Below are 51,534 nucleotides of genomic sequence, written 5' to 3' on the forward strand. Positions count from 1 at the left end.
AGGCCGCCGGAGACGCTGTCCAGCTCGGCGTCCGAGATCTCGACGGTCTCGACCTGGGGGGTGGAGTTCATGATGGAACTTCCCTTCATACGAATATTTCACAAGGGGGAGAGCGGCCCCCTCCGAGGACAGATGGACGGCCGCGGCCGCGGGCGCCGGGCACCCGTTTCCGGAGCCCCTCGTGGCTCCCGCGATGCGATGGATCAAAGCACGCACGCGGCTCGCGCAGCCAATCAACCAGGCGTCTCACCTGGGAACTTGAGCTTCACAGGCGGTCATCGGTGAGGGCGCGCGCACGGCTTGTCGGCGACTCCTTCACATGGTGCACGGCATCGGCGCAGACAAACGCTTGTCCCCGGGGCGGCGAAACCGGCACTCCGCGCCAAAGGCGCGGGGAGGGGCGCGCGGTTGTGCAGAACCGCCGCACCCGGTGACTTGGTTGAGTATTCAATGTGCAGATTCCCTGAAGCTGGGATTCCGGTCCGGGCCCGGAACGGACCGTGTCCGGCCGGTCGCCGACCGTGTCGGTCCAGCGGGGTGTAGACCGTGTCGGTCCAGCAAGGCGTAGACCCGTGTCAGTCCAGCAGGGCGTAGACCGTGCTCGCCCGCGCGGCGATCTGCCCGGAACCCTCGTCGGTCATCGTGATGTCCGCGAACGCCATCCGCCGGCCCAGCTTGCTCAGCACCGCTTCGATCAGGACATCCGAACCGGCCACCGCGCGCTGGAAGGAGGTCGACTGCTGCACAGTCGTCATCGGGACGAAGCCACCGCGTGCGGCCGACACGGCAATCACCGTCGCGGTGTCGGCAGCGGCCATCAGAGCCTGTCCCGACAGTCCTCCGCCCTCCCGGGAAAGCCGGTCCGACCAGGGCAGACGCAGAACCGCACGCCTCTCGTCCAAGGCCTCCACCGACAGCCCGAGTTCAAGGACCCAGGGGGCGAAGTTGGCGGAGAGGATCTTGTCGGCTTCGGTGGTGGTCATCGTCATATGGGGGATTGTTCCCGACCGTGCCCCGCGACACGCGCAGCATGGCCGGTTCACCGTCGCGCAAAGCAAGTTGGCAAACGGAATTGAACGCCCGGCTCGACCCGTCCGTACCTACAGCCATCCAGGCGCCCCCCGATCAGCTGCCGGACATCGGCAGAGACCCCGTCCCTTGGAGGTCGAGAAGTTTGAGTCACAAGCGAATGCCGAAGCGCAAGGCCGCGATAGCGGTGGGCGGTGTCGCGGCGCTCGGAGCGGCTGCCCTTCTGCTGCCGAACGCGAACGCGTCCCAGGACGGCGCCTCGGCGGATGCCGCCGGCGCCCCCAGGACCATGAAGGCCACGGACGCCTCGGACCTGGCCGCACAGCTCCAGAAGGCGCTCGGTGACGCCTTCGCCGGCTCCTACTACGACTCCGGCAAGCAGCAGCTCGTCGTCAACGTGGTCAGCGGCGACGACAATCTCATCGTCCAGGCGAAGAAGGCGGGCGCCGTCGTTCGCCAGGTGGAGAACAGCACCTCCGAACTCAAGGCCGCCGCAAAGACCCTGAAGACCAAGGCGACCATCCCGGGCACCTCCTGGGCCGTCGACCCCAGGACCAACAAGATCCAGGTCACCGCCGACAGCACCGTCACGGGCGCAAAGTGGAACAGACTGGAGTCGACGGTCCAGGGCCTCGGCTCGAACATGGCGACCATCAAGAAGTCCGCCGGCGCCTTCAAGACCTTCGTGTCGGGCGGCGACGCCATCTTCTCCCAGGTGCAGGGCGGCAATGTCCGCTGCTCCCTCGGCTTCAACGTCAAGGCCTCCGACGGGAGCCCCGCTTTCCTGACGGCCGGTCACTGCGGTGTCGCGGCCAAGGACTGGTCCGACTCCCAGAACGGGCAGCCCATCGCCACCGTGGACCAGGCAACCTTCCCCGGCCAGGGCGACTTCTCGCTCGTCAAGTACAACGACGCCAACACCCAGGCGCCGAGCGAGGTCAACACCGGCAACGGCCAGACCGTCCAGATCAAGCAGGCCGTGGACGCCACCGTCGGCACCACGGTCTTCCGGATGGGCTCCACCACCGGCCTGCACGACGGGCAGGTGACCGGCCTCGACGCCACCGTCAACTTCCAGAGCGAGACCGACCCGAACGGTGTCGACACCGTCACCGGTCTCATCCAGACCAACGTCTGCGCCGAGGCCGGCGACAGCGGCGGCTCCCTGTTCACCCAGGACGGCGGCGCGGTCGGCCTCACCTCCGGTGGCAGCGGCGACTGCACCAACGGCGGCGAGACCTTCTTCCAGCCGGTGACCACCGCCCTGCAGGCGACCGGCGCGACGCTCGGCGACGCGGGTGCCGGTGCGGGTGACCAGGCGGGTGCGGGTGCCGGTGACCAGTCCGGTGCCGGTGCCGGCGACCAGCAGGCGGGCGGTGACGCGGTGGGCGGCGGCGACCAGTCCGGCGCCACGGCCGACCCGTCCGCGACGGCGACCGACCCGTCGGGTACGGGTGACCAGTCGGGTACCGGCGACGCTACGGGTACGGGTGACCAGTCGGGCACCGGCGACGCGACCGGTACGGGTGACCAGTCGGGCACCGGCGACGCTACGGGTACGGGTGACCAGTCGGGCACCGGCGCGGGCGACGGCTCGTCCGTGACCCAGAGCCACTGAACCTGGGCCGGTTGGGACCGAACCGGGTCAACCATCGGATCGGCTGAACCCGGACCCACCTGAACCCAGACCTACTGATCGGCCTCACCAGCGGTTCCGGCCGACGGTGGACGGTCCGGCCCTCCGGCGGGAGGGCCGGACCGCGTCGTTGTACGAGGCGGGTCGGCCGCGGCTCAGGCGGGACCCAGCGCCCGCAGCAGCAGCACCGCCACGTCGTCGACCCGGTCCCGTGCCGCCACGCTGTGCGCGACGAGTTCGTCGGCCAGGTGCTCCAGCGGCTGGTCCCCGATCGCGTTCAGCAGTTCACCCATGTCGGCCAGGGCGTCCTCGATGTCCACGCCGGGCGACTCGATGAGGCCGTCGGTGTACAGGACGAGCACCGAGCCCGCGGCGAGGTCGACCTCCGTCGTCGGGTACGTCGCCTCCGCGTCGATGCCGAGCAGCGGACCGCCGGCCAGGTCCAGGACGCGCACCCGCCCGTCCGGCCGTCTCAGCAGCGGTGGCGGATGCCCCGCCCGGGCCATCACGGCGCGCTCGTTGTCCGGATCGAGCCGCAGATACAGACAGCTCGCGAACAGATCGGCGCCGAGGTCCACGAGCAGCCGGTTGGTGCTGCCCATCACCTCCTCCGGCGTCTGGCCGCCGGTGGTGAACGCACGTACCCCGGTGCGGATCTGCCCCATCAGCCCCGCCGCGGTCACGTTGTGTCCCTGGACGTCCCCGATCACCGCCGCCGCGAGCGGCCGGGTCGGCACCACGTCGTAGAAGTCGCCGCCGATCTCCATGCCCTGAGTGGCCGGCAGATAGCGCGCGGCCGCCTCGATGCCCGGCGGCGGCATCAAGGAGCGCGGCAGCAGGGCCTCCTGCAGACCGTGCGCCAACTGGTTCTTGGCGTCGTACAGCAGGGCCCGCGCCAGGGCCTGCGCGATCAGCCCGCCCAGGCTCGTCAGAACGGCCCGTTCGTCCGCGGGGAAGGCATGCGGCTCCGTGTAGGCGAGCACACAGGTGCCCACCGGCCGCCCGGACGCGATCAGCGGCAGATAGGCCCAGGCCGCGAAGCCGCCCGGCATCCCGGGCAGCTCCGGATACAGGCGTTCCAGCTGCTGCCGGGAGTCGAAGAATGCCGGCACCCCCGTGGTGAGCACGTGTGTACCCGGCATCCGTTCGGACAGCGGAATGCCGTCGAACCGCTCGACGTGGTGCGGGTTCGCATACCCGCGTTGCCCCAGTACGTGCAGCCGCCCGCTCTGCGACCCGAGGAGCACCACGGCCTGGCTGCCCACGGACGGGACGATCTCGTCCGCGACGAGCTGCACCACGTCCTGCACGCCCACCGCCTCGGTCAGCGCGCCGGCCAGGCTCAGCACCTGGGAGATGGTGACCAGACGGGAGGGTCCCGCACCGGTCTGCGGGGCGGCCCGCCCCATCTCCGCCACCGCCCGGGCCCTGCTGATGCGCACGCTCAGCCCGGTCGTGCTCGGGTAGAGCCGGAACGACAGCCAGTCGCCCGGCGGGCGCAGCGCCACGAACGACGTCACATGCTGGCTGATCAGGGCGGCCCGGTACCGGTCCTCGTACATCGGGTCGTTCAGCCAGGGCACCGAGGCCCACAGATGGGTGCCGAGGAGCTCACCGGCCGGTGTGTCGAGCAGCTCGGCGGCCGCCGCGTTGGCGAACCCGACCCGGCCGTGCAGATCGAGCGACACCAGCCCGTACGGCAGCCGCGCCACCATCCGGGCCGCCTCGACCGTTCCCAGGGTGCCCGCGACCCCTGTCACGGTCGACGCCAGCAGATCGGGCTCCCGCGGGATCGGTCGGTTGTCCTGCGTGGCCCGCTCCAGCCGCAGCGCTAGCCGGTCGCAGGCCGCGGTCAGATGCTCCCGCTCCCGGTCGGACAGCTCCTGCGGATGTGAACCGGGCCAGGTCACGAAGACCGCGCCGTAGGCCTTGTCCGCGGTGGCCACGGGCAGGGCGGCCAGCGCGAAGGGATAGGGCAGGACCACCGCGATGCGGGGATAGCGCCGCGCCATGTCGTCCTCGCCGCCGACCCACACCAGCCGCCGACCGCGGACCGCCTCCGCGACCGGGATCGGCGCGCTCAGCCCCACCCGCTCCCACGGTGCCGCGAACGCCCGGGGCAGCCCCGCCACCACCGCCATCTCCAGTACGGGCTCGTCGTTCGCCAGCAGGTACACCGCCCCTGAGTGCGCGTGGACCTCGTCCATCATCGCGGCCAGCGACAGGGAGAGCAGCGGTCGGCCGACCCGCGTCCCGGCGGCTCCTGGTGCCTGTGCGGGCCTCTGCCCGTTGGACACGCCGACCACCTCCTCGCACGGCCGCGCGTCGCATCCCCCAGGGGTCAAGGCTCTCTCCTGGCGGCGTGCGGCGCACGGCGAGCGGGCCGCCCCGGCCGCCCCGGGCGCGCGGGCAGCCGCGACCGGCGCTCACGACCGGCTGTCGGACCCGGCGCGGGCCCCGGTGCGATGAGGGGCGCCCGTGTACCCCGTCGACCCGACCCCATGCCCCCACAGTCGAAGCGTGCGGCGGTGCGCGGGCGCCGGACGTGCGCCCCCGCGCACCCTGATGGCCGGTTCTTCGCGCTCAGAAACGGTCACTGGCGCCAACAATGGGGCACGCGTTCAACACCTGAGACCGAAGTACAGCGAGCAACACCTGAGACCGAAGTGCAGCGAGCTGGAGGGGCAGCAGTGATCCGGGTACTTCTGGTGCACGACGCGTGTCTGGTGCGGTCGGTACTGGCGGAGTGGCTCCGCCGGGAGCCCGGTCTGGGTGTGTACGAATCGGCGTGGGGCTGCGCTTCCGGGCAGGTGCGGTCCTTACGGCCGGACGTGTGCGCCGTGGATCTCGAGTGCGCGGACTCCCGCGGAGGCCCGCCCCTTGCCGAACTGCGTGCCTCCGGCAACGGCCCGACGCCGCCGCGCCTCCTGGTGCTTGCCAGTGCGAACAGACCCGGGCTGCTGAAGCGCGCGGCCGAGGCGGGGGCACTCGGCTACGTCGACAAGGAGGGCTCGCCCGAGCGGCTGGTGCACGCGATCCGGCGGGTCGCCGAGGGGAGACGTTTCGTCGACGAATCCCTGGGCTTCGGCTTCCTCAAGGCGGCGGAGATCCCGTTGACGCGCCGCGAGTTGAGCGTACTGTCGCTGGCGGCCGGGGGAGCGTCCGTCGCGGAGATCGCCGGGAGCCTGCATCTGTCCAACGGGACGGTGCGCAACTACATGGCGGCGATCACCCGCAAGACCGGGGCCCGCAATCGCATCGACGCGATCCGCATCTCACAGGGGGAAGGGTGGCTGTGACGGCACTGGCGTCCAGCCGGCGACGAGGTCCCCGTACGGCGCGCAGGTCCGCAGCAGTCGGTCATGGGTGCCGTACGCGGTGCTCCTCCCGTCCATGAGCAGAACCCGGTCCGCCCGCTGGGCCGAGCTGATCCGGTGGGCGACGACCACCAGGGTGCCGCCCGGGCGCCTCGCGAACGCGTCCTCCGCCCGCGCCTCCGCCTCCGGATCGAGGTGGCAGGTCGCCTCGTCGAGCAGGGCGAGCGGTGCGTGCGAGAGATAGGCCCGGGTCAGCGCGATCAGCTGCCGTTCGCCCGCGGACAGCGCCGCCGGGTCGACCCGGGCGGCGGGCCCGCCCAGCGTCTCGAGCAACGGCATGAGCCCAACGGCGTCGGCCGCCGCCAGCAGCTCGCGCTCCGGCACCGGATCCTCCCGGAGGTACCCGAGGTTCTCGGCGAGGGTGCCGGTGAACACGTACGCCTCCTGCGGGATCAGCACCCGTCGCGCGGCCGCTTCCACCCCGGGCACGGGATGCCCGCAGACCCGGATCACACCGCACCTGGGCTCCAGCAGCCCGGCGACCAGAGCGGTGAGCGTCGACTTCCCGATGCCGCTCGGCCCCACGACGGCCAGGTGACCACCGTGCGGGACGCCGAGATCGAGGTGTTCGAGGACGGGGTCACAGGCGGGGCCGTAGGCGAAGGTGACGGAGGTGAGGGCGAGGGCGCCGGCGGCGAGGGAAACGGCCGGGAGCGAGGGTGCCCCGCTGACACTGGGTTCACGGCGGGTGGGGTGCGGCTCCGGGGGGCTCGGCTGTGTCGAGTACGGGTTGGTGCCCGGGGTGCTCGCCCACGTGGCATGCGGGTTCGTGGCCGGGGCGGCTGGTGGCGGGAGCAGGCGGTGCAGGACGACCGTGAGGCGGGAGCCGCTCGTGCCCAGGCCGTGGACGAGGTTCTGGAGGGCCGGGAGCAGGGACTGCGTGACGTAGGCGAGGGCGCCGACCAGGGCGCCCGGGGTGACGCCCTGAGCGAGGAGCCAGGGGGCGGCGGCGAGGAGCAGCACGACCGGGAGGTGGCCGCCGACCGCGAGCGCGGTGACGCGCAGGACGCCCCAGTGGGCCAGGGAGCGGGCGGCGCGCAGCTCCGCGTCGACACGGGACGCCGTACGGGCGGCGACGAGCCGTTCTGCCCCCGCAGCCGTGATGTCCCGCAGCCCCGGGCAGACGGTGCCCAGTTCCTCCGCGAGAGCCTCGTCGGCGACGAGGAAGGCCTCCTGGCGGCGGGCCAGGGGCCGCAGCGTCATCGCGAACAGGCAGACCCCGGCGGCCAGCGGAGGCAGGACGACCAGCAGCAGCTGCGGGGCGAGGGAGCACAGGCCGACGAGGGCGCCCGCCGCCGCGAACACGAAGGAGCGGGACACCATCACCAGACCGGCGAGGGTGTCCCGGGCGATCTCCACCTGCTGGGTGAGCCCGGACAGCGCCGCGCCGTCCGCCTCCCGCACCCCGCGCGCGACGACCCGCTCCACGAGCAGGTCCCGTACCGGCTCGACCAGCGCGGCGACCACGCCGTACACCCGCCCGGTCCCGTACGCACCCAGGACCACCCCGGCCCCGGCCGACGCGAGCCACAGCAGACCGACCCCGGCGCGCCCCGCGAGGAACCCGTCGTCCAGGGCGCGCGCCAACGCGTACCCGACGAGGAACGTCTGTCCCGCCTCCAGCGCCGACCACGCGCCGAGCCGCACGAGCACCCGGCGGCGGGCCCACACGAACCGTCCCGCGGCGCGGCGTCGCTCCCCGCCGGTCACTGCCGAGCCTTCTCGTCCGCGGCGTCCCCGCCGCCGAACACCGCCCGGTACTCCGCGTCCCGCCACAGTTCGGCGTGCGTCCCCACCGCCCGCAGCCGCCCCCCGTCCAGCCACACCACCGCGTCGGCGCGGGCGGCCGTCGCCGCGCGGTGTGCGATCAGCAGGCGGGTCGGGCGGGCGTTCTGGGCCAGCAGCGCCTGGGTGATGTGATGTTCGGTGACCGTGTCGAGGCTGGAGAGTGCGTCGTCGAGGATCAGCAGACGACCGCCGTGGGCGAAGGCACGCGCAAGGCCGAGGCGCTGGGACTCCCCGCCGGAGCGGGGAGCGTCGGCGCAGGGGGTGGCGTAGCCGTCGGGGAGGCGGCGGACGAAGCCGTCGGCGCGGGCCCTGCGGGCGGCCTCCCGGATGCGGGAGGGGCCGGGGGCGTCGAGGCCGAAGGCGATCGTGTCCTCGATCGTCGTACCGAGGAGGGCCGGGCGTTCGAAGGCGTAGGCCACCGCACCGCGCAGCGCGCCATGGGTGAGCTCGGGCAGGGGGACTCCGTCCAGCAGGACCACCCCCTCGTCCGGGTCGGCCAGACGCCCGGCCAGGGCCGCGAGCAGCGACTTGCCCGTGCCCGAGCGTCCGACCACGGCGAGTGTCGTGCCGCCGGGCAGGACCAGGTCGACCGCGTCGAGAACGGTGCGTCCGGCGCGCCGGGCCGTCACGCCGCGCAGCTCCAGGCGTCCGGGACCGGGCGGCAGCGTCCGCGCGCCGTGCCGGGGCGCGGTCACCGCCAGGACCTCGCCCAGCCGCCCGGCAGCCGCCCTGGCCCGTGTCAGCGCGGCGAGCCGGCCGACCAGCACGCCCACTCCGGTCGCGAGGACCGCGTACCGGGAGACCGCGAGGACCTCGCCCACCGACAGACGGTTGCGGGTGAGCAGGACGCCGGCCACGGCCACCACGCCCAGGTGCAGCAGCGGCGCCACGGCGACCGCCTGTGCGGCGGCTCTTCCCTGCACCCGCCACATCCGGTGACCGGCACAGGACAGTTCCGGCAACGGCCGCAGGATCCGCGCCGCCTCCCGGTCCGCCGTGCCCGCCGCCCGGATCGTAAGGAAGCCGCCGATCGCCTCCGCCAGCGCCGCCGCGATCCCGCCCTGGACCTGCTGGTAGCGGGCCACACACTGCGACGTGTCCCGTGCGAGCGCACGCAGGAGCAGGACCAGGACCGGCGCTCCGGCCAGCAGCACGGCCGCCGGCCACGGGGCGATGAGGGCGAGCGCCACCACGCCGCCGACAGGCGCGGCGAGTGCGGCGAGCAGCGCGGCGACGGCGCCGGGCGCGGTCCCCGCCTGCGCGGCGTTGCCGACCAGCCGGGCGACGAGGTCCCCGGAACCGAAACGCTCGGCCGCCCGCGGCCCGACCGCCAGTACATGCCCGGTGACCCGGCCGCGCAGCCATGCGGTGGCCTGTGCGTCGACCGTGCCGCCGAGCACGCTCGCGCACCCGTCGAGCAGGGCGAGCAGCAGCACCAGCCCGGCGCTGCACCACACCCAACGGCCCGCCGGGGCGTGCGCGAGCAGCAGGTCCACGGTGCGGCCCAGCACGGCGGGCAGCACGAGTGCGGCCCCGGTGGCGGCCGTGGTCACGGCGCACAGGGCGGCGCAGCGGGCCCCGCTGTGCCGGGTCGCCGAGCGCAGTAGGGCGCGGGTTCGTCGGGTCACCGGGTCGGAGGTGGCGTCGGCACGGGTCGTCATCGGCAGCGGCCTCGCGTCGGATCGGGGGGAAGCCCCGGGCGGCTCCCCTCCCGCGAGGAGAGGGCCGCCCGGGGCCGTGGCACGGTGCCGGTCAGAGACAGAGCGTGACGCTCGCTGCGGAGACGCAGGAGAGCAGGCTGAGGGTGCTGGCGCCGCCGCCGTCGGTGTGCTCGTCCGACTCCATGATCTGCAGGTCGAGAAGTGCCATGGCGTGTCCTTTCGTTGGTGTGTACGGGGACGGGGTTGCGTCACGACTCCGTCAGGTTGCGGAGCCGCGTGGTGAGGGCCGCCGGTGCGGCGGCAGGAACGGCAGGTGCGCGGTGCCGCCACCGTCGAGCGCCGCCGCGAGCGCGAGCAGACACCCTGCAGTTCCGGTGGCGAGGTCCATGGAGAGCCGCATCATCTGGTGCCCGGGGAAGGCGAGTTGCCCCTGGTACGCCATCGCGAACCACCCGAGCCCGGCGACCTGCTCGTCGAGCCGGGCCCGGGTGGCGCCGGGCGCGGTCGTGCGGCTCAGATGCAGGATCATCCCGGCGCGGCCCTGGAAGAGGCCGGGCTGCGCGTAGAAGCGGGAGGTGGCGGCCGTGAGGATGGCGGAGCGCGCCCCCTCGAGCTCGCCGGTCGTGTCGGCGGCGTGCGCGAGGTACTCGTCGAGGACCAGGCCGAGCCCGACGCTCCCGTCGCCGAGGTACGGCAGTGTCCGCCAGCCCTCGTCCACCTCGAGCCCGCCGGACTTCTGCACGACGCAGCGCTCCAGGTCGCGGCGGAGCGCCTCGGCCGCGGCCGCCAGCAGCCGGGGCTCGCCGGTCTCCTCGTGCTGCCGCACCAGGAACAGCGCCGGCCCGCTCGCGCCCCGCAGCAGCCCGGCCCGCCGCCGCGGGGTGTCCGGGCGCGGTTCGGCCAGGCGCGCCACCAGGATGTCCGCGGCCTCGGCGGCCCGCTCGCGCAGCTCCGGCTCGCCGGTGGTGCGTGCCAGGGCGCCCAGGACCAGGCCCAGTCCGGCGAGGCCGCCCTGCAGGTCGGAGGAGAGGTTGCGCCACTGCTCCCGCAGGATTCCGTCGACCAGGTCCAGGGCCCGCTGCCGGTGCCCGAGCCGGCCGAGGACGTGGGCCACGCCGGCGAGACCGTCGTACAGGCCGAGCGGGGTGCCCGGTGGGGGCGACGCCGTGTGGTCCAGGAGCCAGCGCTCGCCCTCGTCGTACCGGCCGGCGCCGGACTCCGCGAGCGCGTACAGCACTCCGGCCGCGCCATGCGCCAGCCCCAGTCCGCCGCCGTCCGAGAACTGCGCGATGTCGCCGGGAAAGAGCCGGTCGTCGCGTTCCGGGGTCGCCGAGGCGAGGAGTGCCTTGACCATCGAGTCCCGGCTGTAGGGCCAGTCGCCGGGCTCGGCCGGCCGGACGGCGGGCGCCGGGCTCGGCCGGGGCGCGCTTCGCCCGGCCGCCTTCGGGCCCCGGGTGATCTCCGCGACCGCCTCGTCCAGGAAGGCGCGCGGCACGTCCGGGAACTGCTCGGCGACGACGTCCGCCAGATGCGCGGCCTTGCCCCGGTCGACCACGAAGAGCGTGGTGACGGGCAGGAACAGGGCGAGCCGCAGACAGGCCAGCGCGTAGCGGTCCACGTCCACGCCCCTGCGGTCGGGCGGGGCGAAGAAGCCGGGGTGCGCGACGACCTGGCGGCCGTTCTCCTCGGCCGGGGCCGCCGCCTCGAAGTCGATGAGGAACACCGACTCCTCGTCCGGCGCCACCATGATGTTGAAGACGTGCAGGTCGTTGAAGACGATCCCGCGTGCGTGCACCGCCTCGACGGCCTGCTCCACGGCCCGGTGGATGCGCAGCGCCCACGCCGTGTAGCCGGCGACGGCCCCGGGGTCCGGGTCGGCGGTGAGCAGCGGGTGGCGCTCGGCGAAGAAGGAGTTGAGCGGACGGCCCTCCAGGAAGTCCATGACCAGGAAGCGGTGGTCGCCGAGCGTGAACCAGCCCCGCACCTCGGGCACGACACCGGTCCCGGCCACCCGCTCCAGGGCCTCCTTCTCGCGCTCCAGCCGCGTCACGGCGTCGGCGCCGTCGGCGGCCAGCCCCGCGTGCGGCCGCCCCTCCTTCAGGACCACCCGGCGCCCGCCCCGGGTGTCGGTGGCCCGGTACACACCGCCGCCGTTGGAGAAGTGCAGTGCCTTCTCGATGCGGTACGGCAGCTCGCCCACCGTCGTGGTGTTGCGGGCCGCGAGGTGCGGCTCCAGGAAGCCAGGCAGCGTCACCCACTCCGGGACCTGGAAGGAGGGCGCCCGCCGGTCCGGCACGAGCCGGCCCGAGCCGTCGCGCACGGCGGGTACGAGCGTGCCGCGCTCGTCGACCACGTAGGAGCGCGCGAAGGCGCCGTAGCGGACGTAGAGCGGGCCGTCGCCCCAGCGCAGGTCGGTCAGGATGTACGGCCCCTCGAAGCCCTCCAGGAGCATGCCCAGCTCGCGCAGGACCTCGTGCAGGCGGTCTTCGTCGGCCGGGTAGACCGTGACGAACTTGCCGCTCGTGTCGCGGCCCGCGTACTTGGCGTTGCGCAGGTGCAGCAGATGCGGTCCGGGCACGAACTTGAACGGGATGCGGCGCGGCACGCAGTAGTCCCACACCACCGCCGCTATCCGGTCGGCGTTCTCCCGGGTGGCCGAGGCGTGGATCTTCCAGCCCTGGGCCGGTGAGGGCAGCGACGTCCCGTCCTCGGCCGGCGTCAGCGTCAGCCAGTCGCCGATGCGTGCCGCGTGCCAGCCCTCCGGCACCGGGCGGCGCGCCGTGTCGTACAGGAGCGCGGACCCCTCCCCGCCCGCCGAGAGCCGGTCGGGCGTGTCGTAAAAGTGACTGTCGGCGAGCGCGTACACCTCGTACCGCTTGTCCATGCGCCTCCCCCTCCGTGGCCCGCTGTCGACCCTTCCAGGCGGCCCTCGGTCGCGGACAGTCACGCCTGTCACGAGATCACCGTGCGGAACGCATGAGTCAAGACATGTTCGGCTCGTTTCGAGCGCCGAACCCACGTGAGCTCCACGGAACGGTCACAGGGGCTGCGCAGGCGGCTCATAAGCGCTGTAATGGCGGACGTGGTCAGTGAGGGCGCTGCGGTACGCAGAACGAGGAGGGAGCGTGCCGAAGTTGCCCTTGAAACGGTCATGACCGACCCAGGTGCGCCCGATCGACTGCACCGCGTCATCGAACAGGCACTTGTTTTCGCCGGGGCATCCTTCGTCGGCGTGTACACGCCGAGCGAGGACGGCTCCATGCTCCGCCTCGCCGAGTCGGCGGGGCTGCCGCGCACCCTGTACGGGCTGCGCGACGGCTATCCCGCCTCGGCACAGTCCCCGCTCGCCGAGGCCCACCGCACCGGACAGCCGATGTGGCTCGGCCCCGACGAGCTGGCGGCCTGCCCCGAGGCGCGGCGCACACCGTCCCAGGAGTTCTTCGTGGCGGCCCTGCCGGTGCAGACCGGCGGCGGCTGTCTCCTCGCCGTGAGCGAGCGTGTCGGCGGCTTCGACCCCGAGGACCGCCGGTGCCTCGAACTGATCGCCGAGTCGGTCGCCCTGCCCGCCCCGCCCGGGGCCACCGTCACCGGTGAGCTGCCCGCCGACGCCTTCAGCCTGGCCATGGACACCGGCCGCGTCGAGGTCGGCGACGAGATCCTGGAGCTGTTCGGGATCGGCCGGGACGAGTTCGACGGCAAGGTCGAGACCCTGCTCGGGCTGACCGTGCCCGAGGATCTGCCCGCGCTGATGTCCGTCGTCGAAGCCGATCACATGTCCATCGGCGAACGCGAGCTGGAGTTCCGCATCCTGCAGCCCTCCGGCCCGCCCAAGTGGCTCCGCCTGCGCGGACGGATGCTGCCGGGCCGCGAGGGCCGGCCGGTGCTCCTGGTCGGCACCGTGACGGACACGTCCAAGCTGCGCTCCGATGTCACCGACGTGGCCCGCGTCCAGCGCCTGGCCGCGGCGCTCGCCACCGCCGGCACCGTCAAGGACGTCGGCCAGGCCGTCGTCACCGCCCTGCGCAAGCCGCTCCAGGCCGACCGGATCGCGCTCGCCGAGCTGGAGAACGACCGTCTCGTGGTCACCGTCCTCGACCCGCCCGAACCCGAGGTCTGGCCCGAGGTGTGGCGCTCCGAGTGGCGCACGGAGTGGCCCGACGCGCCCGTCCGGGCCATGCCCACCCTCGCCGCCGCCCTGCGCGAGGGCCGCGCCCAGATCTGGCCCGCCGGCACCTCCCTGGAGCCCGCCCTCGCCGAGGTCGGCCCGGGTGGCCTCGCCGTGCTGCCGCTGCCCGCCGGCGGCCGCATGGCCGGCGCCTGCCTGATCGGCTGGGACAGCCCGCACGAGTTCGGCCCCGACGAACGCGCCCTGCTCACCGCCTCCGCCGGTCTGGCCGGCCAGGCCCTGATGCGCGCCCACGCCTTCGACGCCGAGCACGAGCTGGTCGGCATGCTGCAGCGCACGCTCCTGCCGCGCCGTCTGCCCAAGCTGCCCGGCGCGGTCGCCGTGGCCCGCTATCTGCCCACCACCGCCGGGCTGGAGGTGGGCGGCGACTGGTACGACGTGATCCCGCTGCCCGAGAACCACGTCGCCCTCGTCATCGGCGACGTCCAGGGCCACAGCGCGGCCGCCGCCACCCTCATGGGCCAGCTCCGCACCGCCCTGCGCGCATACGCCGTCGAGGGCCACCCGCCGGACGTGGTGGTCTCGCACGCCAACCGGCTCCTCATGGACATGGAGTCGGACCTCTTCGCCACCTGCTGCTATGTCGACATGGACATGGAGGAGGGCACCGCCTGGTGTGTGCGCGCCGGACACCTGCCCCCGGTGCTGCGTCACCCGGACGGCTCAACGGAGATCGTCGAGACCGAGGGCGGCCCGCCGCTCGGCGTGGTCGTCCGCGCCGACTTCCCCATGGCCCCGCTGCAGCTCATGCCCGGCACCGTGCTCGCGCTGACCACCGACGGCCTGGTGGAGTCCCCCGAGGCCGACATCGACGACGGCATGGACCGGTTCGCCCACGACCTGGCCGTCTCCGACCCCGCCCACCTCGGTCTGGTCGCCGACACGCTGCTCGGCAACGCCCACCGCAGCGACGACGTCGCCCTGCTCCTGATGCGCTACGACGGCATGGCCGTGCGCCCGCTCAGGGAGAGCTGGACGGTGTGGCGGGTGCCGGAGGCCGCGCGGCACGCCCGGCGCTTCACCAAGCGCACCATGCGCGCCTGGGGCGTGCCCGCGGACGACCTGGACACCGTGCTGCTCGTCGTCTCCGAACTCGTCACCAACGCCCTCGTGCACACCGACGGCCAGGTCCGCCTCGACCTCACCCTGGTCAACCACCGGCTCCGGGTCGCCGTCGCCGACGCATCGCCGCGCTCCCCGATGAAACCCACCAACATCGGCTGGGAGGCCACCGGCGGCCGCGGCATCCTGCTCGTGGAGGCCGTGTCGGTCGGGTGGGGGACGCTGCCGGTGAGCGGCGGCAAGCAGGTGTGGGCGGACATCGCGCTCGAGGGCTGACCCGCCACACGGGTGTGGGTGCGGAACTCGCACGGCAGGTCGCGAGGGCTGCGGGCCGCCGCCGTGCCTAGGGTCCTTGCCGTGGCACACACCTTCGAAGAACTCGTGGCGAAGCAGCGCGCGGCGGACATGGCCCACGCGCAGGTCCTGGAACTGCGGGACACCTACGGCCCGCCCGCCGAGGCGCAACTGACCGGTGCCCAGAAGGAGACGTACGAGACCGCCCTGCGGGCCTGGCGCGATCTGGCCCGGGAGGTGCAGACCGCGGTGAGCGAGTACGCGAAGGAAGAGGGCCGGGCGCGGGGCGACGTCGAGGCGGAGGTGGAGCGAGCGGCGGAGACCCCGGAGAGCACGTGACCCGCCCCGACTCCGAACCCGCCCCCGCTCCGAGCGCCGGTCCCGCCACCGGCGACGCCAGCCGCCCCGCACACCCCGCCGAGCGGCTGGTCGAGGCCGCGGACGCGCGGTTGCCGGTGCTGGAGGGCGGGGCGCTGCTGCGCAAGGCGTTCCCCGATCACTGGTCGTTCCTGCTGGGCGAGTTGGCGCTGTACAGCCTGCTCGTCCTGGTGCTGACCGGAGTGTGGCTGACCTTCTTCTTCAAGCCGGAGATGCGGGAGGTCGTCTACGCGGGCCCGTACGTCCCGCTGCAGGGGGTGCGCATGTCGGCGGCCTTCGACTCCACGCTGCACATCAGCTTCGACGTGCGCGGCGGTCTGCTGATGCGGCAGGCGCACCACTGGGCGGCGCTCGTCTTCGTCGCCGCGATCGGTGTGCACATGCTCCGGATCTTCTTCACCGGTGCCTTCCGCCGGCCCCGCGAGCTGAACTGGGTCATCGGGCTCACGCTGTTCGTGCTCGCCCTCGCCGAGGGATTCGCCGGCTACTCGCTCCCCGACGACCTGCTCTCCGGCACCGGCCTCAGGATCGCCCAGGGCATCATGCTGTCCATCCCGGTGGTCGGAACGTACGTGGCCTTCTTCGCCTTCGGCGGGCAGTACCCCGGCCACGAGATCGTCACCCGTCTGTACTCGATGCACATCCTGCTGCTGCCGGGCGCGCTGATCGCCCTGGTCACCGTGCACCTGATCCTGGTGTTCCATCTCAAGCACACGCAGTGGCGCGGACCGGGCCGTTCGAACCGCAACGTCATCGGCAAGCCGCTCTTCCCCCGATTCGCCGCCTCGTCCGGCGGGCTGTCCCTCCTCGTCTTCGGCGTGCTCGTGCTGATGTCCGCCGTCGCCCAGATCAACCCGGTCTGGCTGTACGGCCCCTACCGTCCCGACCAGGACTCGACCGGATCCCAGCCCGACTGGTACGTCGGCTTCCTGGAGGGCGCGCTGCGCCTCGTACCGCCGTGGGAGACGAACCTCGCCGGTCACACCCTCATGTGGAACGTCCTGCTGCCGGCCGTCGTCCTGCCCGGGCTGTTGTTCGGCGCCCTGTACGCGTACCCCTTCGTGGAGCAGCGCCTGACGGGGGAGTGGGACCGCGAACGGCACCTGTGCGACCGGCCCCGCGAACGCCCCGTGCGCACCGGCCTGGGCGTCGCCGGGACCGTCTTCTACGCTGTGCTGCTCCTCGCGGGCGCCAACGACGTCGTCGCCCAGTCCTTCCGGATCTCGGTCAACACCCTGACCTGGGTCCTGCGCGTCTCCCTCGTGCTGGCACCGATCGTCGCGTTCCTGGTCGCCCGCTGGCTGTGTCTGGCCCTCATGGAGGCGGAGCGGGAGCGGCTGGCGAAGGGTGTGCCGACGGGCGACGTACGCCAGACCCTGGCGGGTGGCTACGAGAGCGACCACCGCCCGGTGGGTGACTTCCGCCCGGGTGCGCCCAGGCGGCCGATCAGTGGTTCACGTACTGGAAGACCATCCCGGGGACGGCGCGCGCCGGCACGCCGAAATCGATGAGGAGTAGCGAGGGCGCGGGAGCGGAGGGGGCGGCTGGGCGAGGGTGTGTGGCAAGCCTTGGCGGGTGGCTTCGAGCGTGGCCTTCGTCCGGTGGGTGACTTCTGCCGGGGTGCGCCCAGGCGGCCGATCAGTGGTTCACGTACTGGAAGACCATCCCGAGGACACCGCGCGCCAGCACGCCGAAGCCGATGAGGAACAGCCACAGCCCGAACACCACCCCGGTCGCCGCGAGCGCGAAGCCGAACGCGGTGACCAGCGGCCAGACGCTCTCGGCCGGGAAGAACTCCAGGGGCCCCGCGCCGTCGGCCACTTCGGCGTCGGTGCGGTCCTGGGGGCGTCGGCCCTTGCGCACGTACTGCACCGCGCAGAAGAACGCGATGACCGCGGCCATGCCGCCGGCCACGATCAACGCCGCCGTGCCCGCCGGATCGTGCGACCACGCGCCGTAGAGCGCGGCGACTGCCACGAAGAACAGCGCGACACCGCCGAACAGCAACGCCTCGACCTTCATCGCGTTCCCTCCTCCACCGCCTGCTTGGCGGCCTCGGGGTGGTGCAGGTCGAAGGCGGGCGATTCCGACCGCACCCGGGGCAGCGCAACGAAGTTGTGCCGGGGCGGCGGACAGGATGTCGCCCACTCCAGGGCCCGGCCGTAGCCCCAGGGGTCGTTCTCGGTGACCATCGGCGCCCGGTGCGCGGTGCGCCAGACGTTGTACAGAAAAGGGAGCGTGGAGATGCCGAGCAGGAACGCGCCCGCGGAGGACAGGGTGTTGAGCAGGGTGAAGCCGTCCTGGGGCAGATAGTCGGCGTAGCGGCGCGGCATGCCGGCCTCGCCGAGCCAGTGCTGGACGAGGAACGTGAGCTGGAACCCCGGGAACAGCAGCCAGAAGTGCAGCTTGCCGAGCCGTTCGTCGAGCATCTTGCCGGTGAACTTGGGCCACCAGAAGTAGAAGCCGGCGAACATCGCGAACACCACCGTGCCGAACAGCACGTAGTGCAGGTGCGCCACGATGAAGTACGAGTCGGTCAGATGGAAGTCGAGCGGCGGCGAGGCGATCAGCACCCCGCTGAGTCCGCCCAGCAGGAACGACACCAGAAAGCCGAGCGACCACAGCATCGGCGTCTCGAACGAGATCGACCCGTGCCACATCGTCCCGATCCAGGCGAAGAACTTGATCCCGGTGGGCACCGCGATCAGGAACGACATGATCGAGAAGAACGGCAGCAGCACCGCACCGGTCGCGAACATGTGGTGCGCCCACACCACCGCGGACAGCATGGTGATCGCGATCGTCGCGCCGATCATCGGCAGATACCCGAACTGCGGCTTGCGGGAGAACACCGGGATGATCTCGGAGATGATGCCGAAGAACGGCAGCGCCACGATGTAGACCTCGGGGTGCCCGAAGAACCAGAACAGATGCTGCCACAGCAGCGCGCCGCCGTTCGCCGAGTTGAAGACGACCGAGCCGAACTTCCGGTCCGACTCCAGGACCAGCAGCGTCGCGGTGAGCACCGGGAACGCGGGCAGCACCAGGATCGACGTGAACAGCACGTTCCACGTGAACATCGGCATCCGGAACATGGTCATGCCGGGCGCGCGCAGACACAGGATCGTGCTGATGAAGTTGACGGCACCCAGCGTCGTCGACACACCGGTCACCACGAGCCCCATCACCCACAGGTCGCCGCCCGCGCCGGGGGAGTAGAAGGCGCTGTTGAGCGGGGCGTAGGCGAACCAGCCGAACGCGGCCGCGCCGCCGGGCACCACGAAGCCCGAGACCACCATCAGCCCGCCGAACAGGTACATCCAGTACGACAGCGCGTTCAGGCGTGGGAAGGCCACATCGGGGGAACCGATCTGCAACGGCATCACGGCGTTCGCGAACCCGGCGAACATCGGGGTGGCGAACAGCAGCATCATGATCGTGCCGTGGATCGTGAAGAACTGGTCGTAGCCCTGCTCGCTCAGGAACTGCAGCCCGGGGCGGGCGAGTTCGGCACGCATGCCCAGGGCCAGCAGCCCGGCGAGAAGGAAGAAGCAGAACGCCGTGACCATGTAGAGGCGGCCGATCACCTTGTGGTCGGTCGTCGAGGCCCAGCGCAGAAGGGCCCGGCCGGGCGGCGGCGCGGTGGTGGCATACCGCTCGGCGATCTCGTACTTTTCCGAAATTTCCGATAGTTCCGTCATCGCCGGGGACGCTACTCCGGCGCCCCGGCGACCTGCCCGCGCCACGCCCTGGTCACCGGGCCGCGCACCCGTAAGCCGCTCGCAGGACAGCGGGACGTACTGTCGTAACAACCCAGCAAAGCAAACAAAGGTCCGATCCTGACGATCACCGATAGGGTGTGGCAGATGAAGGCTCTGGTCCTCTCCGGCGGCGCCGGTACCCGGCTGCGTCCGATCACGCACACGTCGGCGAAACAGCTCGTGCCGGTGGCCAACAAGCCCGTCCTCTTCTACGGCCTGGAGTCCATAGCCGCGGCCGGGATCACCGAGGTCGGGATGATCGTCGGCGACACCGCCGCCGAGATAGAGGAGGCGGTCGGCGACGGTTCGAAGTTCGGCCTGGAGGTCACCTACATACCCCAGGAGAGGCCCCTGGGCCTCGCCCACGCGGTGCTGATCGCACGGGACTTCCTCGGGGACGACGACTTCGTGATGTACCTCGGGGACAACTTCATCGTCGGCGGCATCAGCACCCTCGTCGACGAGTTCCGCGCCAGCCGCCCCGACGCCCAGATCCTGCTCACCCATGTCCCCGACCCGCGCTCCTTCGGCGTCGCCGAACTCGATGCGTCGGGGCAGGTGATCGGCCTGGAGGAGAAGCCGGAGCATCCGAAGAGCGACCTCGCGCTGGTCGGCGTCTACCTCTTCACCCCGCTGATCCACGACGCGGTCCGCGCCATCGGGCCGTCCTGGCGGGGCGAGCTGGAGATCACCCACGCCATCCAGCACCTCATCGACACCACCGCCGACGTACGCTCCACGGTCATCCGGGGCTACTGGAAGGACACCGGCAACGTCGGCGACATGCTGGAGGTCAACCGCACCGTCCTGGAAGGGATGCAGCGGCGGATCGACGGCGAGGTGGACGAGCGGTCCGAGACCGTGGGCCGGGTGGTCGTCGAGGAAGGGGCACGGGTCACGAACTCGCGCATCGTCGGCCCCGTCGTCATCGGCTCCGGGACCCTGGTCAGCGACTCGTACATCGGCCCCTTCACCTCCATCGCCGAGAACTGCCGGATCACGGACAGCGAGCTGGAGTTCTCCATCGTGCTGCGGGACTCCTCCATCGACGGAGTGGGCAGGATCGAGTCCTCGCTGATCGGCCGGCATGCGGAGGTGACCCCGGCAGCCGGCGTGCCCAGTGCCCACCGCCTCGTCCTCGGAGACCACAGCAAGGTGCAGATCCGTTCATGAATCTCCTCGTCACCGGCGCCGCCGGGTTCATCGGTTCCACGTACGTCCGTACGCTCCTCGCCGAGGATGCCCCGGATGCGCCGCGCATCACCGTGCTGGACAAACTCACCTACGCCGGCACGCTCACCAACCTTCCCGCCGGCCATCCCCGCCTGGAGTTCGTCGAGGGCGACATATGTGATGCCGATCTGGTCGACAAGCTCATGGCCGAGGCCGACCAGGTCGTGCACTTCGCCGCCGAGTCGCATGTCGACCGGTCGATCGACGGGGCGGGCGAGTTCGTCCTCACCAATGTGCTGGGCACCCAGACGCTGCTGGACGCGGCGCTGCGCCACGGCGTCGGCCCGTTCGTGCACATCTCCACCGACGAGGTCTACGGCTCCATCGAGTCAGGCTCCTGGCCCGAGACCCACCCACTGGCCCCCAACTCCCCTTACTCCGCCTCCAAGGCCTCCTCCGACCTGCTCGCCCTCGCCCACCACCGCACCCACGGCCTGGACGTCCGCGTCACCCGCTGCTCCAACAACTACGGACCGCACCAGTTCCCCGAGAAGGTCATCCCGCTGTTCGTGACCAACCTGCTCGACGGCGCGAAGGTCCCGCTGTACGGCGACGGGCGCAACGTCCGCGACTGGCTGCACGTCGAGGACCACTGCCAGGGCGTGGAACTGGTCCGCACGAAGGGCCGCCCCGGCGAGGTCTACAACATCGGCGGCGGCACCGAACTGAGCAACAAGGAGCTCACCGGTCTGCTCCTGCAGGCCTGCGGGGCGGACTGGGACCGGGTCGAGTACGTCACCGACCGCAAGGGTCACGACCTGCGCTACTCCGTCGACTGGAGCAAGGCCCGCGACGAGCTGGGCTACCGTCCGCGCCACGACTTCGCCACCGGGCTGGCCGAGACGGTCGCCTGGTACCGGGACAACCGGGCCTGGTGGGAGCCGCTGAAGCAGCGGGAGTCCCGATGAGATGGCTGGTCACCGGCGCGGCCGGCATGCTCGGCCGCGACACGGTCGCGGAACTGCTCCGGCGCGGTGCGCAGGTGACGGGTCCGGACCGCGCCGCACTGGACATCACCGAACCCGACGCCGTACGGCGGGCGTTCGACGAGCACCGCCCCGACGTCGTCGTCAACTGCGCCGCGTACACGGCCGTCGACGACGCCGAGGCCGACGAGGAGCGGGCGCTGCGGATCAACGGCGACGGCGCCCGGCTGCTCGCCCGGGCCTGTGCCGAGCGGGGCGCCCGCCTGGTCCATGTCTCCACCGACTACGTCTTCGACGGCGAGGCTCGCAGCACCCCGTACCCGGAGGACCACCCGCCCGCCCCGCGCACCGCCTACGGCCGCACCAAACTGGCCGGCGAGCGCGCGGTCCTGGAGGAACTCCCCGGTGCGGCCGCCGTCGTGCGCACGGCCTGGCTGTACGGCGCCCACGGCCGCAATTTCGTGCGCACCATGCTCGAACTGGAGGCCCGCCGGGACGCCCTGGACGTCGTCGACGACCAGCGCGGCCAGCCCACCTGGAGCGCGGACGTCGCCGCCCGGATCGCGGACCTCGGTACCGGGCTCTCCCGGGACGAGGGCCCACACGGTATCTTCCACGCCACCAGTTCCGGCGAGGCCAGCTGGCACGAACTGGCCCGGGAGGTGTTCCTGCTCGTCGGTGCCGACCCGGCACGGGTACGGCCCACCAGCAGCGCCGCCTTCCCTCGCCCCGCGCCCCGCCCGGCCTACAGCGCCCTCGGGCACGCCCGGTGGCGGGAGATCGGCCTGGAACCGCCACGGGACTGGCGGTCCGCCCTGCACGAAGCACTGCCCCACATCCGCAAGGAGATGTCTCAGTGAAACGGCACGAGTTCCTGCGGGAACTCCACAAGGTCACCGCGAACCGCAACTACCTGGAGATCGGCGTCAACGACGGCCGCAGCCTGACGCTGTCCCGGGTGCCCAGCATCGCGATCGATCCCGCGTTCAAGGTGGTCTCGGAGATCCGCTGCGACGTGCACCTGGCGAAGGCGACCAGCGACGACTTCTTCGCCCGGGAGAACCCGCTCGCGCACCTCAGGGGCGGCCGCCACCCGCTGCGCAACCTGGCCCGCAACCGCAGCCCGTTCGGGTACTGGCGGCAAACCACCCTGGACCTGTCGTTCATCGACGGCATGCACCTGTTCGAGTTCGCGCTGCGCGACTTCATCAACATCGAGAAGCACTCGGACTGGGCCAGCGTGATCGTCTTCGACGACATGCTGCCGCGCAATGTGGACGAGGCGGCCCGGGACCGGCACACCAACGCCTGGACCGGTGACGTCTACAAGCTCATCGAGATCCTGCACCGCTACCGCCCCGACCTTGTGACGGTCCTGGCCGACACCGAGCCCACCGGCCAGCTGCTGGTCTTCGGTGCCGACCCGTCCAACACCGTGCTCAAGGACAAGTACGACGAGATCATGGCGGAGTTCGAGGTCCCCGACCCGCAGAAGGTGCCCGAGTCGGTCCTGGAGCGGACCACGGCCGTGAAGCCGGAGACGCTGATCGGTGCCGGCTTCTGGAAGCCGCTGGTCGCGGCCCGCAACCGCGGGACCAAGCGGTCCCGCGGCTGGGAGCCCCTGCGCCGCGCGCTGGAACAGTTCGGCGCCCGTCGCTGAACGGTTTCCGAGGGCCTTGTCAGCCCTCTCCGCCGCCGCGCAGCCGCTCGTAGTAGGCGGAGCAGTCCGCATATGCGGGAAGCAGACCGGACCGCTCCGCCTCGGCCAGTGTGGGCGCGGCGGCGTCCTTCTCGGAGAGCACCGGCTCGATGCCCTTCGGCCAGGCGATGCCGAGGTCGGGGTCGAGCGGGTGCACCCCGTGCTCGCGTCCGGGCGCGTACCCCGTGGAGCAGAGGTAGACCACCGTGGCGTCGTCGGTCAGTGCCATGAAGGCGTGCCCGAGCCCCTCCGCGAGGAAGATGGCGTGGTGCGTCTCGTCGTCCAGCCGTACGGCCTCCCACGCGCCGTACGTGGGCGACCCGACGCGGATGTCGACCACCACGTCGAGCACGGCTCCGCGCACGCACGTGAGGTACTTGGCCTGACCGGGCGGCACGTCCGCGAAGTGCACCCCGCGCAGGACGCCCCGCCGGGACACCGAGCAGTTGGCCTGGGCCAGGTCCAGGTCGTACCCGGTGGCCTCGCGGAACTCCTCCCCCCGGAACCACTCGTGGAAGCTTCCCCGGTTGTCCGGGAACACCTTGGGTTCCAGCACCCAGGCGCCCGCAATGTCCAGTGGTCGCACGCCGTCACGTCCTCCGTGTCATTTTCTGCTACGCCTTCCTACCCAGGACCGCGCCCGTGACGCGTCGCGCCTTGCGCGCCAGCCGCAGCAGCAGGCCGGGCGCCGCGGGTCCGGCCACGCGGACACCGCCGGCGCGGGTCACCTGCACGGCGAGCGGCAGCGTATGGAAGCGAGGTGCCTCTGCCTCCGGAAGCAGGCACACCTCCGTCCGCCACGATGCCCCCTTCAGCTCGCGCACCGGCACCGGCGCCTCCAGCAGCGAGCCGGCCCCGTCCGCCGGGGTGAGCGTCCCCGCCTGCCGCAGGGACCGGCCCGTCGTCGGATCGGTCAGCCGCACCAGGACATCGGTGCGGTCGGGGACGTGCAGGGGCAGCGCGAGGCTGAGCCGGCGGTCGGCGGAGACCGCCGCGTCCTCGGGGGTGAGCCGGCCCAGACCGAGGGCCTTGCTCGCGCGGTCGACGTCCAGCGAGAGGTTGTTGTACTGCTTCGTCCAGTACGGCAGTACCACACGGCCCGCGACCACACCGGCGGGCGGCGTGGGACGGCCCTGCTGCGGGGCCGGACCGAGGCGGCACTCCTTCGTCCAGCCGCCGAGGCCGACACGGACGTATGTGTCCCAGAGGCCGGCGTGCAGCGGGGCGCCGCCCGACGCGGTGCCGGGGTCCACGCTCGCCGTGCCGCGCAGCACCAGCCGGACCCGCCCGTCGTCGGCCGGGACCCGCTCGCGGGCGACCTCCACCGGCTGGAAGAACGAGGCGGAGGTGGCCCGGTCGCGCAGGATGAGGTCGACGGTGGCCTTCTCGAAGCCGTCGACGGCGTCCGCACCCAGCCAGGCCGCCGCCTCCTCGACGTCCCGCGGCGCGGTGTCCGTGGCCGGAGTGCCGGGCCCGTCGGCCGGGAAGGTCAGCGGCTGTCCGCCGGACCTGTACTCGGCGGTGAAGGTGACACGCAGGGTCCCGTCCTGCCATTCGACTCCGGTGGGGCCGGCCTTGGGCCCGACCCCGGTCTCCCACTGGGCGTAGGCGACGAGGTCGTCGTAACGGTCGTCCCTGATCAGCGACGCCACGATCCGCTGCCCGGGCCGCAGTCCGGGCGCGACGCCGGGGCCGAAACGCTCCAGGACGACGCCGTGCATCTCGTGGAACAGCTCACGCCGGTAGTCGTCGGGCATCGCCAGCAATCGGCGGCCGCTCATCCGCTCCACCATCTCGACGCGCAGCCAGCGGCGCAACAGACGGTCGCGCAGCGGGCCCGGCTCGGTGTACCGCTCGACGACGTCGAGCGCCTCACGGAGGTTCTTGAAGTAGCCGACCGGCTCGAAGCGCTGGAAGCCCGCGTTCGAGGCGTCGTCCCGTTTGACGTGGTAGTAGCAGACGTAGTCGGAGAGCACCGAGACGTTGTCGGCGCGCAGATACGCCTCCGTGATGAAGACGTGGTCCTCCAGGCGCCGCCGGCCCTCGGGGAAACGCAGGCCGATGCGGTCCAGGAAGGCCCGCCGGACCATCTTGTGCGGGGTGAGGCTGTCGATCAGCGGCGCGTTCTCGACGGTGGCGTGCGGATGGTTGCGGCGGAACAGTTCCACCGGCACCGGGCGGCCCTTCCCGGCCATCTTGCCGACGATCACATCGGCCTTGTTCTCCACCCCGTACTCGTACATACGTTCGATAGCCTCGTCGCCGAGGTAGTCGTCGTTGTCGACGAACATCACGAACTCGCCCTCGGACGCGGCGATCCCCACGTTCCGCGGCTGGCCCGACCAGCCGGAGTTCTCCTGGTGGATGACGCGGACGTGCGAGTGCTCGGCGGCGAGCACGTCCAGCTTGGCCGGGGTCTGGTCGGTGGAGCCGTCGTCGACGAAGATCACTTCGAACTCATCGGGAGGCAGCGACTGCCGCAGCATCGAGGAGATGCAGTCCTCGATGTAGGGCCCTGGGTTGTACACGGGGACGATGACGCTGACCTTGACCGGCATCCGGCTTCCAATCCCCCTTGGTTTGCCACCCGTTGCCCAGGCGGCACGTGCGCGTGGCCGAATGCTAACCCGGCCCCTTGCGCAGGCGGAAAAACCCGTCCGGCACACAGGGGCCGGGGTTCGTCACTGTCCGTCGTGGGTCTTGGCCAGGAGGTCGAGGATGTCGGCGGTCGTACCCGACTCGCCCAGCCGCGGGAAGATGCGCTCGACGCTGCTCCGGTGGGCCTCCGGGTCGCGGTCGGACATGGCGTCCGTGGCGAGGGTGACGTGGTAGCCGTGCTCGTACGCGGCGCGGGCGGTGGACTCGACACCGATGCTGGTGGCGATGCCGGTCAGGACGATCTGGGTGATGCCGCGGCGGCGCAGCTGGACGTCGAGGTCGGTGCCGTGGAAGGCGTTCCAGTTGCGCTTGGTGACAGGAATGTCGCCGGGGTGGCCGGAGAGTTCGTCCACGACGGTGTCCCAGCCCTCGGGGAAGGCGAGGCCGCCGGGACCGCGCTCGGTGCGGCCGGGGACGGCGTCGGCCCAGTCCGGGGCGAAGGACACCCGGACCAGGACCACGGTGAGGTTCCGGGCCCGGAAGGCGTTGGCCAGTTCGGCCGTGCGGGCCACCACGTCGGAGGCGGCGTACGGCTGGGTCGGCATGCCCACGATGCCGTTCTGCAGGTCGATGGCGACGAGGGCGGTACGCGGGTCGAGGGTGGTGAGCGACATGGGTCGATCAGGCCTTTCGGGGGGTGAGGTCGCCGAGTGAACGGTCGCGGAGGGTGGTCGCCAGCAGCAGTGCCGAACCGGCGAACATGAAAAGTGCCAGGGCGTGCAGCCCGGGCGTGTCGGCGCGGTGCGGGAAGAACGCCGCGGTCGCGGCGGAGGCGCCCAGCGCGCCGAGGTACATGAAGGTGCGCAGCAGCCCGGCGGCGGAGGCGATGCGCGCGGGGTCGGCCTGCCGGTACAGGGCGTTCTGGGCGGCGAGGCCGATGAGCCCCTGCGGCACGCCCAGCACGGCCCCGACGGCGAGCAGCATCCAGACCGGGCTGCCGGCGTCGACCAGAAGCAGCGCGGCGCAGCCGGTCATCTGCACGAGGGCCCCGACGACCAGCTTGGTGCGCACCGCCTCGCGGCGCCCGGTGAGCGAGGACACCGTCAGCGCGGCGACCATCAGCGGCAGCAGCGCGAGCCCCGCCGTGGAGGCGCTCAGGCCGCGGCCCTCCTCCAGCCACTGGGTGTAGCCGTACATGAAGGAGTAGGCGGTGGTGTAAGCGAGGAGCTGGCGCAGATATGTGGCCAGCAGCGGGACGTTGCCGCCGAGCACCCGCAGGTCGACGAACGGGTCCGGCACCCGCAGCTCCCGGACCGCGAAGGCGGCGGCCGCGGCGGCGGACAGCACCGGCAGGTACCAGCGGTCCGGCCGCGGGCCCATCAGGAACAGCATCAGCGACACCAGCACGACCGCGAACAGGGCCATGCCGGGCAGATCCATGCTTCGCCCGTCGGCCCTCGGTCCCTTGCTCCGCCCGTCGGCCCGCGCTTCCTTCTCGGCCCTGGGCAGCCGCAGCGTCCCCAGCACGAGGCAGGCCGCCGAGAGGGGCACGTTGACGGTGAAGACGGTGCGCCAGCCGCCGACGCCGATGAGCAGGCCGCCGAGGACGGGACCGACCACGGCCACCGTCTGCCTGGCGACGGCCAGGACGGTCAGCACAGCCGCCGGGCTGTCCCGGCCGGTGCGTTCGGCCTCGCCGCGCGTCAGACGCATGGCCGCCGGGTACGCGGCCGAGGTCCCGAACCCGAGTAGTACGCGCGCCGCGATCAGCATGCCCAGGGAGGGCGCGAGCGCGCCCATCAGCCCGGCCACGCCGACCAGGGACGTACCGACGAGATAGAGCCGGCGCGGCCCGTACATGTCTACGAGCCGCCCGATCACCGGCTGGCCCACGGCCGTGGCCAGGTAGAGCGCCGAGACCAGCCACACCGTCTCGGCCGGCGGTGCACCGAAGGCGGTCCCGATCGGCACCAGGGCCACGGCGATCATCGAGGAGTTGACCGGGTTGAGCACGGACCCCAGGACCATCGGCACGATCAGTCGGCGGTCGAACCCGCTGGGGGCGGGGCGCGTGCCCCGTGCGGCGAGTCCGTCTGTCCTCGGTATCACTGCTGGGACAGCCGTTCCATCAGCTTCAGCGCATCGAGGACCGTCTGCCGCTCCTCCTCGGTCAAGCGGTCCTGGAAGGCGCGGGCCAGCCACTCCTCGCGCGCCTGCCGGTTGCCCTCGACGCGGGCCCGGCCGGCCTCGTTCAGGGTGACCAGCTGCCGGCGGCCGTCGTCGGGGTCGGGGGCGCGGCGGATCAGACCGTGCTGGTCGAGGGCGGCGAGCGTGGCGGCCATCGACTGCGGTCGCACCCCCTCCGCGGACGCCAGCGCGCTGGCCGTGGCGGCGCCGTGCTTGCCGACCAGGGTGAGCGCTCCTGGGACGGGGTGAGGACGCCCTCGGCCTCGCCCCCGGCGATCTCCCGTATGCGGCGCCGCAGCCGGCTGAAGACCACGCGCAGGTCGCGTGCGGCGTGAGCGGCGGAGTCGGAGATGTGGTCCATGCAGCCCCCCTAAAACCGTCAGGCCAAACTGTCCAGTCCGGCCTGTCCAGCCCAGGCTGCTCAGTTCACCTGTTCAGTCCGACCTGCCGAGCCCCGCGTCCGACCTGCCGAGCCCCGCACCGCGACCTGCCGAGCCGCCCACCCCCGACCTGCCGAGCCACCCGCCCGGCCTGCCCCACCACGCACCCCGGCCTGCCCTAGCCTGACCATGTGCGCCTGCTGCTCATGTCCGACACCCATGTCCCCGCACGTGCCAAGCGACTGCCGGAGCAACTGCTCGCCGAACTCCCGCACGCCGACGTGGTGTTTCATGCCGGTGACTGGGTCGACACGGCCACCCTGGATCTGCTGGAGAGCCACAGCCGCCGGCTGATCGGGGTGTACGGCAACAACGACGGCCCGGAGCTGCGCGCCCGGCTCCCCGAGGTGGCGTACGCCGAGCTCGGCGGCCTGCGTTTCGGCGTCGTCCACGAGACCGGCCCCGCCCAGGGCCGTGAGGCCCGCAGCGCCGCCCGCTTCCCCGACCTCGACGTACTGGTCTTCGGGCACAGCCACATCCCCTGGGACACCACCGCCCCCTCCGGACTGCGCCTGCTGAACCCCGGCTCGCCGACCGACCGCCGCCGCCAGCCCCACCGCACCTATCTGACGGCGACCGTCGCCGACGGAGCGCTGACGGAGGTGACGCTGCACCGTCTGCCGCAGCGGTAGGACCGCTGTGGCAGGATGCCGCGATGATCTCCAGCTCAGGCATCCCGCCGGTCGTCCCCGCAGGTCGCATGGCCCGTGACAGCCAGCCCGTCCTGGCGCTGCCCAGCGGCCTGGAGCTGCGGCCGTGGCGCCCCGACGACGCCGACGCGCTGATGAGCGCCGGGCAGGACCCCTCGATCCGCAGGTGGAACCTCTTCACCGTGGAGAGCCGCGCCGAGGCCTGCCGCCGGATCGAGCGCATGCATGAGCGCTGGCGGGCGGAGACGGGTGCCGTCTGGGCCGTCGCCCGGCCGGGCGCGGTGGCGACGGGGCTCATCGGCTGGAATGACATCGATCTCGCGGGCGGCAGCGCCGAGATCGTCTACTGGGTCCTGCCCGAGGCCCGCGGCGGTGGCATCGTCGTCGAGGCGACACGGCGGCTCAGCCGCTGGGCGCTGGACGAACTCGGCCTGCACCGGCTACGGCTGTGCCACTCCGTCGCCAACCCGGCGTCCTGCCGGGTGGCCGCGAAGGCGGGCTACGTTCTGGAAGGCACCATGCGCGGAGCACTCCTGCACGCGGACGGCTGGCACGACCAGCATCTGCACGCCCTCGTCCGGGGCGATGTCTGAACCCGTCTCCGCGACGGGGGTCAGCGCCGCTTGCGGCGTCGTACGCGCGCCAGGATCCCCGCCACCAACAGCGCCACCGCCGCGGCGAACCCCGCGGCGATGCCGGCCCGTTTCGCCACCGGGACGCCGGCCGTGCGGAGCAGGTCCAGTGGCTCGGTCTCGGGCAGGGGCTCGGCGGTGGTGGTGGCCGTGGCGGCGTGGGAGGGTGTGGCCGGTTCGGCCAGGCGTTCCGACAGACAGGCCGCGAACTGGCCCACCACCCGGTCGCCCACCTCGGCCATCACCCCGCGTCCGAACTGGGCCGGGCGTCCGGTCACCGTCAGATCGGTGCGGACCGACACGGCGGTTCCGCCGTCCTGTTCACTGAGCGTGCCGGTCACCGTGGCCCGGGCCGTCCCCTGGCCACGCGTCTCCCGCCCGCTGGCGATGAGGACGATGCGGTGGGCGGACTCGTCCTGTTCCTCGAAGACGGCGGTTCCCTTGTACGTCACCGTGATCGGCCCGACCTTGACCTTCACCGACCCGGTCACGGTCTTGCCGTCGTAGTCCTCCACGGTCGCCCCGGGCATGCACGGCGCGACGCGCTCGATGTCGAGGAGCGCCCGCCAGGCGTCCGGGACCGGGACGGGGACGGTGAACTCGTGCTGCAGTTCCATGACTTCCTCCTCGCGTTCGGGCTCCTCGTGATCAGACCGATCCGGCGGGGTGGATCGCCCCCGCGGTCAGGGTCAGCGGCGCACCGGTGCCGCCCCAGCGCAGCGCGACGATCTCGGCGGCGACGGACACCGCGACCTCCTCGGGCGTACGGGCGCCGAGGTCGAGGCCGACCGGCGAGCGCAGCCGGGCCAGTTCGGCCTCCGTGAGGCCGGCGTCGACCAGCCGCTCGTGGCGTTCGTCGTGGGTACGCCGGCTGCCCATCGCCCCGATGTAGGCGGCCGGCCGGCGCAGCGCCTCCTCCAGCAGCGGCACATCGAACTTCGGATCGTGGGTCAGGACGCAGATCACCGTCCGCTCGTCGGTCTCCGTGCCGCTCAGATAGCGGTGCGGCCAGTCGACGACGACCTCCACGCCCTGCGGGAACCGCTTGGGCGTCGCGAAGACCGGGCGGGCGTCGCACACGGTGACCCGGTAGCCGAGGAAGTCACCGATGCGGGCCACCGCGGCCGCATAGTCGATGGCCCCGAAGACCAGCATCCGCGGGGGCGGCGCGAAGGAGTGGAGGAACACGGTGACGTCGTCCTCGCGCCGTTCGCCGTGCGCGCCGTAGTGGCGCAGACCCGTGGCGCCCAGGGCGAGTTCGCCGCGCGCGTCGGCGGTGACCGCGACGTCCAGACCGGTCGCGCCGAGCGTGCCGGTCACCGTGTCGGGCCAGACGGCCAGCGTGGCCCCGCGAGGCGCGGGCCCGTCGACCACCATCGCCACCGTCACCGGCTCGCCCGCGGCGACCGAGGCGGCGACCGCGCCGAAACCGGGGTCGGACTCGGGCGTGACGGGCCGCACCAGCAGGGTGATCTCGCCGCCGCAGGTGAGGCCGACCGCGAAGGCGTCCTCGTCGCTGTACCCAAAGGTCTCCAGGCGCGCCTCCCCGCTCGCCACCACCTCCTGCGCGAGCTCGTACACCGCCCCCTCCACACAGCCCCCGGACACGCTGCCCACGACCTCGTCGTCCGGCCCCACCGCCATGGCGGCACCGGGGCCGCGCGGCGCGCTGCGGCTGACCGCGACGACCGTGGCCAGACCGAACGGGGTCCGCGCCGCGTACCAGCGGTTCAGCGCCGGCAGAATCTCACGCACGATCCGCTCCTCTCACACCCGTTCGGGTCACACCCGTTCCGAGGCCATCTCCGCTCGGGCCAGCTCCACATAGGCCACCGCGACGGAGGCCGCCTCCGCCCCGCGCACCACCGCCGCAAGCCGCTCCAGCGCCGCCAGACTGTGCCCCTCGACGAAGGCGTCCACACTCGGCAGCGCCGCCGCCATCCCGGCGGCCAGGGGCGCATAGCCGGGACGTGCCTTGCGCGGATTGGCCCAGATCACCCGGTGCGCCAGCCCGTGCAAGCGTCGCATCTGCGTGCCGAGGAGCTCCGGATCGCCACGCTCCCACCCGTCCGACAGCAGCACCACCACCGCCCCGCGCGCCATGCCCCGCTGCCCCCAGCGGTTCAGGAACTCGCGCAGCAGCTCGCCCAGTCGCGTGCCGCCGCGCCAGTCGGGCACCGCGGCCGCGACCGCCGCCATCGCCAGGTCCGGGTCCCGGTGCGAGAGCTCGCGGGTCACCCGGGTCAGCCGGGTGCCGATCGTGAACACCTCCGTGCGACCCCCTCGGGCCGCGGCGTGCGCGAATCGCAGCAGTGCGTCGGCGTACGGCGCCATGGAGCCGCTCACGTCCACCAGCAGTACGACCCGGCGGGGCCGCTCGACCCGCGCGTGCCGCCGCAGCCGGGCCGGCTCACCGCCGCGCCGCAGCAGCTCCCGGACCGTCCGGCGCGGATCGACGTTCCCGCGCCGGGCCGGCCGCCGTCGCGCGGTGCGCCGTGTCTGCGCGCGCAGCGCGAACGCGGCCAGCAGCCGGTCGAGCTGAGCACGTTCGGCGGCGTCCAGCCCGGCGACGTCACGGTGCCGGAGCACCTCGGCGGAACTGGCCAGCGTGGCGGTGGGCGGACCCTGGGGCCTGCCGTCGCCGGGGGCACGGGAGCCGGCCGGAGCATCCCGCAGGAGGGGGCGCAGCCGGGGCGGGGGAGCGGCCCGCACCGGCCGGGGCGCGGGCTCGCCGCCCGGCCCGAAGTACGCGGCGAACACCCGGTCGTAGCGCTCCAGGTCGTCCCGTCCGCCGCACAGCGTCAGCCGGCCCGCCCAGTACACATCCGCCCGCATCCCGGGCCCCAGTGTGTCCAGGGCCCGCAGGAACGCCTGCAGCCGGTCGGCGCTCGCGTCGATGCCCGCCGCGCGCAGGGCACGGGCGAAACCCAGCAGGACGGCATCCGCGGCCGGCACACCCCTCACGCTCCCTTCGAAGCGAGCACCGCCGCGAGATCGAGCCCCCGCGCCCGCTCGGCGTCCTCCCGGTACTTGAGCACCGACCCCAGCGTCGCCACGGCCAGCTCGGCGTCCACCTCGCTCGCCCCCAGCGCGTCCAGGGCCTGCGCCCAGTCGATCGTCTCGGCCACCCCCGGCGGCTTGACCAGGTCCGCCGCCCGCAGCGCCTGCACCAGGCCGGTGACCTGCTCCGCGAGACGTGCCGACACCTCGGGCAACCGGCTCCGCACGATGGCGAGTTCACGGGCGAACCCGGGATGGTCGAACCAGTGGTACAGACACCGGCGCTTCAGTGCGTCGTGCACCTCGCGGGTGCGGTTCGAGGTCAGGACGACGACCGGCGGCACCTCGGCGCGCAGGGTGCCGAGCTCCGGAATCGTCACCGAGAACTCCGACAGCAGCTCCAGCAGGAACGCCTCGAACTCGTCGTCGGCCCGGTCGATCTCGTCGACCAGCAGCACCGAGGGCTGTGTCTGCAGCGCCCGCAGCAGCGGACGGGCGATCAGGAAGCGCCGGTCGTAAAGCTCGCTCTCCAGCCGTTCCGCATCCTTCACCCCGGCCGCCTCGGCGGCCCGCAGATGCAGCAGCTGACGCGGGAAGTCCCAGTCGTACAGGGCCTGCGAGGCGTCGATGCCCTCGTGGCACTGCAACCGGATCAGCGGCGCATCGAGCGCATCGGCGAGCGCGGACGCGAGCGCGGTCTTGCCCACGCCCGCGTCGCCCTCGCAGAAAAGCGGCCGGTGCAGCCTCACCGCCAGGAAGCAGGCGATGGCCAGACCGTCGTCCAGGAGGTATCCCGTCTCCTCCAGCCGGGCCCGCACCTGTTCCGGGTCGTCCATCCGGGTGATCGGCGCTCACCCCATTCCGGTGGCGGTCAGCACCGCCCGCTTGGTCAGCACCCGCGCGAGGTGCGCCCGGTATTCGGGCGACGCCGCCAGGTCCTGCGACGGCTGGGTGCCCTCGGCCGCCGACTCGGCGGCCCGCGCAACGGCCTCGGGACCGTCGGTGCCGGAGAGCGCCTCTTCGGCCGCCGTGGCCCGCAGCGGGGTGGAGCCCATGTTGGTCAGTGCGACGCGCGCCTCGGCGATGTGCCGGTCGTCGCGCCGCACCAGCGCCGCGACACCGACGATGGCCCAGGACTGGGCGACCGGGTGGAACTTCTCGTAGTGGAAGCACCAGCCGTCCCTCTTCGGGATCCGCACCTCCACCAGCAGTTCGTCGGGTGCCAGCGCCGACTGCAGGTAGTCCACGAAGAACTCCCGCGCCGGAATCGTGCGCCGTCCGCCGGGGCCGACGGCGACCAGCTCGGCATCCAGGGCCAGGGCCACTGCGGGCAGGTCCCCGGCCGGGTCGGCGTGTGCGAGCGAGCCACCGAGGGTGCCCCGGTGCCGGACGGCCGGATCGGCCACCGTGGCCGTCGCCTCCGCCAGCAGACCGGCGTGCCGGCGCACCAGCGGGTCGTGGACCACCTCGTGATGCGTGGTCATGGCTCCGATGACCAGGTTGTCGCCGTCCTCGCGGACCCCGCGTAGCTCCGGGATCCGGCCGACGTCCACGACGAGGTCCGGGAAGGCCAGCCGCAACCGTAGCAGCGGCAGCAGACTCTGCCCGCCGGCCAGTACCTTCGCCGCCTCGCCCGCGTCGGCGAGCGCGCGCACCGCCTCGTCCACGCTGCTCGGACGCGTGTAGTCGAACGCGGGGGGAATCATGCCGAACCCTCCGTCCCCGGCTGAGCCGGCTGTCGGCGCCCTGCCGCAGGCTCGCCGTACTGACCGATGTCACCGGACTGAGCCGCCTGCCCCGACTGCCCGGACTGTGCGGGACCCGTCCCCCCGGCCTCCTCGGCCGCGCCGGAGCGCGCCGCCCGAATGGCCTGCCACACCCGGTGGGGCGAGCACGGCATCCGCACGTCGCGCACACCCAGCGGCCGGAGCGCGTCCACCACGGCGTTGACGACGGCGGGCGTCGACGCGATCGTCCCGGCCTCTCCGACGCCCTTGACACCCATGGAGTTCCCGACCGCCGGAGTCTCCGTCCGGTCGGTGACGAAGTCCGGCAGGTCCGCCGCCGACGGCACCAGGTAGTCGGCCATGGTGCCGGAGACGAGATTGCCGTCGTCGTCGTACACGGCCTCCTCGAACAGCGCCTGCGCGATGCCCTGGGCGAGCCCGCCGTGCACCTGGCCCTCGACGATCATCGGGTTGACGACCCGGCCGACGTCGTCGACGCAGACGTACGACCGGATCGTCGTCTTGCCGGTCTCTGTGTCGACCTCGACCGCGCAGAGGTGCGTGCCGTGCGGGTAGGAGAAGTTCTCCGGGTCGACCAGCGTCTCGGCGTTGATGGACGGCTCGACGCCGTCGGGCAGGTCGTGCGAGGTGAACGTCTCGAAGGCGATCTCCTGGATGGTCTTGCGCGCCTCTGGAGAGCCCTTCACCGAGAACACGCCGTTGGCGAACTCCAGGTCCTGCTCGCTCGCCTCCAGCAGGTGCGCCGCGACCTTCCGCGCCTTCTCCACCACCTTCGTCGCCGCCCGGTGCACGGCCTCACCGCCGACGGCCAGCGACCGTGAGCCATAGGTGTCCATGCCCTGTGGAGCCGCCTTGGTGTCGCCGTGCACCACCTCGACGTCCTCGAACGGCACGCCCAGGACATCGGCGGCGATCTGGCTCCAGCAGGTGACGTGCCCCTGACCGTGCGGGCTGGTTCCGGTGACGACCTCGACCTTGCCGGTGGGCAGCATGCGGATGCTCGCGGCCTCCCAGCCGCCGGCCGCGTACCTGAGGTCGCGCAGCACCCGGCTCGGTGCCAGGCCGCACATCTCGGTGTACGTCGACACGCCGATGCCGAGGCGTACGGGGTCGCCGCGCTCGTTGCGCTTCTGCTGCTCGGCGCGCAGGTCCTCGTACCCGAACAGGGCGAGCGCCTTCTCGGTGGCCGCCTCGTAGTTGCCGCTGTCGTAGGTCAGCCCGGCGATCGAGGTGTACGGGAACTCCTCGTGCCGGATCCAGTTCCGGCGCCGCAGCTCCACCGGGTCCAGGCCGAGTTCGGCCGCCAGCTCGTCCATGATCCGCTCGATGGCGAACGTCGCCTCCGGGCGCCCGGCGCCGCGGTAGGCGTCGGTGGGGGTGCGGGTGGTGAAGACGCCGGTGCAGTTGAACTCGTAGGCGTCCATCTTGTAGATCGCCGGGTACATGAAGGCGCCGAGGATCGGGATGCCCGGCGTGACGAGCATCAGATACGCGCCCATGTCGGCGATCAGGTCCACTTTCAGGCCGAGGAGCTTGCCGTCACGGGTCGCGGCGACCTCGATGTCCTGGATCATGCCGCGGCCGTGGTGGGTGGCGAGATAGCCCTCGGAGCGGGACTCGGTCCACTTCACCGGCCGGCCCAGCCGCCGGGCGACCGCGAGGGCGATGGCCTCCTCGCCGTACACCTGGAGTTTGGAGCCGAAGCCGCCGCCCACGTCCGGGGCGATCACACGGAGCTTGTGCTCGGGGACGCCGGTGACCATCGCCAGCATGATCCGCAGGATGTGCGGGATCTGCGTGGCCGAGTAGACGGTGTACTCGCCGGAGGCGGCGAGCGGGGTGACGACCACCGCGCGCGGCTCCATCGCGTTGGGGATGAGCCGCTGCTGGTGGTAGCGGCGCTTCAGGGTGACCTCGGCGCGCTGCCGGACCGACTCGAAGCTCTCGCCGGTGGCGAGCGGCCAGAGGTAGCTGCGGTTGGTGCCCTTGTCGGCGTGGACCAGGGGAGAGCCCTCGGCCAGCGCGGCCTCAAGGTCGAGCACCGGGGGCAGCGGGTCGTAGTCGACCTCGATCGCCTCGAGCGCGTCGGCGGCCGCGTACCGGTCGCGGGCCACCACGACCGCCACCGGGTCGCCGGCGTAGCGCACCTCGTCGACGGCGATCGGCGGGTGGTCGGGCAGCACGATGTCCTCGGTCACCGGCCAGGCGCACGGCAGCGAACCCAGCCCTTCGGCGAGGTCGGCGCCGCTGAACGCCGCGACGACACCGGGACGTTCCAGAGCGGGGGAGACGTCGACCCGCGCGATGCGGGCGTGAGCCATCGGGCTGCGCAGGATGGCCAGGTACAGCAGTCCGGTGACCTGGATGTTGTCGGTCCAGTTGGTCTGGCCGGTGATCAGCCGGGCGTCCTCCTTGCGCAGCCGGGCGCGTCCGACCTCGCCTTCGACGGCCTGATCGGTCATGCCGTCACCTCCTCGGCCAGCTGTTCCCCGGAGGCGGCGAGCACCGCCCGGACGATGTTCTGGTAGCCGGTGCAGCGGCAGAGGTTGCCCTCCAGGGCTTGCCGCACCTCGTGCGGGGTGGGGTGCGGGTTCTCGTTCAGCAGATCGCGTGCGGCCATGATCATCCCCGGGGTGCAGTAGCCGCACTGCAGGCCGTGGCGCTCGTGGAACGCGCGCTGAAGCTCCGTCCACTCGCCGTTCTCGGCCAGCCCCTGGACGGTGGTCACCTCACTCCCGTCCGCCTGTACGGCCAGCACCGAGCAGCTCTTGACGCTCGCCCCGTCCAGAGCGACCGTGCACGCCCCGCAGTTCGAGGTGTCGCAACCGATCGGGGTGCCCGTCAGACCGAGGCGGTCGCGCAGGTAGTGGGCCAGGAGCAGACGGGGTTCCACGTCGTCCTCGTACGTCGTGCCGTCCACGTTCACCTTGATGTGGGTCATGTGCCCTCCAGACCGTGCGGGCGTGGGAGAGGGATATCAGCGACCGAACGTGATGTAGGTCACTCTATGACCACCCCTTGGATGCGGCGAGTGCTGTGACCGGCTTTCGTTGAGCGTTAATCCATTGCCGCTGGGGCCCGGGTCCTGCTCCACTGCACGGGACCAGTCGTCACCCGGAGAGGACCCAAGATGCGCGCTGCGTGCATGTCCACCCAGGAAGGAATCCCATCCATGCCGAAGGACATCACGCTCAGTGCATCTGCTCAATCTCGGAATTCTGGCGCACGTAGACGCCGGTAAGACCAGCCTGACCGAACGGCTGCTCCACACGGCCGGGGTCATCGACGAGCTGGGCAGCGTCGACGACGGGAACACCCGGACCGACACCCTCGCTCTCGAACGGCAGCGCGGCATCACCATCAAGTCCGCCGTCGTCTCCTTCCCGCTCGACGGCGTGACCGTCAACCTCATCGACACCCCCGGCCACCCGGACTTCATCGCCGAGGTGGAGCGGGTCCTCGGTGTGCTCGACGGCGCCGTCCTGGTCGTCTCGGCGGTCGAGGGCGTCCAGGCGCAGACCCGTGTGCTGATGCGGACGCTGCGGCGGCTGCGCATCCCCACCCTGGTCTTCGTGAACAAGATCGACCGGCGCGGCGCGCAGGACGAGGCCGTGCTGCGGGCGATGGCCCGGCGGCTCACCCGGGCGGTCGTACCGATGGGCACGGCCACCGGCCTCGGCACCCGCGAGGCCCGCTTCGTCCCCGGCCTCGGCCCGGCCGCGCTCGACGCCCTCGCCGAGCTCGACGACGAGCTGCTGTCCGCCTACGTGGAGGACACCGTCTCGTACGACAGCCTGCGCACCGCCCTCGCCGACCGGACCCGGCAGGCACTCGCCCATCCGGTCTACTTCGGTTCCGCCGTCACCGGCGCCGGCGTGCCGGAGCTGATCACCGGCATCGAGCAACTGCTGCCCCCGGCCGGCGGCGACCCCGACGGCGAGGTGTCCGGCACGGTCTTCAAGGTCGAGCGGGGCCCGGCGGGGGAGAAGATCGCCTACGCGCGCATCTTCTCCGGCACCCTCCACGCCCGTGACCGGGTCCTCTTCGGAGCGGCCCGCGAGGAGGGCAAGGTCACCGCGGTGACCGTCTTCGACCAGGGCACGGACGTCCGGCAGGAGAGCCTAGGGGCCGGGCGGATCGGCAGGCTGTGGGGGCTTGGCGGCATCAGGATCGGTGACCCGATCCGGGGGGCCGCCGGCGCGAGCGCAGCCGAGCGTGGGGGAGTCCCGAGGGCGGGGGAGGAGCACCACTTCGCCCCGCCGACCCTGGAGACGGTCGTCGTCCCCGGCCCGGGAGTGGAGCGGCGCTCGCTGCACATCGCGCTCACCCAGCTCGCCGAACAGGACCCGCTCATCGACGTGCGCCACGACGAGGTGCGGCAGGAGACCTCGGTCTCGCTCTACGGCGAGGTGCAGAAGGAGGTCGTCCAGGCGACCCTGGCCGACGAGTACGGGCTGGACGTCACCTTCCGCGAGACGACGACCGTCTGCATCGAGCGTCCCGTGGGCGCGGGGGCGGCCGTCGAGTTCAACAAGAAGGCGCCCAACCCGTTCCTCGCGACCGTCGGTCTGCGAGTCGATCCTGCGCCGCTCGGCTCGGGCGTGGACTTCCGGCTCGAGGTGGAGCTGGGTGCCATGCCGTACGCCTTCTTCAAGGCGGTGGAGGACACGGTCCGGGAGGCGCTCGGCCAGGGGCTGCACGGCTGGCGGGTCACCGACTGCACGGTGACCATGACCCACTCGGGCTACTCGCCCCGGCAGAGCCACGCCCACCAGGGCTTCGACAAGAGCATGTCCAGCACCGGGGCGGACTTCCGCGGGCTCACCCCGCTCGTCCTGGTCGAGGCGCTGCGCCGTGCGGGCACCCGGGTGTACGAACCCATGCACCGCTTCCGCCTGGAGGTCCCGGCGGACACCCTGGGCGGCCTGCTCCCGGTGCTCGCCCGGCTCGGGGCGGTGCCGCAGACCACCGGGACGCACGGCTCCCTCTGTGTCCTGGAGGGCTCGGTGCCGGCTGCCCGGGTGCACGGGCTGGAGCGGCGTCTGCCGGGCCTGACCCGGGGGGAGGGTGAGCTGGAGAGCGCCTTCGACCACTATGCGCCGGTCACCCGGGGCACGGTCCCCGAGCGGCCGCGCACCGACCACAACCCGCTGAACCGCAAGGAGTACCTGTTGAACGTGACGCACCGGGTGAGCGGCTGAGGAGAGAGAGGCCGTCCTCGTCGGACAGCGTCCAGCCGTCCAGGTTCACCGCCCGGCGGGTGGTGTTGGTGATGTCGACCCACTCCTTGTTGAGGGAGGGGTTGGAGCGGTCGTCCCGGCCCGGGGAGTCGTACTGCACCGCGCTGATGACCAGCTGGGCCCGGTCGGCGCGCCCCGGGTGGTGGTCGGCCGCCGCGGCCGGCAGGGCCACCGCCCCCACGCGGGCAGCCGCCACAGCAGCGGCGGTCAGGCGACGGACGGTGACAGAAACGGAAACGGGTTGGCTCCGGCAGAGGGGACTGGCCGAGCCTCTCGTGACTCCGTGGACCGCCGGGACCTCCTCCCGGGCGGCTACGCGTCGTGGTCCGGCTGCCACGCAGGTCCCGCGCGTTCGGCCAGAACTCGCGCCATGTGACTCGGCTCGGCGGCTACACCGTTGTCGTCCAGGTCGACAACTCGCAGACCACCGGAGTAAGGGGTGAAGCAGGACGGCCAGCGCCACTTGCGGGGAGGAACCGCTCCGTTCCTCAGCCACACGACGACCGCGCGGGTGTACCTCGCGCCGTGGGGGATACCGACCACGGAGATGCGGCTGATGTCGGTCCACAGCAGGCGTGTCTGCCGTCGACTTCCCCTCAGCTCCAGGCCTTCAGCATCGATGTGCAACTCCAGGCGGCTCTGCAGGCGTTCAGCAATACGGCTCAGAAGGGCCAACGCCACGAAAGAAAGGGGGAAGACGACGTACGTGGCCCACTGATGGCCGATCGCGTCGAGCAGCTCGAGGTCCAAGGACAGCATCGTCACGAACGCAGCGATCCAGAAGGAACAGGCCAAGGGACCGATCGGGCGGCCGGTGAACCGTTCCTCGTCCTTCAATGCCGGCAGCTCTTCAATCAATGAATCCTTATCGAGCCTGCCCCGCCATCGTTCGCCGGCCCACCGCCGCATGACAGTGTCCAGTTCGGCCGGCGTGAGCGCGTAGATGCCTGGGTCGAACCGCACTGCCTTCAGGCGGGTGTCATAAGGGACCGCTTGTCTGCCCGTGGGCGGCGGTGTCCGCAGCAGCAGGTATTGCTTGCTGGTCTTCCTGCCCATGGGCGGTGTGTCGACGACGGCAGCCTCGGTGATGTCCTGCCAGCGGATGGTCTGTCTCGATCCCTGGCTCCTTACAAGGATTCCGCGGGCGTCGACGGCGAGTTCCTGGACGAGAGTTTCCATCGCTGCGCGCAGGATGAACGGAATGTAGAACAGACAGGCCGCCAGCAGGGCAAAGGTGGTGAGGTGCGCCGCGAGGAGGAAGACACCGGCGGAAGAGATGACGGCGCCGCCGGTCACCGCGATCCACAGCAGGGTCGCGGAGCGACGTCGGGGGAACCGGGCCGCAGCCGCCGTGCCCAGCCCATGGGTGCCGTCCCACAGTGCGCCTCCGTAGTGGGCGATCGACTCCTCCACGGTGGCGGGCTCCGTCGCCAGCCAGTTCAGATTACAGAACAGCACTGCTCCGTCACTGCGCCGGGCGCGCGGGCCATGACGCGATCGCCGTGGTGGCACCCACCCTTGGCGGGTCCACACGACGACCTGGTCGGGCCGGGCGCGATCACTTCGAGAACGCAGTGTCGTGATCCGTTCCACGTCGTGCCACCGCAAGATGCCCTGCTCGCTCCCGAACCGGTACGTCAGACCCTCCGGGCCGACCTGCAACTGGTATCGGCCGGGGAACCGAAGCGCCGGTCCCAGGATGATGGCGCCCAGGATGTAGCTGCACCAGGCGACAACGCTCAACACGCAGAGCTTCCAATAGAGGCCGGGGCCGCTGCCGGTGGAGGACGTCTGGGAGTAGAAGTAGGGGTGGGGCACCAACTCCACCCAGGCCCACACGCCGACTGCTGCGCAAGCGAGCACCAGAGCCTCCACGAACTGGCGCATGGGCCAGGAGCGCAGCTTGCGTCTGTGGAAGATGGCAGGGGGCGCTGCGGGAAGGGCTTCCGGCACCAGGGGTGGCCGGGCCCCTGCGGTGCGCCGATACCGCGGATTGGGCGCGAGAGCGAGCTGAGACACGCTGTCGCTGCCTTGCTGGCGGGGCTTCGGATCGAGTAAGCGGTCCAGTTCCCGGAACAGGTCATCCAGCGTCAGATACGGCCCCGCGTCGTCAATGCCCTGCTCAACCAGGTCCAGCAGCGCACCGGTGAAGAGCGTGCAGGGTTCACCGGGGCGCGCGATCGAGGGCAGATTGGCCGACGTTGCGGTCAGGGTGTAACCGCCGCGGGTGTGCGTCTGGGCCAAGGCGATCGTGTCGATATCGGGCCCCATCGCATCCACGATGGCCCGGCCGCTGAAGCAGCAGTCCAGGATGAGCACGCGGTTGCGGGCACCACTTGTCGCCATGGCTTCCCGTAGCTCGGAGAAACGAACAGCTGTGTACAGCGGATCGTCCGGGTCGCTGTGCGTCAGGGCCAGGAAAAGTTCGCCGGAGTCCGGGCCGAGCAGGCCGTGGCCGGCGAAGTACACCAAAAGCAGGTCCTCGGCCTCCCTGGCGGCCTGCCTCACCACCTGGCACACCTCACGATCGTCACGGCGGTCCAGCAGCGCGCGGCAGTTATCGGTGGCAAGCCCCGACACCGTGGTCAGCAGACGGCCGAGCCGCACCACGTTGCCGGTCACGCCGGGCAACTCCCCCAGGGCGGAGCTGGCGCCGTAGGACCGCGTGCCGATCAAGACCGCCCGCGACCGCACAGGGTCCGGCAACCCCATCCCTCAGACCTCTGTGGGCGGCTGGTCAAGGGTGCGCTGGATCAGCGATTCGACGTCCCGGACATTACTCGCCTTGATTCGCACCGAGCCCCCGGGCTCTCGCGCTATCTCGATCTCCACATCGGACCGCTGCTGCCGCAGCCAGATGGGCACCGACCGGGCCAGCACACCCACCACACCGGATCCGGTGGCGACCACCAGCGCCTCCAGGACGCCTCCGCTCATGTGCCCGGATTCCGGTGCTGCACGCCGCAGTCTGACGCGGCCACGCAACTCGGGCTCGTGCAGCAGCCACTCACGCAACCGTTCCAGCACGGCGAGGTCGTCCGTGCCGGTCGCCCGCAGGATGATCGAATCATCCACTGCAGATTCCCCCTGTGCAGTGTCGACGGAAGTCAGCAGTCTGTCAGACGCCACTCGTGCGTGCCACGGCCCCAGGAGCGTGCACGAACGCGAGGGCTTCGCCGTCGAGTCACGGGCCTTGAAAATTCCGCTGCAGCCGTCCGCACCGCATCCCCGTGGGCCGTCGCACGAGTCGTGCCGGGCCGGAAACCGGCCCGGTTGCTGTATTGGGACTGCAACGGCTAGCCAGGTTGTCTGCACGGGCAGCTCAGCGGCCGCGTCCGAAGAAGGCTTTGCACAGCCACGGAGGCTGCCGGGCCAAATCGGTGCGGCACTCTGGACAGTGACGACCGTCCTCGGGCGGCGCCCAGTCGCCGTGCGCGATGCCGGACTCGCCGGTGACCGGCTGCCCGCACCTCTCACATGGCGCAGGCGGCTCCGGGTCCGGCTCGGGAGGCTGTTGCATCCAGGAGTCGAACTGCTCTTCTTGCTGCTGCCGCTCGCGCTTCCACTGCTCCTTACGTTCGCGACGACGCACCTCGTCACGCTGGCGCCAGGCGTCGTAGTCGTTCGGGTTGGCCAGCGCCGTGGTCAGGTCTTCCCACTGGCCGTGCCCGCACCGTCACCACACCGCGCGCCTGGGGCCGTCGGCCTTCAGCCGGTCCAGGGTGGTGAACAGGACGGAGATCACGTCGGTGTAGTCGTAGTAGCCGTCCTTGGTATCCGTGCCGTCTCGGTCGCCGTGCCGGCTCCCGGACCATATCTGCCGTGTCAGCTGCAAGACCCGGTTCATGCGGCTCTCCAGCTCTTCCGGGCCACCCGGGGGCCCGGGTTGAAGACCACCGCGGCGGGCGGTGCCCCTCGAGGCCGATCGGCGGGAACACGGTGCGCCACACCGGTACATCACGCCCCCGGTTGTCCTGATCCTTGGTCTTCAGCCGGAAGAAGCGCCGGTACTTGTCGAACTTCTCCGCCAGCACGTCCGCGGCCTCGGTGCAGTTGTCGACCTCCACCAGCAACACCGGTAAACCATCCGCGGCAGCCTGCACGACCGCGTCCGCGCGCACCCCCGCCCGGCTGCGACCCGTACCGGGCAGATTCAGCGCCACCTCCGTCGACCACGCGAAGACACTCCCGATCCCCTCCCCCGCCGTCGCCCCGGCCGCCTGTACGGTCACCTCGAAGGCGGGTGGCACTGCTTGCGCTGAGGCTCCAACGCCATCGCAAGTGGTGCCGGCGGCGACCTACCGCCGTCCGACGGAGCACTGTCTGTGAACGACGGCGATATTGCCGTCGTTCACAGCCGGATAGGGTGGCACAAAGATCAGGCCGAAGCAGCCTAGTTGTCACCTGGGAGGAGGGCTACTTGTCACAGATGCTCCATCAGGCGCCTTCTTGTCACCAGGCCGAGACGTGACGCGCGACGACCTCGCCGACATGCTGGGCGAGCAGACCGGGGCATGTGGCCCCGCACGCGACGCCTTGATCGCAGGGGGTGCCTTCGTCGTCTGGGACGGCCTGCTCCCCGCCGACCGGCTTGCGCATACCTACCGGGTTCGGTTGCGCCACACCTTGAGGCGTGGCCACACCGTCGAGGGCCTTGCCGCCACCGTCGGCATCCTCGAGCAGGCGGGGGAAGAGCTTCTCCGTATCGGCTGCATCGACGCGGTGGACAAGTCCTTCGCGTTCACGCTCTTCCTCAACGCCGCAGCAACAGCAGTGGTGGCCTGCGCTGGAGGGACTCGGTCCGGCACCACGCACACGCCGGTCAACGACCCCGAAATCGTCGCGGAGGTGGTTGATCACCACGTCGGTCTCGTGCGGGGCTGGTCGAACTCCTTCGCGAAAACCACCGAGTCAGCCTTCAGGATTTCGTTCACCTGCCTCAACTCGGCGTTTTCTCTGCAGAGTTGGGCGAGTTCGTTCTTCTCGTCCGCGGTGAGCAGATCACGCCGGTCGCCCTGGTCGGCCTAGGTCGTGTCTTCAATTGATCTTGAGTGGTGGATCATGGTCGGGTGATACGTCGCCATGAACTGTCCGATGCCGAGTGGGAGTTCGTCCGGCCACTGCTGCCTGTGCCCTTGCGGGGCCGGAAGCGGTTGGACGACCGAAGGGTCCTCAACGGGATCGTGTGGAAGTTCCGCACCGGCACCGCCTGGCGGGATGTGCCCGAGCGGTACGGGCCGTGGCAGACGCTGCACACCCGCTTCCGCCGGTGGGCCCTGGACGGGACCTTCGAGCGGATGCTGCGGGCCGCGCAGGCAAAGGCGGACGCGGCCGGGGACATCGACTGGCTGGTGTCGGTCGACTCCACCGTCGTGCGAGCCCACCAGCATGCCGCCGGGGCCCGAAAAGGGGGCTCTGCCCACCGGCACTCGGACGCTCCCGGGGCGGCCTGACCAGCAAGATCCACCTTGCCTGCGACGCCTTCGGCCGCCCGCTCGCCTTCGTGGTCACGGGCGGGAGCACCAACGACTGCACGCAGTTCACCGCCGTGATGCACGCGATACGAGTGCCCCGCATCGGCCCCGGACGGCCCCGCATCAGGCCCGCCCACGTCCTGGGCGACAAGGGCTACAGCTCCAAAGCCATCCGCACCTGGCTGCGACGGCGCGGTATCGGCCGCACCATGCGGGCGCGGGGACGACACGGCGATCTGCACGCTGCTCGCCCGCGTAGGAGCTACCCCCGCTCAGTTCTCGTACCTGGGCGAGGCGCCCGAGGAAGGCCGAGCAGGACCAGTGGGTCCTGCTGCGGTTCGGGACGCACCGCGACCCCGCCCTGATCGCCCGGCTCGTGCGCTCCAACCTGCTGGAGGCGGAACACGCCAAATGGAAGGCCCGCCACCGGGCGGCAGTGGCCTACCGCCGGCGGACCGGGCGCCTAGTAGTGCCCTACGAGCACCGGGAGCTGATGCCGAACGGGCACTCCCATCCGCTGGTCAGGTGGCTCGCCGACCAGCGACGCGCGGTCGCGGCCGGCGGTCTGGCCACCAGCGGGCAGCCGACCTCGACGAGCTCGGCATGGTCTGGGACCCGACCGACGCAGCGTGGGAGGAGAACCTGGCCGCCCGCGCCTACTACGCCGAGACCGGCACGCTCGCCGCGGCGATTACCGCGACCGCACTCCACAAGCCGGTCGGGCAGTGGCTGGCCAACTGCCGCAAGAAAGGCGGACTCGGCAAGAACCCCACGACTGCCGAACGCCGCGAACAGCAGCTCGCCGCGATCGACGAAGACCGGCGCCCCGCCTGGCCCATCGACTGGCAACGCCACTACGCCGCCATCACCCAGCTCCTCGCCCTCGGCGCCCAGCTCGACGAGATCGTGCCGGGCGTCACCGCGGCCGGCAGCGACATCGGCAGGTGGCTGGAACGCCAGCGCCAGCACGTCGTCTGGGAAGGTCTCACCGAAGGACAACGCGAGCGGCTGACGGACCTGCACGGCGACCAGGAGCCGGAGGTTGGACCTCGGGAGGCGATCGACATGACGACGCTGCGGGCCTTGCGGGAGTCCCGCACGGACGTGGAAGCCCTCGATCTCACGGCCGGGCGGCTGCGCCACCTCCAGGAGGGGGCCGAAACAGAACTTACTCCGGAGTCAGCAGGGTTGACGGTGTCCGGAAACACTCGGACTGTAATGGACATGACCAATATCCGGGCGCGTTTGTTCGTTGTCCTGGTTGTCCTCTGTGGATTCCTGGCGGTGGCCGGCACCTCGCCCGCCGCCGCCGCCGGCCCTTCCGACTCCCTCTGGTTCGACGGCACCGCCCTCACGGTGCAGAACGGCCGCTTCGTCGACGGCCAGGGCCGTGAGGTCGTCCTGCGCGGCTACAACGTCTCCGGCGAGACCAAGCTGGAGGAGAACGGCGGCCTGCCCTTCGCCTCGGTCGCCGACGCACGGAAGTCGGCCACCGCGCTGCGGGCCCTCGGCGGCGGCAACGCGGTCCGCTTCCTGCTCTCCTGGGCCCACGCCGAGCCCGTGCGCGGCCAGGTGGACACCGCGTATCTGGCCGCCGCCACCGACCAGATGCGCGCCTTCCTCGACGCCGGTCTGCGCGTCCACCCCGACTTCCACCAGGACCTCTACTCCCGCCACCTGTTCAACACGGGCAGCTGGTACACCGGCGACGGCGCCCCCAAGTGGGCGGTGGACCTCGGCAGTTACCCCACCGAGTCGTGCGGGATCTGCTTCTTCTGGGGCCAGAGCATCACCCAGAACTCGGCCGTGACGAAGGCGCAGTACGACTTCTGGCACAACAACTACGGCCTCCAGGACGCCTTCCTGGCCACGGCACAGTCGACGATGTCGTACCTCGCCCAGCATCTGACGGACACCGAGTTCACGGCGGTCGTCGGCTTCGACCCCTACAACGAGCCGTACGCGGGCAGCTACGACTCCGGCCAGACCAGCCGCACCTGGGAGCGGGACCTGCTGTGGCCCTTCTACCAGAGGTTCCGGGCCCGCATGGACGCGGCCGGCTGGCAGGCCAAGCCCGCCTTCGTCGAGCCGAACCTGTTCTGGAACGCCAACATCGCCTCCCAGAAGCAGGAGGGCGGACTGCTGGACGCGGGCACCCTCGGGCCGCGCTACGTCTTCAACACCCACTTCTACGACCAGAAGGCCATCTCCGGCATCCTGATGTGGGGCAAGGCGGCCGACGGCCAGTACACGGCCGACTTCGGCACGGTCCGCGACCGCGCCTCGGCCGCCGGGACCGCGGCCGTGGTCAGCGAGTACGGCCACCCGTTGTCCGGGACGGTGTCGGACAAGGCGCCGACCATCCTCAAGGCGATGTACCAGTGCCTCGACTCCCGTCTGTCCGGCGCGAGTTGGTGGTCCACACCGGCCTCCTCCGGCCCGGTCCTGTCCGGCTCCCAGTGGCAGTGGGACATCTACAACGGACGCCACCAGGAGCTGATGAACGGCAACCCCGACAAGGTCCTCACCTCCGGCGACGCCTGGAACGACGAGGACCTCTCCGCCGTGCGGCTGGACGACTCCGGCGCGGTGGCCCTCCGGCAGGACGCCCGGCTGCTCGACCGGATCTACCCGAGCGCCACCTCGGGCACCACGGCCGCCTTCACCTACGAGGACCGCTCCCGGGACGGCTCGACCACCCTGACCTGGAACCCGGTGCCGAGCTCGCTGCCGAACGTGTCGCGCCTGGTCGGCTCCGGCCAGTACGGCCTCCTGGTGTGGCGCTCGGGCAGCGGTACGGCACCCACCGAGCTGCACCTGCCGGCCTCCTTCCCGGCCTCGGCCACCACGGTCGTCTCCGACCTGGGCGCGGTGTACGCGCCCCCGTCGTACACCGCCTCGACCCCGGTCGGCGTCGCGCCCGAACCGGGCGGCACCGGCAGCCGCCGCCTCGTGCTCACCGACGCGGACTCGGGCGTCCTGCACTACGCCCTGGTGACCAACGGGGCGACCGCGCCGTCCGCTGACCTGATGAGCGCCGCGCGGTCCGAGCTGACGGCGTGGGCGACGGCCCACTTCTGAGGGCGGACCGGCCTCCGGGGCGGTGTGCGCAGCACCCCGGAGGCGGGCCCGCGGCTTTGCGTGAGGTCAACTCGACGACGGACCGGTCCAGTCGGACTGGACGTGGCCCAGCCGGACCCGCTGCGGATGGTCGCCGACCGCGACCGACGTCACCTTCTGCCCGGTCGCGAAGTCGATGGCGGTGACCTGGTCGGCACCGCTCTCGGAGACGATGCAGTCCTTGCCGTCGCCACTGACCGTGGCCCAGTAGGGCTTGGAGGCGGTGACCAGCGGGCCCTCCTGGAGGGTGGCGCGGTCGACCACCGTCGCGTAGTCGTCCATGGTGCCCGCCACGCACAGCTTGGTGCCCGCGGGGTTCATCGAAATGCCGTGGTGCCGGGAGTCGTTGACCCAGGTGGTGCGGTCCTCACTGGTCGCCGGGTTCTTGGGCAGGGTCTTCATCCGGGTGATCTTGTCGGTGGCGACGTCGTACTCGAGGAAGCCGTTGAAGAACGAGACCTGGAAGTAGAGCTTCGACTCGTCGGGGGAGAACACCGCGGGGCGGACGGCGTCGGAGAAGTTCTTGAGACCGAAGGCGTCCAGCCGGTCCCGCATGTCGATGACCCTGACCTGCTTGTAGGTCGTCGCGTCCACGACCGTGATGTGCCGGTCGCCCTTCGTCCAGTCCCAGATCGGGTCGTCGAGGGCGGTGTTGACGTCCCCGATGGCCATGTTCCAGATGTACTTGCCGTCCTTGGTGAAGATGTTCTCGTGCGGCTTGTCGCCGGTGGCGAACGACCCCAGCTGCTTGCCGGTGTCGATGTCAAGCACATGCACGGTGTTCGCGGTCGAGGCGGAGACCGCGACCCGGGTGCCGTCGGGGGAGACGGCCATGTGGTCGGCGCGGTAACCGGCCACCGGGAAGCGCCAGTTGATCTTCCCGGTGGCCAGGTCGATCGACACGACGTCGGCGAAGCTCGGCCGGGAGACCACCACGGATCTGCCGTCCGGTGTGGAGTACATGTCGTCGACGAACTGGTCGTGGCCCTCGCCGACGCTGTTGCGGATGGCCATGAAGTAGATCCACTTGATCGGGTCGGCGTTGATCTCCGCCATCCGGGCGTCCTTGTCCGGGATCACGTTGATCCGGCCGACCTTCGCGAAGTCGCCGCTGGACTTGATGACGTCCGCGGTGCCGTCCCAGTTGTTGCCGACGAACAGCACCTCGCGCAGGGAGGCGGCGTCGGTGGCGGCCGTGGCGGCCGTCGCGGGGGCGGTGAGGGTCAGCACGAGGGCGGCGGCTACGGAGCAAAGGTGCCTGGGTCTGAAGGCGGGCATGACTGCTCTCTCCTCTGGGTGGGGTGTGGCGGGAGCGGTGCCATGACAGGGCTGAGAATCTGAACACGCAGGCATTCAGAGTTAACTTACTGAAAAGTAAGATGGGGTGGCCTTCTCCACAAGACCGCGTGCACGACAAAATTGGCTGTATGGCAAGGGAGTTGGGGACGGAGGGGACCGTGGGGGGCAGGCTCAGGCAGCCGACCGGCCGCTATGCGGGCAAGTCCGCCGAGGAGCGGCAGGCGGAACGCCGGCGGCGGTTCCTGGACGCGGCGCTCCAGCTCTTCGGTGACACGCCGGGCTTCCGCGCCACGACCGTCGCGTCCCTCAGCGAGGCCGCGGGGCTGTCGACCCGCCAGTTCTACGAGGAGTTCCGCACCCTCGAGGACGTCCTCGCCGCACTGCACCTGCAGGTCAACAACTGGGCCGAAGAGGCCGTGCTGGCCGCGCTCGCCGCAGCGGAGGGGCTGTCGCTCGCCGAGCGCGCCGCCATGATCTTCCGTGCGTACGCGGCGAACGTCACCGCCGATCCACGCCGCATCCGCATCACCTTCGTCGAGATCATCGGCGTCAGCCCGCGTCTGGAGGAGCAGCGCCTCGCCCGCCGGGCCCGCTGGGTCGAACTGATCTGCGCGGAGGCGAAGGCGGCCGCCGCACGCGGAGAGGCCGCGCCCCGCGACTACCGCATCGCCGCGGCGGCGTTCATCGGCAGCGTCAACGGCGTACTCCACGACTGGAGCGCGGGCTGGGTGGACGCGACCCTGGACGAGGTGGTCGACGAACTGGTCCGGCAACTGCTCGGGATACTGCGGCCAGGGGGCTGGCCGGGGACCACCTGAGACGGCCCACGCCGCACTCACCGCGTCGGCAAGCGGTCCGGCCGCTGCGCCGACGTGTACGGCAACAAGTGCTTGGACGCCTACAACCGCGGCACCCCCAACGGCACCTCCGTCGTCCTGTGGACGTGCAACGGCGGCAGCAACCAGAAGTGGGCCGCGAGCTGATTCCGTGAGGCCTGACCCGAATGAACCGGAGACGATCCCCGGGTGGTGGACAGCAGCATCAGGCCGGTCGCCGCCAACAGGGCGCAGCCCAGCAGGAAGCAGGCCAACAGCCGTCGTCGGAGGCCGTGGTAAGCGGACTCGTACTCGCGTCGCAACTCCTCGGCGCGTTCGGCGGTGCGCTGCCACGAGGTGCGGGCCAGGGCCAGGTACTCCGTCTCGAGGTTCCGCTCCAGGTCGTCCCGTTGGCTGTCGGTGAGCCAGCCCAGCCGGGAGGCCGCACGGGCCGCCGCCGCACGGCCCTCCTCCCGTGCGGCGGCGAGCAGCAGATGGCCCTCGATCTCCTGGACGAGCGTCCGCTCCTTCCCGGTGCTCATCGCGCGGTCAACTCCCGCTCTGCCGACTGCACATGCGGATGGTGCAGGTCGAACGCCGGCGACTCGCTGCGGATCCGCGGGAGGGTGACGAAGTTGTGCCGCGGCGGCGGGCAGGAGGTGGCCCACTCCAGCGAACGGCCGAAGCCCCAGGGGTCGTCGACCTCGACCTTCTCGCCGTACTTGGCGGTCTTCCACACGTTGTAGAAGAACGGGAGCAGGGACGAACCCAGCAGGAACGAGAAGATCGTCGAGACCGTGTTGAGCGTCGCGAAGCCATCGGCCGCCAGATAGTCGGGTACGCGGCGCAGCATGCCCTGGGCGCCCAGCCAGTGCTGGACCAGGAACGTGCCGTGGAAGCCGATGAACAGCGTCCAGAAGGTGATCTTGCCGAGGCGCTCGTCGAGCATCTTGCCGGTGAACTTGGGCCACCAGAAGTGGAACCCGGCGAACATGGCGAAGACGACCGTGCCGAAGACCACGTAATGGAAGTGCGCCACGACGAAGTACGTGTCGGAGACATGGAAGTCGATCGGCGGCTCGGCGAGGAGCACGCCGGTCAGTCCGCCGAAGACGAACGTCACGAGGAAGCCCATCACCCAGAGCATCGGCGTCTCGAAGGACAGGCTTCCCCGCCACATGGTGCCGATCCAGTTGAAGAACTTCACCCCGGTCGGGACCGCGATCAGGAAGGTCATGAAGGAGAAGAACGGCAGCAGCACACCGCCGGTGACGTACATGTGGTGGGCCCACACCGTCACG

General features: G+C 71.4%; 42 protein-coding genes and 6 pseudogenes (1 of these 48 only partly in view). 20 read left to right on the forward strand and 28 right to left on the reverse strand.

All coding sequences use genetic code 11. From position 1 onward, the window contains the following. A protein-coding gene (locus Q8A52_RS12060) for a type A2 lantipeptide (protein ID WP_316750924.1) crosses the window boundary here: on the reverse strand, window positions 1-71 show its 5' end (the start). 145 nt of this gene lie to the left of the window's left edge; the window shows 71 of its 216 coding nt (coding positions 1-71); it begins with the start codon at window positions 69-71; its stop codon lies off the left edge, out of view. A gap of 504 nt (window positions 72-575) precedes the next feature. Further along, window positions 576-989 (reverse strand): PaaI family thioesterase, encoded by a 414-nt coding sequence (locus tag Q8A52_RS12065; RefSeq protein WP_316750928.1) that lies wholly within the window; start codon window positions 987-989, stop codon window positions 576-578. A 200-nt stretch (window positions 990-1,189) separates the two neighbouring features. Between Q8A52_RS12065 and Q8A52_RS12070 the strand changes: the two genes are divergently transcribed. Next, window positions 1,190-2,647, forward strand: a complete 1,458-nt coding sequence (locus Q8A52_RS12070) for a S1 family peptidase (RefSeq protein WP_316750931.1) — start codon at window positions 1,190-1,192, stop codon at window positions 2,645-2,647. 173 nt (window positions 2,648-2,820) lie between these two features. Here Q8A52_RS12070 and Q8A52_RS12075 read toward each other — a convergent pair whose 3' ends face one another. After that, window positions 2,821-4,971 carry a SpoIIE family protein phosphatase gene (locus Q8A52_RS12075; protein ID WP_316751045.1) on the reverse strand — a complete coding sequence of 717 codons (2,151 nt, stop codon included), beginning with the start codon at window positions 4,969-4,971 and terminating at the stop codon, window positions 2,821-2,823. A 384-nt stretch (window positions 4,972-5,355) separates the two neighbouring features. On the opposite strand from Q8A52_RS12075, the gene Q8A52_RS12080 reads away from it, so the two are divergent. Continuing rightward, window positions 5,356-5,964: a response regulator transcription factor gene (locus tag Q8A52_RS12080; protein WP_316750934.1), complete on the forward strand. Its 609-nt coding sequence runs from the start codon at window positions 5,356-5,358 to the stop codon at window positions 5,962-5,964. Here the strand turns inward: Q8A52_RS12080 and Q8A52_RS12085 are convergent. The 4 genes from Q8A52_RS12085 to lanKC all read right to left on the reverse strand — a co-directional run bounded on the left by Q8A52_RS12085 (window position 5,941) and on the right by lanKC (window position 12,375). Then, entirely contained in the window at window positions 5,941-7,752 is a 1,812-nt protein-coding gene (locus Q8A52_RS12085; RefSeq protein WP_316750936.1) for an ABC transporter ATP-binding protein, read from the reverse strand. The genes Q8A52_RS12080 and Q8A52_RS12085 overlap by 24 nt on opposite strands. Then, the gene (locus Q8A52_RS12090; protein WP_316750938.1) at window positions 7,749-9,491 is read right to left on the reverse strand and encodes an ABC transporter ATP-binding protein; all 1,743 of its coding nucleotides are present in this window, start codon (window positions 9,489-9,491) and stop codon (window positions 7,749-7,751) included. Before Q8A52_RS12090 ends, Q8A52_RS12085 begins: the two co-directional genes overlap by 4 nt. Before the next feature lie 91 nt (window positions 9,492-9,582). Beyond that, entirely contained in the window at window positions 9,583-9,699 is a 117-nt protein-coding gene (locus Q8A52_RS12095) for a SapB/AmfS family lanthipeptide (protein ID WP_316750940.1), read from the reverse strand. Window positions 9,700-9,750: 51 nt separating this feature from the next. Further along, entirely contained in the window at window positions 9,751-12,375 is a 2,625-nt protein-coding gene (gene lanKC, locus Q8A52_RS12100; RefSeq protein ID WP_316750942.1) for a class III lanthionine synthetase LanKC, read from the reverse strand. A gap of 189 nt (window positions 12,376-12,564) precedes the next feature. Between lanKC and Q8A52_RS12105 the strand changes: the two genes are divergently transcribed. The 3 genes from Q8A52_RS12105 to qcrB all read left to right on the forward strand — a co-directional run bounded on the left by Q8A52_RS12105 (window position 12,565) and on the right by qcrB (window position 16,922). Continuing rightward, the gene (locus Q8A52_RS12105; protein WP_316750944.1) at window positions 12,565-15,015 is read left to right on the forward strand and encodes a SpoIIE family protein phosphatase; all 2,451 of its coding nucleotides are present in this window, start codon (window positions 12,565-12,567) and stop codon (window positions 15,013-15,015) included. A gap of 81 nt (window positions 15,016-15,096) precedes the next feature. Beyond that, a complete protein-coding gene (locus Q8A52_RS12110) occupies window positions 15,097-15,372 on the forward strand; it encodes a hypothetical protein (RefSeq protein ID WP_316750946.1) in 276 nt (91 codons plus the stop codon). Window positions 15,373-15,458: 86 nt separating this feature from the next. Then, window positions 15,459-16,922: a cytochrome bc1 complex cytochrome b subunit gene (qcrB, locus tag Q8A52_RS12115; RefSeq protein WP_316751046.1), complete on the forward strand. Its 1,464-nt coding sequence runs from the start codon at window positions 15,459-15,461 to the stop codon at window positions 16,920-16,922. 127 nt (window positions 16,923-17,049) lie between these two features. Here qcrB and ctaF read toward each other — a convergent pair whose 3' ends face one another. Next, a complete protein-coding gene (gene ctaF, locus Q8A52_RS12120; protein ID WP_316750948.1) occupies window positions 17,050-17,433 on the reverse strand; it encodes an aa3-type cytochrome oxidase subunit IV in 384 nt (127 codons plus the stop codon). Further along, window positions 17,430-19,112, reverse strand: coding sequence for an aa3-type cytochrome oxidase subunit I (gene ctaD / locus Q8A52_RS12125; protein ID WP_316750950.1), 1,683 nt, complete (start codon window positions 19,110-19,112; stop codon window positions 17,430-17,432). Before ctaD ends, ctaF begins: the two co-directional genes overlap by 4 nt. 165 nt (window positions 19,113-19,277) lie before the next feature. On the opposite strand from ctaD, the gene Q8A52_RS12130 reads away from it, so the two are divergent. The 4 genes from Q8A52_RS12130 to Q8A52_RS12145 are packed head-to-tail and all read left to right on the forward strand — an operon-like array spanning window position 19,278 to window position 22,991. Next, window positions 19,278-20,345, forward strand: coding sequence for a glucose-1-phosphate thymidylyltransferase (locus Q8A52_RS12130; RefSeq protein ID WP_316750952.1), 1,068 nt, complete (start codon window positions 19,278-19,280; stop codon window positions 20,343-20,345). Then, window positions 20,342-21,313 carry a dTDP-glucose 4,6-dehydratase gene (gene rfbB, locus Q8A52_RS12135; RefSeq protein WP_316750954.1) on the forward strand — a complete coding sequence of 324 codons (972 nt, stop codon included), beginning with the start codon at window positions 20,342-20,344 and terminating at the stop codon, window positions 21,311-21,313. The genes Q8A52_RS12130 and rfbB overlap by 4 nt, the downstream gene beginning before the upstream one ends. Continuing rightward, a complete protein-coding gene (rfbD, locus tag Q8A52_RS12140; protein WP_316750956.1) occupies window positions 21,310-22,191 on the forward strand; it encodes a dTDP-4-dehydrorhamnose reductase in 882 nt (293 codons plus the stop codon). Before rfbB ends, rfbD begins: the two co-directional genes overlap by 4 nt. Further along, window positions 22,188-22,991 carry a class I SAM-dependent methyltransferase gene (locus Q8A52_RS12145; protein WP_316750958.1) on the forward strand — a complete coding sequence of 268 codons (804 nt, stop codon included), beginning with the start codon at window positions 22,188-22,190 and terminating at the stop codon, window positions 22,989-22,991. The genes rfbD and Q8A52_RS12145 overlap by 4 nt, the downstream gene beginning before the upstream one ends. Before the next feature lie 19 nt (window positions 22,992-23,010). Here Q8A52_RS12145 and rfbC read toward each other — a convergent pair whose 3' ends face one another. The 5 genes and pseudogenes from rfbC to Q8A52_RS12170 all read right to left on the reverse strand — a co-directional run bounded on the left by rfbC (window position 23,011) and on the right by Q8A52_RS12170 (window position 28,176). After that, the gene (gene rfbC / locus Q8A52_RS12150) at window positions 23,011-23,616 is read right to left on the reverse strand and encodes a dTDP-4-dehydrorhamnose 3,5-epimerase (RefSeq protein WP_316750960.1); all 606 of its coding nucleotides are present in this window, start codon (window positions 23,614-23,616) and stop codon (window positions 23,011-23,013) included. A gap of 28 nt (window positions 23,617-23,644) precedes the next feature. Further along, the gene (locus tag Q8A52_RS12155; RefSeq protein ID WP_316750962.1) at window positions 23,645-25,588 is read right to left on the reverse strand and encodes a glycosyltransferase family 2 protein; all 1,944 of its coding nucleotides are present in this window, start codon (window positions 25,586-25,588) and stop codon (window positions 23,645-23,647) included. Between the two features lie 123 nt (window positions 25,589-25,711). Further along, window positions 25,712-26,302 (reverse strand): hydrolase, encoded by a 591-nt coding sequence (locus Q8A52_RS12160; RefSeq protein WP_316750964.1) that lies wholly within the window; start codon window positions 26,300-26,302, stop codon window positions 25,712-25,714. Between the two features lie 7 nt (window positions 26,303-26,309). Continuing rightward, the gene (locus Q8A52_RS12165; protein WP_316750966.1) at window positions 26,310-27,737 is read right to left on the reverse strand and encodes an MFS transporter; all 1,428 of its coding nucleotides are present in this window, start codon (window positions 27,735-27,737) and stop codon (window positions 26,310-26,312) included. Beyond that, window positions 27,734-28,176: pseudogene (locus tag Q8A52_RS12170) on the reverse strand (MarR family winged helix-turn-helix transcriptional regulator). Before Q8A52_RS12170 ends, Q8A52_RS12165 begins: the two are co-directional and overlap by 4 nt. Before the next feature lie 210 nt (window positions 28,177-28,386). On the opposite strand from Q8A52_RS12170, the gene Q8A52_RS12175 reads away from it, so the two are divergent. After that, on the forward strand, window positions 28,387-28,887 hold the full coding sequence (locus Q8A52_RS12175; RefSeq protein ID WP_316750968.1) for a metallophosphoesterase family protein: 501 nt from the start codon (window positions 28,387-28,389) through the stop codon (window positions 28,885-28,887). Window positions 28,888-28,910: 23 nt separating this feature from the next. After that, window positions 28,911-29,498, forward strand: a complete 588-nt coding sequence (locus tag Q8A52_RS12180) for a GNAT family N-acetyltransferase (RefSeq protein ID WP_316750970.1) — start codon at window positions 28,911-28,913, stop codon at window positions 29,496-29,498. A 20-nt stretch (window positions 29,499-29,518) separates the two neighbouring features. On the opposite strand, the gene Q8A52_RS12185 is transcribed toward Q8A52_RS12180, so the two are convergent. Genes Q8A52_RS12185 through Q8A52_RS12215 form a run of 7 tightly spaced genes read right to left on the reverse strand, consistent with a single transcriptional unit; the run spans window position 29,519 to window position 37,226 of the window. Next, on the reverse strand, window positions 29,519-30,154 hold the full coding sequence (locus tag Q8A52_RS12185) for an SRPBCC family protein (RefSeq protein WP_316750972.1): 636 nt from the start codon (window positions 30,152-30,154) through the stop codon (window positions 29,519-29,521). 31 nt (window positions 30,155-30,185) lie between these two features. Beyond that, window positions 30,186-31,292 carry an XdhC family protein gene (locus tag Q8A52_RS12190; protein WP_316750974.1) on the reverse strand — a complete coding sequence of 369 codons (1,107 nt, stop codon included), beginning with the start codon at window positions 31,290-31,292 and terminating at the stop codon, window positions 30,186-30,188. A 27-nt stretch (window positions 31,293-31,319) separates the two neighbouring features. Next, entirely contained in the window at window positions 31,320-32,492 is a 1,173-nt protein-coding gene (locus Q8A52_RS12195) for a vWA domain-containing protein (protein WP_408649187.1), read from the reverse strand. A 5-nt stretch (window positions 32,493-32,497) separates the two neighbouring features. Next, window positions 32,498-33,373 carry an AAA family ATPase gene (locus Q8A52_RS12200; RefSeq protein ID WP_316750978.1) on the reverse strand — a complete coding sequence of 292 codons (876 nt, stop codon included), beginning with the start codon at window positions 33,371-33,373 and terminating at the stop codon, window positions 32,498-32,500. A 15-nt stretch (window positions 33,374-33,388) separates the two neighbouring features. Then, window positions 33,389-34,243 (reverse strand): FAD binding domain-containing protein, encoded by an 855-nt coding sequence (locus Q8A52_RS12205; RefSeq protein WP_316750980.1) that lies wholly within the window; start codon window positions 34,241-34,243, stop codon window positions 33,389-33,391. Continuing rightward, a complete protein-coding gene (locus Q8A52_RS12210; RefSeq protein WP_316750982.1) occupies window positions 34,240-36,747 on the reverse strand; it encodes a xanthine dehydrogenase family protein molybdopterin-binding subunit in 2,508 nt (835 codons plus the stop codon). Before Q8A52_RS12210 ends, Q8A52_RS12205 begins: the two co-directional genes overlap by 4 nt. Then, entirely contained in the window at window positions 36,744-37,226 is a 483-nt protein-coding gene (locus Q8A52_RS12215) for a (2Fe-2S)-binding protein (protein ID WP_316750984.1), read from the reverse strand. The genes Q8A52_RS12210 and Q8A52_RS12215 overlap by 4 nt, the downstream gene beginning before the upstream one ends. 253 nt (window positions 37,227-37,479) lie before the next feature. Between Q8A52_RS12215 and Q8A52_RS12220 the strand changes: the two genes are divergently transcribed. Next, window positions 37,480-39,486: a translation factor GTPase family protein gene (locus Q8A52_RS12220; RefSeq protein ID WP_316750986.1), complete on the forward strand. Its 2,007-nt coding sequence runs from the start codon at window positions 37,480-37,482 to the stop codon at window positions 39,484-39,486. A gap of 10 nt (window positions 39,487-39,496) precedes the next feature. On the opposite strand, the pseudogene Q8A52_RS12225 reads toward Q8A52_RS12220, so the two are convergent. From Q8A52_RS12225 to Q8A52_RS49000, 5 genes and pseudogenes are all read right to left on the reverse strand, one after another. Beyond that, a pseudogene (locus tag Q8A52_RS12225) lies at window positions 39,497-39,721 on the reverse strand (lamin tail domain-containing protein); the annotation flags it as partial. A gap of 116 nt (window positions 39,722-39,837) precedes the next feature. Then, window positions 39,838-42,237 (reverse strand): caspase family protein, encoded by a 2,400-nt coding sequence (locus Q8A52_RS12230; RefSeq protein WP_316750987.1) that lies wholly within the window; start codon window positions 42,235-42,237, stop codon window positions 39,838-39,840. 3 nt (window positions 42,238-42,240) lie between these two features. Beyond that, window positions 42,241-42,600 (reverse strand): effector-associated constant component EACC1, encoded by a 360-nt coding sequence (locus tag Q8A52_RS12235; RefSeq protein WP_316750989.1) that lies wholly within the window; start codon window positions 42,598-42,600, stop codon window positions 42,241-42,243. A gap of 601 nt (window positions 42,601-43,201) precedes the next feature. Beyond that, on the reverse strand, window positions 43,202-43,372 hold the full coding sequence (locus Q8A52_RS12240; RefSeq protein ID WP_316750990.1) for a hypothetical protein: 171 nt from the start codon (window positions 43,370-43,372) through the stop codon (window positions 43,202-43,204). 127 nt (window positions 43,373-43,499) lie between these two features. Then, window positions 43,500-43,775 (reverse strand): annotated as a pseudogene (locus tag Q8A52_RS49000) (replication-relaxation family protein); the annotation flags it as partial. Window positions 43,776-43,992: 217 nt separating this feature from the next. On the opposite strand from Q8A52_RS49000, the gene Q8A52_RS12245 reads away from it, so the two are divergent. The 6 genes and pseudogenes from Q8A52_RS12245 (at window position 43,993) to Q8A52_RS12260 (ending at window position 48,080) form a co-directional block, all read left to right on the forward strand. Continuing rightward, the gene (locus Q8A52_RS12245) at window positions 43,993-44,553 is read left to right on the forward strand and encodes a hypothetical protein (RefSeq protein ID WP_316750991.1); all 561 of its coding nucleotides are present in this window, start codon (window positions 43,993-43,995) and stop codon (window positions 44,551-44,553) included. Between the two features lie 41 nt (window positions 44,554-44,594). Then, on the forward strand, window positions 44,595-44,978 hold the full coding sequence (locus Q8A52_RS49005) for an IS5 family transposase (protein WP_408649188.1): 384 nt from the start codon (window positions 44,595-44,597) through the stop codon (window positions 44,976-44,978). Between the two features lie 8 nt (window positions 44,979-44,986). Then, window positions 44,987-45,364, forward strand: a complete 378-nt coding sequence (locus Q8A52_RS49010; protein WP_408649194.1) for a transposase — start codon at window positions 44,987-44,989, stop codon at window positions 45,362-45,364. An 11-nt stretch (window positions 45,365-45,375) separates the two neighbouring features. Then, window positions 45,376-45,555 (forward strand): annotated as a pseudogene (locus Q8A52_RS49015) (helicase associated domain-containing protein); the annotation flags it as partial. Window positions 45,556-45,602: 47 nt separating this feature from the next. Continuing rightward, a pseudogene (locus Q8A52_RS12255) lies at window positions 45,603-46,007 on the forward strand (helicase associated domain-containing protein); the annotation flags it as partial. A 210-nt stretch (window positions 46,008-46,217) separates the two neighbouring features. Further along, entirely contained in the window at window positions 46,218-48,080 is a 1,863-nt protein-coding gene (locus tag Q8A52_RS12260) for a glycoside hydrolase family 5 protein (protein WP_316750993.1), read from the forward strand. A 66-nt stretch (window positions 48,081-48,146) separates the two neighbouring features. Here Q8A52_RS12260 and Q8A52_RS12265 read toward each other — a convergent pair whose 3' ends face one another. Then, window positions 48,147-49,397, reverse strand: coding sequence for a YncE family protein (locus tag Q8A52_RS12265; RefSeq protein ID WP_316750995.1), 1,251 nt, complete (start codon window positions 49,395-49,397; stop codon window positions 48,147-48,149). 179 nt (window positions 49,398-49,576) lie between these two features. On the opposite strand from Q8A52_RS12265, the gene Q8A52_RS12270 reads away from it, so the two are divergent. Together Q8A52_RS12270 and Q8A52_RS12275 are read left to right on the forward strand one after the other, a co-directional pair. Continuing rightward, window positions 49,577-50,236 carry a TetR/AcrR family transcriptional regulator gene (locus Q8A52_RS12270; RefSeq protein ID WP_316751050.1) on the forward strand — a complete coding sequence of 220 codons (660 nt, stop codon included), beginning with the start codon at window positions 49,577-49,579 and terminating at the stop codon, window positions 50,234-50,236. A 54-nt stretch (window positions 50,237-50,290) separates the two neighbouring features. Next, window positions 50,291-50,401, forward strand: a pseudogene (locus Q8A52_RS12275) (RICIN domain-containing protein); the annotation flags it as partial. 370 nt (window positions 50,402-50,771) lie between these two features. Here the strand turns inward: Q8A52_RS12275 and Q8A52_RS12280 are convergent. Further along, the coding region (locus Q8A52_RS12280; RefSeq protein WP_316750997.1) for a cytochrome c oxidase subunit I at window positions 50,772-51,534 on the reverse strand (763 nt) is incomplete at its 5' end.

The sequence above is a fragment of the Streptomyces herbicida genome (genome assembly GCF_032656585.1).
GTDB lineage: Bacteria > Actinomycetota > Actinomycetes > Streptomycetales > Streptomycetaceae > Streptomyces > Streptomyces herbicida.

What these genes read in the sequence shown, in the direction of transcription:
- Q8A52_RS12090 (WP_316750938.1), bottom strand. Translation starts at nt 9,491, where the DNA reads ATGACGACCCGTGCCGACGCCACCTCCGACCCGGTGACCCGACGAACC.
- Q8A52_RS12205 (WP_316750980.1), bottom strand. Translation starts at nt 34,243, where the DNA reads ATGATTCCCCCCGCGTTCGACTACACGCGTCCGAGCAGCGTGGACGAG.
- Q8A52_RS12240 (WP_316750990.1), bottom strand. Translation starts at nt 43,372, where the DNA reads ATGAACCGGGTCTTGCAGCTGACACGGCAGATATGGTCCGGGAGCCGG.
- Q8A52_RS12200 (WP_316750978.1), bottom strand. Translation starts at nt 33,373, where the DNA reads ATGGACGACCCGGAACAGGTGCGGGCCCGGCTGGAGGAGACGGGATAC.
- Q8A52_RS12230 (WP_316750987.1), bottom strand. Translation starts at nt 42,237, where the DNA reads ATGGGGTTGCCGGACCCTGTGCGGTCGCGGGCGGTCTTGATCGGCACG.
- Q8A52_RS12105 (WP_316750944.1), top strand. Translation starts at nt 12,565, where the DNA reads ATGGCGGACGTGGTCAGTGAGGGCGCTGCGGTACGCAGAACGAGGAGG.
- Q8A52_RS12065 (WP_316750928.1), bottom strand. Translation starts at nt 989, where the DNA reads ATGACGATGACCACCACCGAAGCCGACAAGATCCTCTCCGCCAACTTC.
- rfbB (WP_316750954.1), top strand. Translation starts at nt 20,342, where the DNA reads ATGAATCTCCTCGTCACCGGCGCCGCCGGGTTCATCGGTTCCACGTAC.
- Q8A52_RS12130 (WP_316750952.1), top strand. Translation starts at nt 19,278, where the DNA reads ATGAAGGCTCTGGTCCTCTCCGGCGGCGCCGGTACCCGGCTGCGTCCG.
- Q8A52_RS12180 (WP_316750970.1), top strand. Translation starts at nt 28,911, where the DNA reads ATGATCTCCAGCTCAGGCATCCCGCCGGTCGTCCCCGCAGGTCGCATG.
- Q8A52_RS12185 (WP_316750972.1), bottom strand. Translation starts at nt 30,154, where the DNA reads ATGGAACTGCAGCACGAGTTCACCGTCCCCGTCCCGGTCCCGGACGCC.
- rfbD (WP_316750956.1), top strand. Translation starts at nt 21,310, where the DNA reads ATGAGATGGCTGGTCACCGGCGCGGCCGGCATGCTCGGCCGCGACACG.
- ctaD (WP_316750950.1), bottom strand. Translation starts at nt 19,112, where the DNA reads ATGACGGAACTATCGGAAATTTCGGAAAAGTACGAGATCGCCGAGCGG.
- lanKC (WP_316750942.1), bottom strand. Translation starts at nt 12,375, where the DNA reads ATGGACAAGCGGTACGAGGTGTACGCGCTCGCCGACAGTCACTTTTAC.
- Q8A52_RS12070 (WP_316750931.1), top strand. Translation starts at nt 1,190, where the DNA reads ATGCCGAAGCGCAAGGCCGCGATAGCGGTGGGCGGTGTCGCGGCGCTC.
- Q8A52_RS12260 (WP_316750993.1), top strand. Translation starts at nt 46,218, where the DNA reads ATGGACATGACCAATATCCGGGCGCGTTTGTTCGTTGTCCTGGTTGTC.
- Q8A52_RS12265 (WP_316750995.1), bottom strand. Translation starts at nt 49,397, where the DNA reads ATGCCCGCCTTCAGACCCAGGCACCTTTGCTCCGTAGCCGCCGCCCTC.
- Q8A52_RS12215 (WP_316750984.1), bottom strand. Translation starts at nt 37,226, where the DNA reads ATGACCCACATCAAGGTGAACGTGGACGGCACGACGTACGAGGACGAC.
- ctaF (WP_316750948.1), bottom strand. Translation starts at nt 17,433, where the DNA reads ATGAAGGTCGAGGCGTTGCTGTTCGGCGGTGTCGCGCTGTTCTTCGTG.
- Q8A52_RS12095 (WP_316750940.1), bottom strand. Translation starts at nt 9,699, where the DNA reads ATGGCACTTCTCGACCTGCAGATCATGGAGTCGGACGAGCACACCGAC.
- Q8A52_RS12210 (WP_316750982.1), bottom strand. Translation starts at nt 36,747, where the DNA reads ATGACCGATCAGGCCGTCGAAGGCGAGGTCGGACGCGCCCGGCTGCGC.
- Q8A52_RS12155 (WP_316750962.1), bottom strand. Translation starts at nt 25,588, where the DNA reads ATGCCGGTCAAGGTCAGCGTCATCGTCCCCGTGTACAACCCAGGGCCC.
- Q8A52_RS12160 (WP_316750964.1), bottom strand. Translation starts at nt 26,302, where the DNA reads ATGTCGCTCACCACCCTCGACCCGCGTACCGCCCTCGTCGCCATCGAC.